Here is a 54,459-nt window from a genome sequence, read left to right as displayed (position 1 = left end):
CTTGCTTGGGTCGCGCTGGACCTGGGCCGGGGGTTGTGCAGCAGCGGTCGACGGTAGGGTCGCGGTTCCTGTGAGCAACAGCAGCAGGCTGAGGATGGACAGGGAAGTTTTCACGTTGAGGCTCACTAAATGTTGGTATGTCGTTGGCTGTGCAAGGGTTTTCCCCCAAAAAACCGTTGCATTCTGGAGTATGGCTCAGCGGCTGTCGAATGCCTTATATCTAAAGGGCGCAACGTGAACGAAATTTAATCCTGTACCAATTCTGTACCAATTACCGCTGCCTCAAGCTTGGCCAGCTCGGACCAATCGTTCGCTGAATTCAGCCACTTCGCGTAGGTGGTGAGTAGGACCTGGACGGAGTGTCCAAGCTGTCCGGCGATGAATGCCGGGTTCATTCCTGACATGAGGCACATCGTGGCATAGGCGTGCCTGCAGTTGTACTGTGGGCTGGCCCGAATTGAGGTCGCTTCGACCGCCTGGTTGATGAAACCAGGCATGCTGCTGCCTTTCATGTGAGGGGACCTGCCGGCAGGCTGAAAGATGAACGGTGATTCAGCGGACACCCGCCTACCGTTTCGCTTTCGAGCGCTTGCAATCTCCCGGGCTCGTCCGAGAGCTGCCAGGGCGCGACTGTTGAGCATGATCGTTCGGGTTTTGGCGGGTGAACCGCCAATGAATGTGGCACTTCAAGACATGCGCGCGTATCACAGTGCGCATGATTCGGGAGCTCCGGCAGAAGAAGTTGAGCGCTTGCGGCTAATTGCGCAGCCCTCATTCAAGGCTGTTTCTGATTACCAGCTCTACGCGCTTGGGCATCAGCCTCTGATTCGTCACTGAGCCGACTCTATCAGCGTTGCTCCCTGGTTTCGCACGTTGCCCACGGCTGTTCCAACGCGGTACCACTCGAACGTCTCTGCCGGTTCACCCAGGTTCAGCACCAATTGTTCCGCGTGTTCGCTGGGCATGCCTGCTGCGATCCACTCGACCGCCAGAGCAGGCGACAGCACAACCGGTCGGCGGTCGTGCACATCGACCAGGCCGCCCTGGGCGTCTGCAGTGATCATCACGAACCCGTCGTGCTCATTGCCGGCGAACTGACCTATCGAGGCGCAAAGGGCAGGGCGCCCATCTCGCCGGCGGATGTAATAGGGCTGCTTCTTCTGACCGCCTTCATCCGCCCACTCATACCAGCCATCCACGGGGGTGATAGCCCGGTGTGGCCAGATCGCCCGGAAGAAGGGGCCGTGAGCCACCTTCTCGACGCGGGCGTTAATCGGCGCGGCACGGTCGGTCGCCCAATGCGGCCGCCATCCCCATTTCACCAGGTCTGCCCTCGGGCCTGCGTCATCTACCCGGAGCACGGCGACCTGCGTGGTCGGCGCGACATTGTACCGCCCCAGGTCCTGGTCCCCGACGTTGTTACGCCAGGCCACCGGCATGCTCAGGGCCTCCACGAAGTCATGGATACCGCGGTACTGGCTCAGCCTACCGCACATTTCCCATCCCTCCCGCTCGAACTGAAAGGATAGCCCGCCAAGCGGTACTGGCCTGACCATCCGTTTGGATGCTCAAATACTGTATCAATATACAGTGTTGGTGCCGTATGTACTTCCTTCTCTGCCGCCGCCGTGAGCTCGGCCTAGCCATCCCCAACGAAAAGCTCGCGAAGGTCACATCGGGCTGCTCACGGATGAATCTGCAGAGGAGTGGGAGAGGGACGAGCCAGGACGGATCGGGGTCGGCAGATCGCCGCATGGCTCAGCGGCTGTCGAATGCCTTGTATCTAAAGGGCGCAGCGTGAAGTAAATTTAATCCGGCGCGCTTTGCGCCTCCTTTCTACGTGGTCAACCGGACGACCTGTCATGACGCTCACGATCGATTTCACCGACCAAGCCACCAGCCTGCATCACGATGCGATTCTCAAGCCTTTGCGCGCTTTCAACGACACTGTGATCGGCTCCCCCGAAGCGGCTACCGTCGCCTGGACGCTGCGCGATCCCGCCAGCGATGAAATCGTCGGCGGGCTGTATGCCAGGCTTGGCGGGCGCTGGTTATTCGTCGAGCTGCTGGTGGTGCCCGAGCGGATGCGCGGGCAGGGCACCGGGCGCGAGCTGATGGCCCAGGCCGAGGCGCTGGCGAGGGAGAAGGGCTGCTGCGGAATCTGGCTGGATACCTTCAGCTTCCAGGCGCCGGACTTCTATCGCAAGCTGGGGTTCGAGGTGTTTGGCGAGCTGGCCGACTTTCCGCCTGGGCATACCCGCCATTTCCTGCGCAAGCGGCTGGCTTAGCATCTTTAGACGCAGGCCTGCCCTGGCGTTGCGAGCTGAGGGGGGCTCAGCCAACCCGCAACCAGATCGCCGAGGCATCGTCGCTCATCTTGAACCGCGGGTAGCGCAGGCACGCGGCATCGTCCTGCTCGATACCGCGCAGTGTCCGTGCCAGGTCATCCAGGCCGTGGCTTTGCAGGCGCTTGAAGAAACCTGCCGGCTCATAGGCCCGATAGGTGTCGAACAACGCCGCGAAGCCATCGCTCATCAGCAGGACATCATCCCCCACGGCCACCGGCGCTTGGCTATAGAGGGTGCCCTCGCGGGACAGGTCGGCATCGACGCCGAGCACGGCCCGGGGGCGCTCGCGGGAGGCGCGGCGATCGGCCAGCACGGCCGGGGTACGTACGCCATGGGCACCGGTACCAGGACCGAGGGCGGCGGCCTCGGCTTGCTCGGCCTCGCGGTCCGGCTCTGGGGTGAGGAAGCGGATACCTTGCGCGCCGCGATGCAGCACCACGCAGTCGGCCAAGTGCGCGCAGACCAGTTCCTCGCCCTCGATGGCCACCGCGGCAAAGGCGGCGCGCGGCAGTTCCCAGGTGGCCACGGGCTCGCGTCGGCGATCCTGCCGGTAGGCCTGGGCGATTGTGTCGAAGACCGTCTCGCAGACCTCGCGCAGTGGCCCCGAGGCATTGGCGAAGGCGCGCTGGGCCGTGGCCGAGAGCCAGGCGGCGCCTCCGCGCTCACCCAGCAGGCCGGGGGCGCCGAGGTCGGTGGCGCCGTCGATGACCCAGGCGTGGCGGTCGGCACTGCCGATACGATCGTCATTGGGCACATCGTGCTTGCCGGCCAGGCTCAGGGACTGGATCAGGTCGAAATGCATGTCGGGCTCCGGTTCGGTGGGATTCACCGACCTTGACCGTTGCTGCGCCCGGCGTCAAATGTCACGGCTTGGGTGCGCGGTCCCAGCAGTCACTGTCCAGGGCGCAGACACCGAATTGCCGATCCATCAGCGCCATGCGCCGCAGGTGGGCGTCGATGATGTCGCGGTTCACTTCGCTGTCGATGATGTAGCGGCTGTAGCGGTCGATCAGGCGGACCTTCCAGGCCTCGCGGGTGGCCGCATCCAGGGCGTCGGGCGCATTTGCCAGGCGTTGCAGGGTCAGGTCGTCGGCGCGCTTGAGCTGATCGGTGAAGGTGGTGATGTAGTGGGCACGCTGCGCTTCCTTGTGGCGCGCGGCGTCGGCATCGAAGGCGTCGAGGTTGTGTTGCCATTGCGCCCAATAGGCGTCCGGCAACTGAAGATCGCGCTGCTGGCGCAGCTTGGCGACGACTTGCGCGTTGCTCTGACGCGGTGGTGGCTGGCGGTTCTGGCTGGCCAGCGGGTCCAGGGCGAGGGCCTGGGCGATCCAGGCATTGCGCGCCTCGCTGTCCGGCAGGATCGGGCCCAGCGGCGGGGCGTCTTCGCTGGTCGAGCGGGGCAGGCCCTTGCAGCCGGTGAGCGAAAGGAGCACTGACAGCACCAGCAGCGCAGGGAGGTTGTGACGCGGCATAAGTCTTCCTTGAGTAACTGCACAAGCGTGCATCCGGATGGATGCATGAGGGCTATCGGCGCTCGCGCGGCTGACTTGAACGCTCAGCCGAGTGTCTTGGCCATTTCCGCGGTCGGCGCCCAACCCAGGCCGGCATATACCGGTCGCCCAGCCTCGGTGGCGTGCAGCACCGCGAAGGCCAGGCCGCGCCGGGTGAACTCCGACTCGGCCAGACGCATCAGTTTCGAAGCCAGGCCCTGGCGGCGATGGGACGGCTCGACATAGACATTGAGCACATAGCCGCGCTGGTCCTGGCAGGGGTGGGCCGGATGCGGCGGCCAGTCGATCGCCATCAGGCCGATTGCCGCCACCGGCAGCGCGTCGTCCAGCAGCACGAAGCCGTAGTAGCGACCGTCCGCCAGTCTTGGCCGCAGCCAGGGGCCGAAGTGCTCGGTCATGCTTATGAGCCGCTGCGGGTCGCCGCCGGCTTCAAGGAACATGGCCTCGCGGTGGGCGCAGACCATGGCGTGGTCGCCCGGCAGCAGGCGGCGCAGGGTCAGGCCGGGAAAGTCGATCGCAGCTGGCAGGTCGTTCATGACGGGTCTCGTTGATCCAAGGCCTTGATCCTAGGCCCGCGCGGCGTCGGCGGTTAGATACAGATGGCCCGCAAACGCGGCATACAGCCCCTTGTCGCTCCCCAGGATTACGGCGATGATCCGCGGCAACCCGTTTGCCGACGAGGAGGCTTCGCATGCCCATTGCCCCGCTTTTGCGCTGCACCGACCTTGACGCCACCCGCCGTCATTACCGCGAAGTGCTGCAGTTCACGGTCACCGACACCACGCAGTCGACCCTGACCGTGCAGTTGCGCGATTGCAGCCTGCTGTTCACCGAACAGGACCTGTGGCGCCTGCCGCCGGGGTGCGCCGGAACCTTCTACCTGGTGGTCGAGGACGTTGACGGCTATTACGCGCAAGTCCGCGAACTGGCGGATATCGCCTGGCCGTTGCACGACACGGAGTATGGTTCGCGGGAATTCGGCGTGCGTGATTGCAACGGCTATTACCTGGCCTTCAGCCAGCGGCATGGCGACGCCGTGCAAGCCGCACGGGTCGCCTCATGATCCTGCGCGGCCCTGCGCTCCTGGCGATGTTGCTGCTTGCCGGCCCGGCCGTGGCCATGGACGGCAAGGGCAACTCGACCGATCACTTCACCGTCGGCTCGAGCCTCGCCACCGCCGCGGTGAGCGGCTCCACCAGCCATCCGGCGCGTACTTACCAGGCCGCCCGCGACGATGCGTTGCTGTTCATCGCCAGCGACGGGCGCCTGCGCGGCGCGCGACTGGAGCAGGCACTGGGCGCATACCGCCAACAGCACCCGAACAGTTCGCTGAGCGACCGTGACCTGGCCCAGGCAATCGCCTGCCGCTGATCGCGCGTTTGCGGGCATGCCAGGACAGGGGGCTAGACTCGTGGTCAACGAGCTGGTTCCCAGGAGTCTGACATGACCGCCAAGAACACCATTTGCCTGTGGTATGACCACGATGCCGAGGACGCGGCGAACTTCTATGCCAGCATATTCCCCGACAGCCGGGTGACCGCCGTGCACACGGCGCCCGCCGACTATCCCTCGGGCAAGGCAGGCGATGTGATCACGGTGGAGTTCACCGTGATGGGCATCCCCTGCATCGGCCTCAATGGCGGCAAGGCGTTCAGCCACAGCGAGGCGTTCTCGTTCCAGGTGGCGACCGACAGCCAGGAGGAGACCGACCGCTACTGGGATGCCATCGTTGGCAACGGTGGCAGCGAGAGCGTGTGTGGCTGGTGCAAGGACAGGTGGGGCCTGTCCTGGCAGATCAGTCCGCGGGTACTGACCCAGGCGGTCGCCAGCCCCGATCGTGCCGTGGCGAAGCGGGCGTTCGAGGCGATGCTGCAGATGGGCAGGATCGACATCGCCGCCATCGAGAAGGCCATCAAGGGCTGAAGGCGAGAGGCCTCAATGCACGGTCTTGCGTTCCCTGACGCACACCCGTGCCTGCTCCGTCAGCGTGTCCAGTCGCTCGTCGCGCAGGCGCTCGGCGTCCATCATCGCAGCCTTGCCCTGTTGCTTGAGCAGGTAGGCATGGATCTGCCGGACCTCCACGGTCTGGTAGATCGGTGCGATATCCAGCCGCCCGATCAACGCACCGCTGGCTTGGCCGGTGCTGCTCATCAGTACCTGCGGTCCGGTGCTGGCGACCACCTGCAGGCCCATGTTCTCGAACCACGGCACCTGCTGGGCGAAGGTGCTCAGCTCGACGCAGGCATAGCGTTCACGGGCTGCATTTAGCAGGCCACGGGCAATGCCCTGGCGGCGGTGGTCGGGAGACACTGCAAGGTAGGCCAGGGCACAGGCCTGCGGGTTGTCCTGGGCTGGCAGCACCAGGGCGAAGCCGAGCAACTGGTCCGGCGCCTCGGCATCCAGGGCCAGGGTCAACTCGACGGCCAGGCCGCGGGTGCCGTCGAGCGCCATCAGGTACTGGTGCACCTCCAGGCCGACGCCGTACTGGTACAGCGGGTAGAGCGGATTGTCCGGGCTGATGGCGACGCTGCTGAGCTGGCCGACGTGGTCGATCACCAGCTGGCGAATCTGGTTCTGGAAGGATTCGGGCGGCACGCCGTCGAGGCGGCGGAGGATGAACATCGCGGGTCGGGCTCCGGCAGGATTGAAACACACGCCCCGGAACGAGGCGGGTGATCATTCTACCCGGTGAGGCTAGCGCAGCCCAGCCAGCATCAGGTCGAGGTTCTGCACGGCGGCGCCCGAGGCGCCCTTGCCCAGGTTGTCGAACACCGCGGTGAGCAGCACCTGGCCGTGCTCGGGATTGGCGTACAGGGCCAGGCGCAGGTCGTTGCTGTCGTTCAATGCCTGCGGATCCAGCGCCGCCGCCGGGCCGTGCTGGTGCAGGGGCATCACTTGCACATGGCGGGCGCCCTGATAGTGCCGCTCGAGGCAGGCCTGCAACTGATCGGCGTCGACCCCGGGCAACAGGCGCAGTTGCAGCGGGATGCTCAGCACAATGCCCTGGCGGTAGTCGCCGTAACCGGGCACGAATACCGGGCGCGCGCTGAGCCCGGCGTGCTGCTGGATCTCCGGCACATGCTTGTGCGCCAGTTCCAGGCCATACAGCTGGAGGGTCGGCAGGTAGGCGTCGCTGCGCTGCTCATGGCGCTCGACGGCGGCCCGGCCACCCCCGGAGTAGCCGGAGATGGCGTGGATGCTGAGCGGGTAGTCGGCCGGCACCAGGCCGGCCTTGACCAGCGGATGCAGCAGGGCGATGGCGCCGGTGGGGTAGCAGCCGGGGTTGCTCACCCGGGTGGCCCGGGCGATGTGCTCGGCCTGTTGTTCGTTCAGTTCCGGCAGGCCGTAGACCCAGTCGGGCGCGGTGCGGTGCGCGGAGCTGGCGTCGATCACACGTACCGCCGGATTGTGCAGGGTGGCCACGGCCTCGCGGGCGGCGTCGTCGGGTAGGCAGAGCACGGCGATATCGGCGCTGTTGATCGCCTCGCTGCGCCGTGCCGGGTCCTTGCGCTCGGCCTCGGGCAGGGTGAGCAGGCGCAGGTCCTGGCGGCCTTGCAGGCGGGCGTGGATCTGCAGGCCGGTGGTGCCTTGGTCGCCGTCGATGAATACGAGGGGGTGGTGCATGTCGGTGGTCCGCTGATGGGGAAGGATTGCCGTATCCTCGTCGTTCGCTGGGCGAAATAAAATTTGAATATAATGATCGCCGTATTCAGGAATTCTGAACTTGAGCGCATTGTCCCATGGGAGATCGCCCAGCCCTGTGGGAGCGGCCTTGCGTCGCGAAAGGCTGCTCCCACAGGGTCCAGCTAAACCCGTGAGTTACCGAGATCCCATGCGAGAAATCAGCCTCGACCGCTTGCGCACCCTGGTGGTGATCGCCGAACGTGCCTCTTTCGCCGATGCCGCCCGCCAGCTCAACCTGGCGCCCCCCACCATCAGCCTGCACGTGGCCGAGCTGGAGGCGCGCATCGGCGCGCCCTTGCTCACCCGCACCCGCGGCCAGGTGCGGCCCACCGCAATCGGCGAGACCTTGCTGACCCGCGCCCGGCGTCTGCTGGTCGACGCCGACCAGGCCCTGGACGAGGTGCGCCGCCAGGTCGAGGGTCTGACCGGCCGGGTGCGGCTGGGCGCCTCGACAGGCGCCATCGCCCACCTGTTGCCCCAGGCCCTGGAAACGCTGCGGGTTGATCATCCGGGGATCGACGTGCAGGTCCAGGTGCTCACTTCGCAGGCATCCCTGGCGCGGTTGCGTGAAGGCACCCTGGACATCGGCCTGGTGGCGTTGCCGCAGGTGGCGGGCAAGGGCTTGCGGATCACCCCGTGGCGGCGCGACCCGATCATGGCCTACATCCCTGCCGACTGGCAGCCACCGTCACGGGTGACGCCGGCCTGGCTCGCCGGACGGGCGCTGATCCTCAACGACAGCACCACGCAACTGTCGCGGGTGACCTCGGAGTGGTTCGCGGCAGCAGGGTTGTACCCTGAACCGCGGATCGAGCTGAACTACAACGATGCGATCAAGCGCCTGGTGGCCGCCGGCTACGGCGCCACCTTGCTGCCGCAGGAAGGCGAGGTTCATCCGCCATCGCCGCGTATCACCCGGCGGCCGTTGCGGCCGGGGTTGTGGCGTCAGTTGGGGATCGCCTGTCGCGAGGGGGCGCTGGAACGGGCGACGGGGCATGTGCTGGAAGCGTTGGGAAGGTTGCGGCAATAGACGGGGCTGAGCCTGTGGGAGCGATGCTGGCCCGCTCCCACGGCGTCTGTCATTGGTTGCGTTCGCGTGCGCGCAAGGCTGTCACCGTCTCGCCGCCGACACCCCAGTTGTCAGTGGCTACTTCCTCGATCACCACGAAGGTGCTTGCTGGCGGTTTGTTCAGTACCTGCTCCAGCAGGCGGGTGGTGCCTTCGATCAACTGACGCTTGTGTTCTGCCGTGACCCCTTCATCGGTCACGCGGATATGGACATAAGGCATGTGCGTCGCTCCAGGTTCAGTGCCAGGTGCCGGCGGTGCTGCCACCGTCGACGGGCAGGATGACACCGCTGACGAAACGGGCGTCGGTCAGGTACAGCACGGCGTCCACCACATCCTCGGGCGTGCCGGTGCGCCCGCTTGGCGACAGCGCGCCGAGCCCTTCGGTGTGGCCGCCGTGCAGCGGGGTGTCGATGATGCCAGGGGCCACCGCGTTGACCTGCACGCCGCTTGCTGCCAGCTCCAGGGCCAGGCCCTTGACCGCCTGGTTGAGCCCGCCCTTGACCAGCACCGGTAGAAGTGCCGGGACGCGGGTGTCCGGCTGCAGGGCCACCGAGGCGGTGATGGCGACGATATGCCCGTGCCCTTGGGCCCTCATGACCCGGGCTGCGGCCTGGGCGGGGTAGAAAAAGCCCTTGAGGTTGGTGCCGACCAGCGCGTCGACATCGGCCTCGGTGTAGTCGGTCACCGGCTTGGGAATGAAGATGCCGGCGTTGTTGACCAAGATGTCGACCCGGCCGAAGGCCTCCAGGGCGGTGGCGAACAGCCGTTCGGCGGTGGCTTTCTCGGCGATGTCGCCAGCCACGCCGATGAAGCCGGCCGGGTTGCCCAGGCGGGCGGCGGCCTCGTCGAGGCGGGCCTGGGTGCGGGCATTGCCGACCACGTTGTCGCCACGCTCGAGGTAGGTCTGGGCCAGGGCGAAGCCCAGGCCGCTGGAGGCGCCGGTGATGATGACGGTTCTTGCGTTGCTCATGGGAGGATCTCCGATCGTGCGAGGTGTTGCTCGGGTATGGAGTCACTGTAAGTTGCAACGACAGCTTGAAAAATGAGGCGTATGGCATTTCAATCAATACATCATGTAATTAATCGAGCCCGCCATGACCCGCCATTTCGATGACCTGCAACTGGGCAGCCTGGAGCTGTTCTGTCTCGCCGCCGATGCTGGCAGCTTTACCGAGGCGGCCACCCTGGCGGGCGTCACGCCAGCGGCGGTGAGCCGCTCGGTGGCGCGCCTGGAGGAACGTCTGGGCGTACGCCTGTTCGTGCGCACCACCCGGCAGATGCGCCTGAGCGAGGCCGGCCAGGCCTATTACCAGCATTGTCGCCAGGCGCTGGGCCAACTGGTCGAGGCCGAGCGCCAGGTCACCGGTGGCCAGCTCGAGCCCGCTGGCCGCTTGCGCATCAGCGCGCCGACGCCCTATGCCCATCACCGCCTGTTGCCGCTGCTGCCACGTTTTCGCCAGCGTTATCCCGGGGTGCAGGTGGATGTGCATGTCAGCAACCGCAACGTCGATTTCGCCGACGAACACTTCGACCTGGCGATTCGCGGCCGGGCGCCGGCCGATTCGCGCCTGGTGGCCCGGCGCCTGGAGGACGCCGAGCTGGTGGTGGTTGCCACACCCGGCTACCTGGCCCGTGCCGGTACGCCACGGACCCTGGAGGACCTGGCTGGGCACGAGTGCATCCAGTTCGAGTTGCCCAGCAGCGGCAGGCGGCCGCCCTGGAGCTTTCGCCGTGACGGACAGCTGGTCGAGTTGCAGACCCAGGGTGCGTTCACCTGTCTGGGTGATTTCCTCGCCACCACGACCCTGGCGCGCCACGGTGGCGGCCTGATGCAGGCCTACCGTTTCACCGTGCAGGATGCGCTGGACAGTGGTGAGCTGGTCGAGGTGCTGGCCGGGCATGGCGGGACGTCGCGGCCTTTCATGCTGGTGTATCCGCAGGTCTGGCACATGCCGTTGAAGGTGCGGGTGTTCATCGACTTCCTGGTCGGCGAAGTTGCACTACCGTTGGGCTGAAGCCCCGGCGCGCGCTGACGAACTATGCTCTGTGCTGCATCGGTTCTCCAGGAGAGCACGCCATGAAATCCATGACATTGTTAGCGATCACCTGCGTACTGAGTTTTGCCGCCCACGCCGAGGATGGCCCGGCGACCAACTGCGATGCCAAGATCAATGATCTGGAGAGCATCAGCAAGACCGATGGCCAGGCGCTACATGGCGGCATGGCCCATGACTACCACGAGCTGCTCAAGCAGGCCAAGGACGCCCGGGACAAAGGTGACATGGCCAAGTGCCAAGCCTCGGCCGACCGCGCCAAGACCATCTACAACAAGGCGCGGGGCAAGTAACGCCCGGTACAGCTTTGCAGGACCGGGCTTGCCCGCTCCCTGAGGTATTACCCAGCGCTCTGGTGTAAGCTCTTGCGGACCTTTCCACGAGACCGCCGCATGACCTCGCCCAGCCCGCGCCTCGACAGCCTGCTCACCGGCTGCGCCCGACCGTTTACCCGCCCGGGTTCGCACAGCGCCATCGACAAGCAACCTCGTCAAGGCCCCTTGGCGGTGACCTTCCTCGGCATCGCCGGCGACGAACAGGGCGATCTGCGCGTACACGGTGGCGTCGAGAAGGCCATCCACCATTATCCCCTTGAGCACTATTCGGACTGGGCCGCCGAACTGGGCGAGCACCCCTTGCTGACCCGGCCCGGCGCGTTTGGCGAGAACTTCAGCAGCTTCGGTTGGCGTGAAGCCGATGTCTGCCTGGGCGACCGGATCCGCGTCGGCACGGCATTGCTGGAAATCTCCCAGGGGCGGATGCCGTGCTGGAAGCTCAATGACCGCTTCGACGTGGCGCAGATGGCGTTGCGCGTGCAGCAGAGCGGGCGCACTGGCTGGTACTACCGGGTGCTGGAGGAGGGCGTGGTCGAGGCGGGCGATGCCCTGCATCTGGTCGAGCGTCCCCACGCCCAGTGGTCGGTGGCGCGGCTCTCGGCGGTCCTGTTCGACAAGCGGCTGGAGCCCGAGCTGTTGCGCGAATGCCTGGCGCTGCCGCTGGTGCCGAACTGGCGCAGGACACTGGAAAAGCGCCTGGAGCAACACCAGGTTGAGGACTGGACATCGCGCCTGCAGGGCCGCAGCGAAGGCTGACCGGCGTCGCGTTCAACATTTATCAAGACAAGGAAAGCCCCATGGCCTTCGAACTGGATGATCGCCTGGTCATCGGTGTCGCCTCCAGCGCCGTGTTCGACCTCAGCGAATCGGACGCGGTGTTCCGTCGCGAGGGCGAGGCGCAGTACCGCAAGTACCAGGAGCAGCACTTGGACGTGCCGCTGGGAAAAGGCATCGCCTATCCCTTCATCAAGCGCCTGCTTGCGCTCAATGACCTGCGCGGCGATCCCGAGGACCCGCTGGTGGAGGTGGTGCTGCTGTCGCAAAACGATCCGGACACCGGCATGCGGGTGATGAAGACCATTGGCCACTATGGCCTGAACATGACCCGGGCGATCTTCACCCAGGGCCGTTCACCCTACGAGTACATTCCGGCGCTGAACATCGCCCTGTTCCTGTCCGCCGACAAGCAGCATGTCGACGCCGCGATCAAGGCCGGCTATCCGGCGGGGCAGGTGCTGGACTCGAAGTTCGACGATGACGAAAGCGATGACAACCTGCGCATCGCCTTCGACTTCGACGGTGTGCTGGCTGGAGACGAATCGGAGGCGGTGATGCAGTCGGGCGGGTTGGACAGTTTTCATGCTCATGAAGTGATCAACGTCACCCAGCCGCACAACCCCGGCCCGCTCAAGGAGTTCTTCGTGCGCATCGCCCGTATCCAGGCTGCCGAAGAGCAGCACAAGCTGGCGCATCCCGGCTATGAGAACCGCCTACGTGTGTCGATTGTCACGGCGCGCAATGCGCCATCCCATGAGCGGGCGCTCAACACTCTGAAAAGCTGGGGAGTGATGGCCAATGACGCGTTCTTTCTCGGGGGCATAGAGAAGCGGCGGGTGCTGCAGGTGCTCAAGCCGCACATCTTCTTCGACGACCAGTCGGGGCACCTCAAGAGCACCAGCACGGTGGTGCCTTCGGTCCATGTTCCGTTCGGAGTGACCAACCGGGCGCGCTGAGCCACAGGGGCCGCGCAGCGGCCCCTGTTTTCCTGCGATCAGTGATCCGCCAATCCGTCATCCTGCGACAGCAGCGCCCTGGCCAGCTCCTCGTCACTGGCTTGCAATCCGGGATTGGCCTGGCGGACCTGCGCCAGCGCCGACTCCAGGTAAGCTCCGCGAATGGCGCCGCCGCTGGCGACAAAGGCCGACAGTTCGTCACGGGCGGGAATGATCCGTTTGTCGTCCTTGAAGGTCGAGTACAGCGAGGCGGACACCCCGGCCGAGGTAGCGACGTCACCGGCGTCGACACGGGCCAGGGCGGCACCGGCGGGGAGCAGGAGCAGCAGCGATGGGATGAGCAGTAAATGACGCATGGTGAGTCCTCCGCGAAGGTGAAGCCCAAGGGTGTTACTGCATGATGTTAAGAGCGCTGTGACGCGCTGGGAGTTCCGGCACGCTTGTGATATTGCGCCTGCAATACTGAGCCACGTTGTATTTGACCTACAACCCTCGCGCATGATCTTCTCGCAGTCCTGCCGTCCGTCAATCAAGGGAATGTGATGCCATGACCGAATACACGCTCCACTGCTTCGCCGAATCCGGCAACGCCTACAAGGTTGCGCTGATGCTGGAGCTCACCGGCCAGGACTGGGCGCCTGTGTTCGTCGATTTCTTCAACGGCCAGACCCGTGGTCAGGACTGGCGCGACGCGGTCAACGAGCAGGGGGAGGTGCCGGTGCTCGAGCATGCCGGGGAGAAACTCACCCAGTCGGCCTTGATTCTCGACTACCTGGCCGAACGCACCGGCCAGTTCGGCCCGCGCGACGACGTCGAGAAGCGCGAGATCTGGCGTTGGATGCTCTTCGACAACCACAAATTCACCAGCTACTACGCGGCGTTGCGGTTCATCTTTTGCCTGAAGCAGATGGGCGAGTCGGATGTCACCCGCTTCCTGCGCGAGCGGGCCAGGGCGGCCTACCAGATCGTCGATGCACACCTGTCCAAGACGCCGTTCATGGTCGGCGGGCGCCTGACCATAGCCGACCTGTCCCTCGCAGGGTACGTGTACATGCCCGAGGACACGGGGTTGGCGCTCAGCGAGTTCCGTCATGTCGAAGCATGGAAGGCGCGTATTCAAGAAGTGCCGGGATGGAAGCATCCTTACGACCTGATGCCTGGAACCGCTGCTTGATCCCACTCAGGGCCAGTAGCGCGGGTTAACCTGCATCACCGACGCAGCCGCTGCAGCGTATTGGGGCCGTTGTGCTGAAGGCGGCTCCTATCACAAGCGCGCCCCCCATGAGACCGGGGCCGCGCCTGTGTCGGTCTAGGAGTGTGGGATGCTCCTGGCCTGCGGCACGCCGGCATACTGCGCCTTCAAATGCCCCTGCTCATCCAGCAGGTACGCATCCATCACCTCACGCACCACCGGCCCGGCCACCCGACCACCGGCCTCGCCGTTCTCGATCATCACCGCCACCACCATCGCCGGGTGCTCGGCCGGGGCGAAGCCGACGAACAGGGCGTTGTCGCGGTGGCGCTCGAGGGTCTTGTCGCGGTTGTAGCGTTCACCCTGCTTGATCGCCACCACCTGCGCCGTGCCGCTCTTGCCAGCGATGCGGTATTGCGCGCCGGCGGCGGCGGCGCGGGCGATGCCGCGCGGGTCGTGCATGACCATCTGCATGCCCTGGCTGACCTGGTCCCAGGCGTGCTTGTCGTGCAGCACGATGTCCGGCATCGGGTTGGGGTCGACCGGAGCCTGGCCACCGATGGTCAGCGCCAGGTGCGGGCGGTGCCACGCCCCCTTGCTCGCCAGCAGGCTGGTGGCCTGGGCCAGCTGCAGCGGCGTGACCTGCATGTAGCCCTGGCCGATGCCGAGGATCAGCGTCTCGCCGGGGAACCAGGCCTGGCGCCGGGTGGCGCGCTTCCAGGCCTGTGACGGCATCAGCCCCGGTGCTTCCTCGAACATATCCAGCGAGACCTTCTGGCCCAGGCCGAACTCGGCCATGTAGTCGTGCAGGCGGTCGATGCCCAGCTTGTGCGCCAGGTCGTAGAAGTAGGTGTCGTTGGAGCGCATGATCGCCGTGTACATGTCCACCCAGCCATCGCCCGTGCGGTTCCAGTTGCGGTACTTGTGGTCGTAGTTGGGCAGCTCGTAGTAGCCGGGGTCGAAGACTCGGCTGGCGGGGCTGATCACGCCGCTGTCGAGGCCGGCGATGGCCACCTCGGGCTTGACCGTCGAGCCGGGTGCGTACAGCCCGCGCAGCACGCGGTTGAACAGCGGCCGGTCAATGGAGTCGCGCAGGGCGGCGTACTGCCTGTAGCTGATGCCCTTGACGAACAGGTTGGGGTCGAAGGCCGGGTTGCTGACCATCGCCAGTACGTCGCCGTTGGCCGGGTCGAGCACCACCACCGCGCCACGCCGATCGCCCAGGGCCTTTTCGGCGGCCTGCTGCAGGTGGGCGTCGAGGCTCAGCACGATGTCCTTGCCCGGCACCGGGTCATGGTGGTTGAGTACGCGCATCACCCGGCCCTGGGCATTGGTCTCGACTTCCTCGTAGCCCACTTGGCCGTGCAGTTCGTTCTCGTAGAAGCGTTCGATACCAGTCTTGCCGATCGACTGGGTGCCGCGGTAGGCGGTACTGTCGAGGGTCTTGGCTTCCTTTTCGTTGATGCGCCCGACGTAGCCCACCGAATGGGCGAAGTGCTCGGCCAGTGGGTATTCGCGTATGAACTGCGGCTCGACCTCCAGCCCCGGCAGGCGGAACTGGTTGACCGCGATCAGGGCGATCTGCTCTTCGCTCAGGCCCACCAGCAGGGTCACCGGCTCGAACGGCTTGCGTCCGCGGCGCAGGTCCTTGTCGAACTGGTGGCGGTCGTCCTCGGACAGACCGAGGATCTGCGCCAGGCTGTCGAGCACCCGTGCCGGATCGCCGGCCCGTTCGCGGGTCATGGTCAGGTTGAAGCTGGGCTTGTTGTCGGCCAGCACCACGCCGTTGCGGTCATAGATCAGGCCGCGCTCGGGCGGGATCGGCAGCACGTGCACGCGGTTGTTTTCCGATACCGCGCTCTGCTGGTCGTGCTGCAGCACCTGCAGCACATAGAGCCGGCCCACCAGCACTGCCACCAGGCTCATCACCAGCAGGGCACAGGCCAGCAGCCGGCGGTTGACCAGATGCTTTTCCTTTTCGTGGTCCTTGAGGGGAATGGGCTGGGGCATGGACGTCGTGGTGCTACGGATGGGGTCGCGATGCTACGCGGGCGGGCAGGGCGGCTCAAGGCGGGGCCGGCTGCCCCGCCGCCCCGCGATGCCCGCCGGCCCCGGTGCCAAGGGGCTGACGGCTAACATGAAGTTTCCTTCATGTGCTGGGTCAAAGGCTGAGCGTCAGGCTCACACTGACATTGCGCGGTTCGCCCGGCAGCACCCACGCGCTGTTGTAGGAGCGTTCGTAGTACTTGCGATCGAACAGGTTGTTGAGGTTCAGGCCCACGGTCACCTGTTCGCTGGCCTTGTAGTGCGCCAGCAGGTCGACCGTGCTGTAGGCATCCAGGGTGAAGTGGCTGCCGGCCTGGCCGGAACGCTCGCCGACATAGTTGAACGCCGCGCCGATGTCCGATCCGCGCAGAGCGCCGTCCAAGAACTCGTACACGCCCATCACGCTGCCGCTGTTGCGGGCAATACCCAGCAGGTCGCTGCCCTTGGGCAGGGCCGCGTCGCCCTTGGTGACCTCGGCATCGATGTAGGCATAGGCGCCGATCACCCGTACGGCGTCGGTCAGTTGGCCGCTGAACTGCAGGTCCAGCCCCTGGCTGCGCGCCTTGCCGGCCGCCACGCTGTCGCCGAGCACGTCGGTGGTGATGACGTTCTCCTTGTCGATATGGAACAGCGCGATGGTCGCGCCCAGGCGGTTGTCGAGCAGGTCGAGCTTCAGTCCGGTCTCATAGCCCAGACCTTTCTCCGGCTTGTAGACCTGGCCCTGGGTGCCAATGGTATTGGGCTTGAACGACGTCGAGGCGTTGGCGAACACGCCGACCTGTGGGGTCAGCTGGTACAGCAGCCCCACGCGCGGCGTGGCGACGTCCTTTTCCTGGCTGTCGCTGGCACCGGTGGCGCGGTTCTGCGAAATCTGTTCGATGCGTTCCAGGCGCACGCCCACCAGCCCGCGCAGGCGCTCGGTGAAGGCGATCTGGTCCTGCAGATTGAGGGCATGGCTTTCGGTGTGCTCGAAGAAGTCGTTGGGCCGGGCGATGGCCGGCTTCGGCTTGCCGTATACCGGGTTGTAGATGTCCAGGCCATAGCCCGCCGAGGTCGCGCTTTGCGGGTATTTCTGGCTGTTGCGGTAGTTTTCGTATTCCAGCCCGATCAGCGCCTGGTGTTGCCAGCCCCCTAATTCGAACTGACCGTGCAGCTCGGCCTGGGTGATGTTGTCGTTCCATTCGAAATCACGTTCGCGATAGAAACGGGTGATCGTCGTGCCGACCAGGGCCTGGGGCTCGGAGCTGTTGCCCTTGAGCGTGCCCTGGGTGTAATGGTTGGCCAGGCGCAGTTTCCAGCTGTCGTCGAGAAAATGTTCCAGCGCCACGTCGAGGGTCTGGTTGTCGTTGCGGATCTTGCCGTCGTTGGGCTCGCCGAGAAAGGTCGAGCGCTTGACCGAGCCCATCTCGCCATTGACTGCCGGAATGCCTCGGTCAAACACCGACTCGGTGCGGGAGAACTCGGTGTCGATCAGCAGCCGCGTATCGGGCGACAGCTGCCAGCTCAGGGACGGGCTGACGATACGACGCTCGCTGCCGACATGGTCACGGAAGCTGCCGTTGTCCTCGACCGCCAGGTTGATCCGACCCAGCAGATTGCCTTGGCTGTCCAGCGGCGAGTTGGCATCCAGGGCGGTGCGGTAGCGGTCCCAACTGCCCGCGCTCAGGCTTAGGGTGCTGAAGGTTTCGGCCTGGGGGCGCTTGCTGACGATATTGACCAGCCCGCCAGGGTCGCCGCGGCCATAGAGGCTGGCGGCCGGGCCCTTGAGCACTTCGATGCGCTCGATGCTGGAGGTGTCCGGGGAACTGTAGCTGCCGCGGTTGATGGCGAAGCCGTTCTTGTACAGCTCGCCGGTGGTGAAGCCGCGCACACTGTAGTTGAGGAAGGTCAGGCCACCGAAGTTGTTCTGCCGCGACACGCCGCCGGCAAAGTCCAGGGCGCGGTCGATGCGGGTGGTGTTGAGGTCCTTGATCACCTGGGCGGGCACCACCTGGATGCTCTGCGGGGTGTCGCGGATATCGCTGTCGGTGCGGGTGGCGGTGGCCGAGCGGGTGGCGCGGTAGCCTTGCACCGGGCCGTCGGCGCGTTCTTCGAGGTAGGCGTCGGTGATCGAGGTTTCTTCCAGCAGCAGGGGTTGGGCTGCCGAGAGGGGTTGGCCGAACAGGCCCAGGGTGAGGCCGGCCAGAAGCGGTGCGCGAGGGTTCACAAGGGATCTCCAAATAATATGTAATAACGTAGCATTTATCGATGCGCTGACGCCATAGCGAAATGAGATCTGAGGAGTGATTGGCAGATGAAAATGATTCGCGTTATTGTAATGTTATTACGTAGCCGGAGGTTCCTATGCAAGTACTGTCCTCACTCAAGCAAGCCAAGCGTCGTCATCGTGACTGCCAGGTGGTCAAGCGTCGTGGCCGGATCTATGTGATCTGCAAGTCCAATCCGCGGTTCAAGGCCCGGCAGGGCGGGGTGAAGAAGAAGCGGGGGTAGCCTGTAAGGTGAGCGAAGGGGGCCGCTTTGCGGCCCCAGTGACGTTAACGGAACGTCCTGCGCAAACGCCGCCAACCCAGCACCACGCCACTGAGGGCAATCACCAACCCACCGCTGCTCAGGACGATGATCAGCCCTTCACGCAGCAGCGGCCGCGCCAGCAGCGGTTGCCAGTCCCAGCTGTGCAGCAGGTTGAACAACCAGCGCCCGGTGCGTTGCGCCCGGTCATGGTTGGCCACCATCATGCCGCTGGCCGGGTCCAGGTAGACCCAGGTAGCGGCCGGGTCATCGAAGCGCAGGCGCAGCACGGGCAATGGGCGGGATTGGAAACCGTACATGCTCTGCGGGTCGCGGGCGAAGTAGTGGAAGTCGTAAGCGCTCTGCCAGTCGTCTTGCACCGCCATGCCTGGGGCCATGGCCTGCGCGGCCGCCAGCAGCCGTTGCCGGGCAAACGCCCGGGTCGGCGGCGCGCCGTCTTCGAGGATACGGCTGTCGCCGTTGGCATTACGCGCCACCATGTAGGTGACGTCGGCCAGGCGCTGCCACTGCAACTCGACGGTGTTGAAACCTGCCTCCTCGCGCAACCGCGCCAACGCGGTGGCAACCGGCAGCTTGAGGTCGGCGGCGTGCAGCGGGCCGGGTTGCAGGGCGATCTGCGAACGGCTGTCGGTCAGGCCCCAGGGGCGCATCGACATCAAGCCGCTGAACACCCACAACACCAGCACCCCACCGAACAACAGCCCACCGATGTGGTGCCAGCGCAGCCAGCCTCCGGGGTAGGGGCTGCGCGAGCCGCTGCGATAGCGCTTGCGCAACCGCAGGCGCAGGATGCCCACCGCCATGCCCAGGATCGCCATCAGCGTACCGAGCACGGACAGGCCGATCACCAGCGTGCGCCAGCCGTTGTCGAAGCCGAACCCGCCGCGCAGGGGATAGAGCCAGTGCAGCCAGGCACCGACCCAGTTCCAGGCGCGTTCCTGCGCGGTGGCGTCGCGCACCACTTCACCGCTGCGCCCGGACAGGTACAGCCAGGTGCCGGCGGCATCGTCCACCCGCACCCGATGCAAGGGCCGGTCAGCGTCCAGGGCCCGGGAGTGGGTCCACATGTCCTCGTCCACCGTGCCTTGATAGGCCAGTGCCGAGTCACCGGCGTACTGCCGCGCATTGGCCAGGGCCCAGGCGGCATCCGCATGAACCAGGGGCTCGCCGCTGGTGGCATCAAGGGTGACGCGGCGACCGTCGGCCAGTTCCAGCAGGTAGTGTGCTTGCCCGCCCAGGCTGGTCAGACGCAGCGCCTTCAACGGCTGTTGCGCCCACTGCGTCGGCAGTTCGGCGCAGCATCCCGCCGGCAGTGCCGGCAGGTGGGCCAGGCGCTCAGCCGGGGTCAGCTTGGGGTAGCCGACATACAGCATGACCACCCCGGAGACGAACCACAGCGCCATGAACAGGCAGGCGACGATGCCCAGCCAGCGGTGCCACAGGTACAGCTGGCGCTTCAGGCCCATCAGTAGCGCCACTGCACAGCCACTTCCAGGCTGCGCGGCTCACCCAGGTAGTACTGGGTGTTGGTCTGGTGGATGAAACGCGCATAGACCTCGTCGGTGAGGTTGCGCAGCCGCGCGCTGAGCTGCACGTGCTTGTCCAGGTCGTGGGTCATGGACAGCCCATAGACGGTGTACGACGGCACCCAGGCGGTGTTGGCGGTGTTGGCGTACACCGACGACACATAGCGGGCGTCGGCGCCGACCTGCCAGCCCGGCGCCAGGTCGTAGGTCAGCCACAGGTTGGCGACCCGGTCGGGGATGTTCACCGGGTGCTTGCCCTTGCGCGAGTACACCACGCCGCCGATGGTCTCGTTGAACTCGTCGTACTCGGCGTTGACCCAGCTGAAGTTGCCCGCCGCCAGCAGCTTGGGCGTGACCTTGAACGAGGCCGCCAGCTCGAGGCCGGTGGAGGTCTGCTGGCCCGCCTGCTCGGTGGTGTTGGGCACGGTCGAGGAGGGCACCGAGATGTTCTTGCGCACGATGCGGTAGGCCGCCGCGGTGGCCGAACCGCGCCCGTCGAGGAAGTCGAACTTGCTGCCCACTTCCACCTGGCGCCCGGTGCTCAAGTCGAAGTCGCCGACCTGGCTGAGCGAGGCGCCAGTGAGCGAGCCGCCCGGCGGCTCGGCCGAGGTGCTGTACTGGGTGTACAGGCTGACATTGGACGTCAGGTCGTAGACCAGGCCCAGGCGCCCGGTGAAGGCGTCCCAACGCCGGTCCAGCTTGGCCCGGCTCACGTGGTCGACCACGTCGAAGTCGATATGGTCGTAGCGCAGTGCCGATATCAGCGACAGTTGGTCGGTCAGGCGGGTGCGGTTCTCGACAAAGCCCGCCGTGGTGTCGGTGGTAGTGCTGCGGCCTTTGGCGCGCGGCGCGTCCATGCCGGGGATGTCGAGGAAGTGGTCGGGCTGGAAGCCATTCGGGTCGATGATGTCGAAGGCACCTTTGGACAGCGGATAGGCGGTCTGCTGGTTGCGGCTGTAGTCCACGCCGAACGCCCAGTCGCTGGCCAGACCGAACAGCTGGCCTTGATGGGTCAATTCGGTGCGATTGCCGTTGACCTCCTGGTCGTGGCGCTGGCGGTAACCGCCGGAGCGGGCGATGTTGGTGTTGCTGGCGTTGTAGCGGTACACCTCGAGGTTGCGATAATCGCGCTGGCCGTTGTAGTGGTAGAAGGTGTTGCGCAGCTGGTTGCTGTCGTCGATGCGGTAGTCGGTGATCGAGCGCAGCCAGCGGGTGCGCTGCTCGTAGCGGCCGTCCTCGACGTTGTAGTTGTTGAAGCGATTGTGTTTGTCGATGTGCAGGGTGCCGACCGCCGGCTGCAACACCGGCGTGCCCCAGTACGGGCTGTCTTCCTTCTCTTCCAGGTACTCGATGGCCAGGGTGTGCGAGAGCTGCTCGTTGATGTCGCTGAGCAGCGAGAAGGCCAGGTTGCCGGCACCGTTCTCCTGGCGGTCGATGTAGCCATTGGTACTGGTGCGGCTGTAGTCGAGCCGCGCGTAGTGGCGCGGGCCGTCGCCGCTGTTGAGCGCCTTGTTGAAGCCGACCGAGGTTTCCAGGGTGTCGTAGCGGCCGTAGCTGACGCGGCCTTCGAAACTGTCCTCATCGCGGTTGGCCAGTTTGGTGATCATGTTCAGGCTGCCGCCGACCGCGCCACTGCCGTTGAGGAACGACGAGGGGCCGCCGAGCAGTTCGACGCGGTCGTAGATCCACGCGCCAACCGGGCGCGCCGTGGCGCCGTACTGCAGGTTGATGCCGTTGAACAACTGGCTGATCTGGGCGCCGTTGAAACCACGGTAAGACACGTAGCCGCCCCAGCCGGGCGGTGCCGAGGCGTTGACCCCGGGCAGGGCGTTGGCGGCGTCCTGGAAGTTGCGCGCGCCGATGCGCTCCATGGTCTTGCGGTCGGCAACGCTGACTGAGGCGGGGTTTTCGCGGGCGCTGAGGTTCAGCCGCGAGCCGCTTTCGATGGGGCGGTCAAGATCGAGCGTGGTGGCTTCTTTGGGTTGGTCGGCGGTGGCCGTGACGTTGCTGGCGGGCAGGGTCAGGGTGTCATCCTGCGCCCAGGCGCAGGTTGCGCTGCCTACGAGCAGCGCCAAAGTGGTCATGCGGAACATGCAAGGCTTCCTGGCTGAAATCGGTGGGCGCACGCCCGCTGCCGATCAGGCAGTAGTACTTGGGCGTGGCGATGTCAGAACGCGAGAAGCGAAGCGGGGGAGGCGCGCGGATTGACCAGGGGCCAGCGCTGCTTGGGCAGGGGCGGCGCGGGTTGTCTGGGTAAGGGTTTGCTCGACTCCCCGGCGAGCAAGGCCAGCAGGCCGAAGAACACCGCCAGCAGGGTGGCGCTGAACAGGCTGGCGATCACGCAGTCGCCGCCGGCAGGCAGCACCGGGTCGGTGATGTCCTGGTCGCCCTTGAACACGCCGCTGCTGTCGGCCGCGCACCAGGCGGCGTCATCCAGGCCGGCCAGGCGCAAGCCTGCCATCTGTCCATGGCCCATGGCGCACAGCAACGAGCCGAACAAGATGCTGAAATACAGCACCCAGGCGACTTGCGATCGTGTGTGGCGGGCCAGCTTCATCGGCAAAGCTCGAAGGGAATGGGTTGGGCGTGCGGATTCTACAACTTTTGACACATCTGCCTAGAGTGTTCCTGCGATAAAAAGCATTCGAAACGATACGCCTGCCTGGCTTGACGCCTCTGGGCCCCAGGTGTTCAGATGCCGACCGATTTCAGGTGTCCCATGCCGCCGCGCATGGGGTTAAACGGGAAACCGGTACGAGTCCGGTGCTGCCCCCGCAACGGTATGCAAGTGATGCCTTCGACAGACCACTGTGGCCAATGCGCCATGGGAAGGTGAAGGCGTCTAGTCTTGCGAGCCCGGAGACCGGCCTGGAATGTGGTAGGCAAACTCCTGCGGTGGGCGGGCATGGGCCGGTATTGGCGTGTGCGCGATCCGTGCTCCTGCGTGCTTCTGCGAAAGTCACTTTCGAGAAGAGCATGATTGCTGTGATTCACTCCCGACGTTTATCCCCCAAGGCCCGGACCCTGCTTCTGGGATGCCTGGCCAGCCCCCTGGCACTGGCCGAAAACACGCCCCTGGTCCTCGACCAGCAGATCGTCGTCGCGCCGTCGGTGGAGTCGACCAACGTCGCCGCCATGGCCCAGTACGGCAGCAAGGTCGAGATCGTCAGCCGTGAGCAGATCGAGCGCGCCGGCCCCGGCGCCGACATCACCCGGGTGATGCAGATGTTCATCCCCGGCTTCTACGTCGCGCCGAAGAACGGCCCGTTCGACTACGGCACCTATTCGCTGCTCGGCGGGCGTAACGACGACACCCTGATCCTGCTCGACGGCGTGCGCTTGAACAACCGCCTGTACGGCGGCCTGTACCTGGACACCCTGCCGGCCAACGCGGTGGAGCGCATCGAGGTGCTCAAGGGCGGCCAGAGCCTGTTATTCGGTACCCAGGCGGTGGCCGGGGTGATCAATATCGTCACCCGCAGCCCGCAGAGCCGCGAGGCTTCGGGTGAGGTCAACCTGGGCCTGGACAGCTTCGCCGGCAGCAGCAAGGACGCCCGCGTCGAGCGGATCTTCAGTAACGGCTTCGGCGACCTGGGCCTGCTGGCCTATGTCAGCCACAACGTCTCTGATGGCTACCAGCCGTTTCGCAACCGCGACTACAGCGGCAACGTCAGCGACAAGAAACGCGGTTACGAGGTGACCACCTTCGGCGGCAAGGCGGTCCAGGCCTTCGGCGACGATGCGCGGCTGGAACTGTTCTACCAGTACACCGACGCCAACCTTGATTTCGCCCGGCCAGTGAACAACTACAAGACCACCAACGACCGCGTGCAGCAGATCGCCACGGCGACCTTCGAGCAGCGCCTCAACGAGCGCCTGAGCTACTTCATCAAGGGCCACGTCAACGATTGGGACACCCGCTACACCCGCATCAACAACCGTGACGATGGCAGCCGTAACGTGGTCAACCACAACGACTACTGGGGTTTCACCGACTGGGGCGTGCAGGCCGAGGGCAAGGCCGAACTCGACGGCGGCCATGTGCTGGTGTTCGGTTCCGACAACCAGTGGTTCAAGGGCCAGGACGATGTGCTGGTGATCGACGACAACAAGGCCCAGGCCAATGCGCTGTATGCCCAGCTGCGGCCCAGGATCGAGGCCTTGCCGGACTGGCACCCGAGCCTTGGCGTGCGCCACGAGGCCATGAGCGGCGGCGACAGCGCCACCGTCGGCATGCTTGCCTCGCTGTACGACCTGAACGACAACTGGCAACTGCGTGGCCAGTACGGCAGCGCCTACAAGCTGCCCAACGCCGAGCAGCTGTTCGTCAACGAGCCCGGCGACGAGATCGGCAACCGCGACCTCAAGCCCGAGAAGAGCCGCAACGCCGAGCTTGGCCTGGACTACCACGGCCTGCTGCTGGCGCGCGAATTCAGCGCCAGCGTCACCGTGTTCCGGCGCAAGATCACCGACCTGATCACCCTGGACGGCAGCCAGTGGGTGAACGGCCAGGGCCAGGTGCAGATGCGGGGTTTCGAGGCCGATGCACGTATCCAGCTCGACGACCAATGGAGCCTGCAGGCAGACATGACCCGTAACCTCACCGAGTCGCGCACCGGGGCGACGATCAACGACGTGCCGAGTTTTTTCGCCCGCTCGCGGCTCGGCTACGAATCGGTGGACCGCATGTGGGGTGCCGGAGGGGCCATTCGCTACATTCGCGATGTGGTCAGCTCCAAGGGCGTCGAGTACGGCCATTACTCGGTGGTCGACGTCGATGCCTACCGCTACCTGGACGGTGCCCGCCAGCACCGGTTGAGCCTGCTGGTGGAGAACCTGTTCGACCGCGACTATGTCACCAGCCGGGCGAGTAACGTCGACAATCTCGGACGGCCGTTCACCAGCGAACTGCGGTACACCTACACCTTCTGAGGGGCGTGAGCATGGACTACCAGCGCGTGTTGTTCGTCGGCCCTGGCCTGGGCGTTGGCTCTGCGGCCGAAACCTTTGGCGCCGAGGTCCGCGACCTGCGTGGCCGCGAGGCGGGCCGGGATATCGTAGATACCCTGGAGGGCTTCGATGGGCTGTGGGTGGTTATCCGCGAGGCCCTTGACCAGGGTGTTGAGCGCTTGCTGGTAGTGGACCTGGAACCCACCTCGGACAGCGCCTACCTTGACTGGCTGCGCGATGAGCTGGGGCGTCTGGCGCAAGGTCGGGCCGGTGTCTGGGTCACGGCCCAGGCCTTGGGCCGTCGCGGCCTGGACGCGCGGGCGGCCTGTGCCAGCATCGGTGAGCACACCCGCCACCTGCCGTGCGACCAGGTCAACGCGGTGGCCAGCGATCCGGACTGGTCGCGTGTGCCCGAGCATGCCCGCCAAGTGTTCCTGTGCACCGGCCCGCGCTGTGTGCGGCGCGGTGCCTTGCCGTTGTGGAAACGCCTGCGCCGGCGGCTGCTGGACCATGACTTGATCGAGACGCCGGGCGGCGTGCTGCTGACTCGCACTGGTTGCCAGTTCCCCTGCAACCTGGGGCCAGTACTGACGGTGCACCCGGACGGCTGCTGGTATCGGGTACGTGATGATCGGGAGGTGGAGGAATTGGTGGAAATGCATCTACAGGGCGCAAGGATCGCCGAAAGACTGCTGATCAAAGGAGGGGCTGGCGATGCGTAGCGCCTGGCTGCTGTCGTTGGCCTTGTGCTGTGGCACACCGGTCCTGGCCGACAGCTATCGCAACTGTGGGCAGGACTGGCAACGGCCCGCTGCGGCGCCTGCGCGTATCGTCGCCCTCAACCAGCACGCGGCCGACCTGCTGCTCGCCCTCGGCGCCGGGCCATCGATGGTCGGCGTGGCCTACCTGGACGACAACGGCGCCGCCTACACGCAGGGCCGCTACCAGGGCGTGCCGGTGATCGCCCGGGAGTACCCGGCCAGCGAGGTGCTGTATGCGCAAAGGCCTGACCTGGTGGTCGGCGGATTCGCCTCGGCCTTTGGCGACGGGGTCAGCTCGCGAACTCGGCTGGCCGGCAACGGGATCTCCAGCTATTTGCTTGAATCGGCCTGTGCCGGCCATTCGCTGGATTACTACGCCCATGTCCGGCGTGACCTGACCCTCCTCGGCGAGCTGCTGGGCCGGCAGGCAAGGGCCCAGGCGCTGATCGAAGCGATGGACGCGGACCTGGCGCGGGCCAGGGCGATTGTTGCGAACGGCAGGCCGTTGTCGGTGTTCTACCTCGACAGTGAGGTCCGGGGGCTGGACAGCGAAGGCGGGCGGGGTTTCGTCACGCCGTTGCTGGCCGCCGCCGGAGCGCGCAACGTGCTCGGTGGGCTTGACCAGTATCGCGTGACAGTCAGCCGCGAGTCGCTGCTGAGCAGCGACCCCGATGTGATCCTGCTGGCCGACGCCCTGTGGTCGCCGGCCAGTCGCAAGCGTCAGTTGCTGACCCGCGACCCGGTGCTCTCGAGCCTGCGGGCGGTGCGCGAGAACCGCTTGATCGATATCCCATTCACTGAGTTGGTGCCGACGCCGGCCAGCGGGCGGGTGGCCCTGGAGCTGGCGCAGCGGCTCAGGGAAATGGCTGTTCCATAGCTGGCCTACTCGCCGATGACCAACTGTCGCGCCAACTGGTTGTGACGCTCCAGCACCCGCGGCAGGTCGACGGTGGTGATGCGTCCGTCCTGCACCACCACGCGCCCGTTGATCACGCTGGTGTCGACATGGGTCGGGGTACAGAACACCAGCGCTGCCAGCGGGTCATGCAGGGCGCCGGCATAGGCCACATGACCCAGGCCGAAGGCCACGAAGTCGGCGACCATGCCTGGGGCGAGGGCGCCGATATCGTTGCGGTTGAGTACCTTGGCACCGCCCAAGGTGGCGATCTCCAGCGCCTCGCGGGCGGTCATCGCATCTGGCCCGAAACCGACCCGTTGCAGCAGCAGCGCCTGGCGCACCTCGCCGATCATGCTGGCGCCGTCGTTGGACGCCGAACCATCGACCCCCAGGCCCACCGGCACGCCGTGGTCGCGCATCTTGCGGATAGGCGCGATACCCGAAGCCAGGCGCATGTTCGAGCACGGGCAGTGGGCGACGCCGGTGCCGGTGCGGGCGAACAGCTCGATGCCATGCTGGTCGAGCTGCACGCAGTGGGCGTGCCACACGTCGTGGCCGACCCAGCCCAGGTCCTCGGCGTACTCGGCCGGGGTCATGCCGAACTTCTCGCGGCTGTAGGCGATGTCGTTGACGTTCTCCGCCAGGTGGGTGTGCAGCGACACGCCATACTGACGGGCCAGCACCGCCGCCTCGCGCATCAGGTCGCGGCTGACCGAGAACGGCGAGCAGGGCGCCACCACCACACGCAGCATCGAGCCGTGCCGGGCATCGTGGTAGTCCTCGATCAGACGCTGCGACTCCTTGAGGATGTCGCTTTCCTTCTCCACCACCGAATCCGGCGGCAGGCCGCCCTGGCTGCGGCCGACGCTCATGCTGCCGCGGGCGGCGTGAAAGCGCATGCCGATCTGCTCGGCGGCGTGGATGCTGTCGTCGAGCTTGCAACCGTTGGGGTAGATGTACAGGTGGTCGCTGGAGGTAGTGCAGCCCGAGAGGATCAGCTCGGCCATGGCGGTCTGGGTCGATACCGAGATCATCTCCGGGGTCAGCCGCGCCCAGATCGGGTAGAGGTTGGTCAGCCAGTTGAACAGCTCGCCGTCCTGGGCCGCTGGCACCACGCGGGTAAGGCTCTGGTACATGTGGTGGTGGGTGTTGACCAGGCCAGGGATGACCACCTTGCCGGTCATGTCGAGGATCACGTCGGCGTGCTGTGGCAGGGTATCGCTGGGGCCGACCTGCTTGATCACGTTGTCTTCGATGTAGAGCCCGCCGCGTTTGATCTCGCGGCGCTCGCCGTCCATGGTCACCAGCAGTTCGGCGTTCTTGACCAGTAGTGTCTTGGGCATGAGGGTCCCCTCCCGGTTGGGGTGTGTTTTCTGAGTGTAGGGAGGCACCCGGCGTTCGCACCGGGCGCGACTGAGCTGTCAGGCGCGGCGAGGCCGGGCGTCGAAAGCTGGGGCGAACGATGTGCCGTGCACGCGTAGCGCCGGTGAGGGCATTGGCAGCGTGTGGGCAGACGGTAGCAGGACGGATGCGGCGTTCAGGACGCACGGCATTCGAGCAGGAAACCCGATGAGGGTGGGCGGTAGCGGATGTCGCATGGCTTGTGCCTGTCGCAATACGCAACGGCGATGACCGTTGTCGTAGGCGCCGCGTAGTGTAAACAGAATTGCTTTTTTTTGTATACGGGATATTTGCTGGCGAGCCCACGAGTGCCATGAAGACGGCGTGGGCGATGGGGCACTGCATGCTTGATGCCGATATGCCAGTATGCGACTGTCTCGCTGCCGACTACGCTGTGGCCGGCATGTTCGCATTGGCTGATTACACTGTGGAAATCACCACACGGGGAGTACCTGGAATGGGCTGCGCGTTGATCGAGCATGCGCCAAGGCGGGTGTCTGCGGGGGGCAGGCATTGATGAACAACCATGGCCGGAGTATTTCCCTGCAGTGGCTGGTGGCGCTGGCGATCATGCTGGGCATGCTGGCGCTTGGCTCGGCCCTGGCCTGGCAGGGTTACCTGGGTGTGCGCCAGACGCTGGTGGCCGCCGCTGGTGATGCCGCCCAGCAGGTCGGCAGGACCATCGACGAGCGCGCCCGGCGCCTGGTCGATCCGGTGCAGAGCAGTATCCGCCTGCTGGCCTTCGATGGCTCTGCGGGCACAATGGCGCAGCACCTGGAGCGCCTGCCGCAACTGGTCGAGACCCTGCGCGCCAATCGCATGCTCAGTGCTGCCTACCTTGGTTATCCCAATGGCGAGTTCCTGCTGGTCCGTCGCCTGCGTGATCCACAGTTGCTTCAGCGCTTCGCGGCCCCGGCGAATACGACGTTCCTGGTGCAGACCGTCAGCCTTGGCGCAGACGGTGCGTTGCACGGCGAATGGCGTTTCTATGACCAGGCAATGACCCTGCTGCTGCAACAGCCCAAACCGGATTATCGCTACGATCCGCGCCAACGGCCTTGGTTCGTCGAAGCCTCGGCGCAATCCACCACTGTGCTCACCCGCCCTTATGTGTTCTTCACCACCCGCGAGATCGGCCTGACCATGGCCCAGCGTAGCGTCGATGGCGCGGCGGTGATTGGCATGGACGTCTCGATCACCGACCTGGCCAGCGAGAGCCGCGACCTGCGCATGACCGCCGGCACCGAGATCGCCGTGGTCGATGACCAGGGCAGCGTGGTGGCTTATCCGGACCTGCAACGGGTGATCGTTCGCGAGGGCGACGCGGTGCGTCTGTCGCGCATTGATGAGCTGGGTATTGCCAGCCTTGCGCGGGTCCACACCGATGCTCTCCAAGGTACGCGTCCACAGGCGTACCAGGTCGAGGGGAAGACCTGGTACGGCATGCGCGTGCCGCTGACCACCGTGGCCGGGCAGGACCTGCAGCTGCTGATCGCCGTGCCGGCCCATGAGCTGCTAGCCGGAGCGCGCCAGGTGCTGTTCGAGCAACTGCTCTGGGCCGCGGCGCTGGCGGCCGTGCTGTTGCTGCTTGGTGGCTTGCTGGGCCGGCGTATCGGTCGCCCGCTGCGGCGGCTCACCGAGCAGGTGCAGGGCCTGGCCGGTTTTGATTTCAGCCGCGAGGTGGGGGTGCTCTCGCGGGTCTCGGAGGTGCGTGAGCTGAGCCGGGTGCTGAGCCGCATGTCCGGTACCATCCGCAACTTCCAGGCGATCACACTCACCCTCAGCCGCGAGACCCAGCTCGAACGCATGCTCGACAGCGTGCTCAACCATCTGGTGGCCGCCGCCAGCGCCAGTGCCGGTGCGGTGTACCTGTACGACGCGGACAACGCTCGCCTGCGCCTGGCCGCGGCCTGCCGGGCACAGGACTATCCGGGAGAGCTGGCGGTCCACGAAGAGGATCATCAGGATCTGGCCAGCGCCGTGACCCAGGCCCTGTCGTTGCAGGGGCGCAGCCTGGCGGTGGTACTCAACGACCGTGGCCAGGCGCTGCTCGGCATCCTGGTGCTGCAACTGGAGAACGAACATGCAGGGCAGGCGTTCCGGCGTTTCGTCGACGAGTTGTCCGGCGCCGCCGCCATGGCCATCGAGACGCGTCAGCTGATCGAGTCCCAGCAGCGCCTGCTGGATGCCATGATCAAGCTGCTGGCCGATGCCATCGACGCCAAGAGCCCCTATACCGGCGGCCATTGCGAGCGCGTGCCGCAGCTGGCGCAGATGCTCCTGGACCAGGCCGTTCAGGCCGACAGCGGCCCCTATGCCGCCTTCACCATGAACGAGGCCGAGCGCTATGAGTTTCGCGTGGCCGCCTGGCTGCACGATTGCGGCAAGATCACCAGCCCCGAGTACGTGGTGGACAAGGCGACCAAGCTCGAGACCTTGTACAACCGCATCCACGAGGTGCGGATGCGCTTCGAAGTGCTCTGGCGCGACAGCGAGATCGCCTATTGGCAAGGCCTGGCCAATGGCGACGACGAGGCGGTGCTGCGACGCCAGCTGGAACAAAGCCGGGCCGAGCTGCAGGACGAGTTCGCCTTCGTCGCCAACGCCAATATTGGCGGCGAGTTCATGCAGGAGGCCGACATCGAGCGCCTGCGCCTTATCGGCCAGCGCCGCTGGCTGCGGCACTTCGACAACCGCCTGGGCATCTCCCGCGACGAGGCCGCGTGCTTCGCCGACACGCCACCCGCGCCCTTGCCGGTGGAGGAGCCGCTGCTTGCCGACCGCGACGAGCACCAGGTGCCCTGGGGACCGCGCAAGCCACCGGTGGCCAAGGACGATCCGCGTAACTGCTGGGGCTTCGATATGCACCTGCCGGCCCATGCCAGCAACCACGGCGAACTGTACAACCTGTCGATCCGCCGGGGCACGCTCAACGACGAGGAGCGCTTCAAGATCAACGAGCACATCGTGCAGACCATCATCATGCTCAGCGCCTTGCCGTTTCCGCGTCAGCTGCGGCGTGTGCCGGCGATTGCCGGCAACCACCACGAGAAGATGGACGGCAGCGGCTATCCACGCCGGCTCGGCCAGGACGCGCTGGGCATTCCCGAGCGGGTGATGGCGATCGCCGACATTTTCGAGGCGCTGACGGCGGCGGATCGGCCGTACAAGGCGCCCAAGACCTTGTCCGAGTCGGTGAAGATCCTGGTCTTCATGGCGCGTGACAACCATCTCGACGGGCAGTTGCTGCGGCTGTTTCTCAGCTCCGGCGTGTACCGGCAGTATGCCGAGCAGTTCCTGCGCCCCGAGCAGATCGACGAGGTGGACGTGGCCTACTGGCTGACGCAACTGTAGGCGTTGCCGGGCCTGTCAACGCAGGCGCCGGTTCCAGTCGCCCCCGTGATCGCGCCAGCAGGCTTCCTCGCTGTCGAAACGCACGTGCCAGGCCACATGATCCAGCACGATTCCAGCATCCGCCAGCGCCTGGGCCGTCAGCGCGATCATCCGCGCCTTGTCCGCGCCGGCCAGGGCCCGGGCCTTGTCGGTGTCGTCGGTGAAGACCCAGGTGATGCGCAGGCTGGCGGGGAAGTCGCCGAGGTCTACCTGGTGGGTGAGCCAGGCGAAGCCGACGATCTCGCCCTGGGCGGTGGCGCAGGCTTCGGTCAGGCAGGCGACCATTTCCCGCTCCAGGCGCGCCAAGGCACGTTTGCCTGTAGCCATCAGACGTTGTCGATCTGCTGGCAGAAGCGAAGTCGGTTGCCGAACGGGTCGACCACCTGCATTTCCAGGCCCCAGTCGACCGCCTCGGCTTGTGGGCGCGCATAGCCATAGCGCTTGGCCATGAGCTCGCCCTCCAGGGCCTTGAGGTCCTCGACCCGGGCGAACACCGCCGCGCCCGGCGTAGCGTCGCCGTGGTGCTCGGACAGGTGCAGGATCAGGCCGTCGCGGTGAACCTGCATGTACAGCGGCAGGTCCGGGGCAAACCGGTGTTCCCAGTCGAGCTGGAAACCGAGGAAATCGAGGTAGAACTCCCGGGCTTTGTCGACCGAGAAGATCTGCAGGATCGGAATGGCGGGGGCGAATTGCATGAGGGCGTCCTTGGCTCGAAAAAGGGCAGGGTGGTCACTTTAGCGCAGTTCGCCACGGAGGCTGGCACTTGAATTGCGCACCGGGGCGCAGCCGCTCTGGGCCGCAGCCTCGCGGCGTGACTGGCGGTCCGAAAGTTTCATCATCGTTCATCTGCGCAGTTGGCCCGTTCCCTGCTATATCCCCTCAGCGAATATTGATCGAGCGGTCAGCCCGGCGTGCCCGAAAGCCCCCCGCGCTTGACCCTCAATCCGGCCGCCAGGCCACGGATTTCAGGGGTTCCAGGATGTCGTTGGCGCAACAGATCGACCCACCGCAGGCAGACCCGGGCTGGAGCGCCCATCTGCAGTTGCGCTTTGTCCAGCGTGAAGGCGTGACCCGCCTTGGTGCGCGCCATCATGTCGGACCTCTTTTGGTGCAGCGGCCGTTCTATCCGGAGGGCGCACCGTGCCATGTCTATGTGCTGCACCCGCCCGGGGGGATCGTCGCCGGTGACCGGCTGGAACTGGACATCCACCTGGAGGCCGGCAGCCACGCCTTGCTGACCATGCCCGGCGCCAGCAAGTTCTACCGCAGCATCGGCCCCACCGCACGGCTGGCCCAGCGCTTTCACCTCGCCACCGGCAGCACCCTGGAGTGGCTGCCCCAGGACAGCATTTTCTTCAACGGCGCCCGAGCCCGCCTGGACAGCCGTTTCACCCTCGAGCCCGGTGCCCGCTTGCTGGCCTGGGAGACGCTGTGCCTGGGCCGCCCGGTGATGAACGAACGCTTCGAGCAGGGCGCCCTGGACAGCCGGCTACTTATCGAATTGCCCGGTGAGCCCGGGCTGCACGAGCGCCTGCGTATCGAAGGCGGGCAACTGGACAAACTGGCCGGGCACCCGCTGGTCGCCACGTTCTGCGCCGCGCCGGCCGACCAGGCGCTGCTTGAGCAGGTACGCCAGGCCCTCGACGAACTGGCCACGCCCGCCGGCGCGACCCTGCTCGGCCCGCTGCTGGTGATCCGCCTGCTCGACCACGACAACCAACACCTGCAACGCAACCTGCAGCGCCTCTGGCACCTGCTGCGCCCGGCCGTGCTCGGCCTGGCGCCGTGCCCGCCGCGCATCTGGGCCACCTGAAGAGAGCCGCCATGGAGCTGACCCCGCGAGAGAAAGACAAACTGCTGCTGTTCACCGCCGCCTTGCTGGCCGAGCGGCGTCTGGCCCGTGGCCTGAAACTCAATTACCCGGAAGCGGTGGCACTGATCAGCGCCGCCGTGCTCGAAGGCGCCCGCGATGGCCGCACGGTGGCCGAGCTGATGAGCCTGGGCCGCGAGGTGCTGGTGCGCGAGCAGGTGATGGCTGGCGTGCCGGAGATGCTGCACGACGTCCAGGTCGAGGCGACCTTCCCCGACGGCACCAAGCTGGTGACCGTGCATGAACCCATCGTTTGAGGAGGCCGGCATGATCCCCGGAGAAGTCCAGGTCGCCGAGGGCGACATCGAACTCAACGTTGGCCGCCAGACCCTCAGCGTGAGCGTGGCCAACCATGGCGACCGTCCGGTGCAGGTGGGCTCGCACTATCATTTCTACGAAGTCAACGACGCTCTGGTGTTCGAGCGCGAGCCGACCCGTGGTTTTCGCCTGGATATTGCGGCCGGCACCGCGGTGCGCTTCGAGCCGGGACAGGCCCGCACCGTGCAACTGGTGGCCTATGCCGGCAAGCGCGAGGTGTACGGCTTTCAGGGCAAGGTGATGGGCGCGCTGGAGGGCAAGGCATGAGCCGTATTTCCCGTCGGGCCTACGCCGACATGTTCGGGCCCACTGTCGGCGACCGCGTGCGCCTGGCCGACACCGCGCTGTGGGTGGAGGTGGAGAAGGACTTCACGATCTATGGCGAAGAGGTCAAGTTCGGCGGCGGCAAGGTGATCCGCGACGGCATGGGCCAGGGCCAGATGCTGGCGGCCGAGGCCATGGACCTGGTGCTGACCAACGCGTTGATCATCGACCACTGGGGCATCGTCAAGGCCGATATCGGCGTCAAGCACGGCCGTATCGCCGCCATTGGCAAGGCCGGCAACCCTGATGTGCAGCCCGGCGTGACGGTGCCGGTAGGGCCGGGCACCGAGGTGATCGCCGCCGAAGGCAAGATCGTCACCGCAGGCGGCATCGACTCGCATATCCACTTCATCTGCCCGCAGCAGGTGGACGAGGCGTTGACCAGCGGCGTGACCACCTTCATCGGCGGCGGCACCGGGCCGGCCACCGGCACCAACGCCACCACCTGCACCCCCGGCCCCTGGTACCTGGCGCGCATGCTCCAGGCCGCAGACTGCCTGCCGATCAACATCGGCCTGCTGGGCAAGGGCAACGCCTCGCGCCCCGAGGCCCTGCGCGAGCAGATCGCTGCCGGCGCCGTGGGCCTCAAGCTGCACGAGGACTGGGGCTCGACGCCCGCCGCCATCGACTGCTGCCTGGGCGTGGCCGAGGAGATGGACATCCAGGTGGCGATCCACACCGACACGCTCAACGAGTCGGGTTGCATTGAGGACACCCTGGCCGCCATCGGCGAGCGCACCATTCACACCTTCCACACCGAAGGGGCAGGTGGCGGCCACGCGCCGGACATCATCCGCGCGGCGGGGCAGGCCAACGTGCTGCCGTCCTCGACCAATCCGACGCTGCCCTACACCGTGAACACGGTGGACGAGCATCTCGACATGCTCATGGTCTGCCACCACCTGGACCCGAGCATCGCCGAGGACGTGTCTTTCGCCGAGTCGCGCATCCGCCGCGAGACCATCGCCGCCGAGGATATCCTCCACGACATGGGCGCCTTCGCCATGACCTCGTCCGACTCCCAGGCCATGGGCCGGGTCGGCGAGGTGGTGCTGCGCACCTGGCAGGTGGCGCACCAGATGAAGCTGCGCCGTGGCCCGCTGGCGCCGGATGGCGCCTACAGCGACAACTTCCGGGTCAAGCGCTACATCGCCAAGTACACCCTGAACCCGGCGCTGACCCATGGCATCGCCCACGAGGTCGGTTCGGTGGAGGTGGGCAAGCTCGCCGACCTGGTGCTGTGGGCGCCGGCGTTCTTCGCGGTCAAGCCGGCGCTGGTGCTCAAGGGCGGGATGATCGCCACGGCGCCGATGGGCGATATCAACGGCTCGATCCCGACCCCGCAACCGGTGCACTACCGGCCTATGTTCGGCGCCCTGGGCGCGGCGCGGCATGCCACGCGCATGACCTTTCTGCCCCAGGCCGCCCTGGACCGTGGCCTGCCCCATGAGCTGAAGCTGCAGAGCCTGATCGGCGTGGCCCATGGCTGTCGGCGGGTGCGCAAGGCCGACATGGTCCACAACACCCTGCAACCGCTGATCGAGGTCGATGCCCAGACCTACCAGGTGCGCGCCGACGGCGAGTTGCTGGTGTGCGAGCCGGCCCACGAGCTGCCGCTGGCGCAGCGCTATTTCCTGTTCTGAAGGAGCGAACATGATTGTCCTCACCCGTCGCATCACCCAAGCCGGCGCCATCACCGGCACCGTCACCCTCGATGTCGACAGCCGCATCAAGAGCCGTCTGCGCGTCACCCTCGAGGATGGCCGCGAGGCCGGATTGATGCTCGAGCGCGGCCATCTGCTGCGTGGCGGCGAACTGCTGAGCGACGCCGAAGGCACTCAGGTAATCCAGGTACTGGCCGCGCCGGAGGCGGTGTCCACGGTGCGCTGCGCCGACCCGCACCTGCTGGCCCGCGCCGCCTACCACCTGGGCAACCGCCATGTGCCGCTGCAGATCGAGCCGGGCCTGTTGCGTTACCAGCACGACCATGTGCTCGACGACATGCTGCGTGGCCTGGGGCTGGAGGTGATCGCCGAGCAGGCGCCGTTCGAGCCCGAGGCCGGCGCCTACCAGAGCGCGCCACACGGACATTCCCACGGGCATGACCATCCGTTCGTACGCCTGCCAGCCCATTCCTGACCTCACCCTGGAGCCCACAATGAAAAAGACTTTCGCCCTGGTACTGCTGATGGTGGCCCTGCCGGCCTTCGCCCACCCCGGTCACGACGCCAACCCGTTGCAGGACGGCCTGCTGCACCCGCTGACCGGCCTCGATCACCTGCTGATGCTGCTCGGTACCGGCGTGCTCGCCGCCCTGACCCGACGCAACCTGGCCCTGCCGTTGGCGACCCTGGCGGCGATGTTTGGTGGCGCGGTGTGCGGCCATCTGTTCGGCGACGTGGTTGGTATGGAGCAGATGATCCTCGGCTCGCTGCTGGTGGCCTCCGCCGCCATGCTGCTGCCGAGCCGCCAGTTGCTGCTGTCGCTGATCATGCCGGTGTTCGCCCTGTTCCACGGTTGGGCCCATGGCGTGGAAGCCACACCCAGCGCGTTCTGGCAGTTCAGCGCCGGCTTCGTCACGGTCAGCGGCCTGCTGCTGGCGGTGGGCTTCGGCGTCGGCTGCCTGCTGCGTCGTCATGCCGGCCTGCAGAAAGCCTTTGGCGGCGGCCTGCTGGCCGGTGCCGCCCTGGTGCTGGCCGGCTGATGACCAGCGACCTGGCGTTGCTGCGCCTGTTGCAGCTGGCCAGCCCCGGCCTGCCCGTGGGCGGCTTCACCTACTCGCAAGGCCTGGAGTGGGCCGTGGAAGCCGGCTGGGTGAAGGATGCCAAGGGCTTCGCGGCCTGGCAGCGCGAGCAGTTGCACGACACCCTCGGCCATCTCGATTGGCCGCTGCTGGCACGCCTTTACCGGGCATGCCAGGCAGACGATGCCGATGCCTTCGCCCACTGGAGCCTGTTCCTGCTGGCCAACCGCGAGACTGCCGAACTGCGCCTTGAAGAGCGCCAGCGCGGCAGCGCCCTGGCACGCCTGCTCGATGGCTGGCAACTGGCGCAGGCTCCGGCCTGGCGCGCCAGCCTCGAACTCAGTCAGTTGGGCGGCATGGCCTGGCTCGGCGCGCATTGGTCGATTCCGCTGCGCCAGCTCGCCCTGGGCCATGGCTTCGCCTGGCTGGAAGGGGCGGTGATGGCGGGGGTGAAGCTGGTGCCGTTCGGCCAGCAGGCCGCCCAGACCTTGCTGCGTGACCTGGGCGAGGAGCTGCCCGCGGTGCTCGATCATGCCCTGGCCCTCGACGACGACCAGCTCGGCGGCGGTCTGCCGCTGCTGGCCATCGCTTCATCGCGTCACGAAACCCAATACACCCGTTTGTTCCGTTCCTGAGGACTGCCTAGATGGAAAACTACCAGCAACCCCTGCGTGTCGGTGTCGGCGGCCCGGTCGGATCCGGCAAGACCGCGCTGCTCGAGTGCCTGTGCAAGGCCATGCGCGACCACTATCAGATCGCCGTGGTGACCAACGACATCTACACCAAGGAGGACCAGCGCATCCTCACCGAGGCCGGGGCCCTGGCACCCGAGCGTATCGTCGGCGTCGAGACCGGTGGCTGTCCGCACACCGCCATCCGCGAGGACGCCTCGATGAACCTGGCCGCCGTCGAGGCACTGGCGCGCAGGTTCGGCAACCTCGAAGTGATCTTCGTCGAGAGTGGCGGCGACAACCTCAGCGCCACTTTCAGCCCCGAGCTGGCCGACCTGACCATTTATGTGATCGACGTCGCCGAAGGCGAGAAGATTCCGCGCAAGGGCGGGCCGGGCATCACCAAGTCAGATTTCCTGGTGATCAACAAGACCGACCTGGCCCCCTATGTCGGTGCTTCGTTGGAGGTGATGGCGCGTGATACCCAGCGCATGCGTCCGGAGCGGCCATGGACGTTTAGCAACCTGAAGAAGGGTGAGGGATTGCAAGCGGTGATCGACTTCATCGTCGAACGAGGGATGCTGGGAGAAAGAGGTTGTAGGAGTAATGGGGTGTGAGCGATTTTCTTAACTGATTTCCTACCGCTCTGATGTGGATTTCGTGCGGCATGGTGGGCTTTTCCTAAAGCTGTAGGGCCCGGCTGACAGATAAAGTCTGTCGGGCTGCAGGGGAAAGATTTCGCCAGCGGTAAATGAAATCAGGATTTACTCAAAGGACACCGTATGAAAAAGGTCGTATTGGCAGCGTTTTTGGCATCTGCAGGCTTGATCCAGGCTGCGCATGGTGATGAGCAGGCAAGCGCTGTCGTTGCCAAAGCGCATTCGCCGTTCAGTCGCGACGACGCTGCCGAGCAGAGGCTGCAGCTTGCCGCTGCATACCTTGGCGATACGGGGTGTGGGGCATGCCCACAAGGAACGGCGCGGACACCGGCCGGGAACTGTCAGCCGCCTTTCGATTTCGATTGATCGCAAGTTCTGAGTCTACCGAGCCAGCGCCTGGTTCGGCTTGTAGAACAGGAAGTGTGTGGTCTCGGCGGTCTTGCGGTAGGCCTTGGCCCACTCCGGGTTCACATTGCGGTCATGGAAATAAAGCGCGCCGCCGGTCGGGTCCTGCAACTGCTGGTTGAGGGCCTTGCGAGCGATTTCCTTGGCTACCGCATAACGTTGCGCTTCTTCCACCTGGTCGGGGCGCCCGTCGCACCACCAGGAAAACTGGCAGCTCTTGCTCTCGACGCCCTGCTTGACCACCCCACAGATGCTGTCGGGAAAGCCCTCGTGGCCCAGGCGGTTGAGCACCACGCTGGCCACCGCGCTCATGTCCTTGGTGTCGGCGCCCTTGGCCTCCCAGTAGATGGTGCGCGCCAGGCAGGTGATGCTGTCGTCCATCGGCGCCTGGCCGGCTGGGTCGACGGCCTGGACTTCACCGGGGGTAAGGGTTTCCTGCTTTTTCGGCGGTGGCGCATCCTCGACCACCTTTTCTTCCAGCGCCTGTGCCTTGTCTTCGGCGACCGCGGCCTTCTGGCTGTCGGCGGCAGAGAGGGGGCCTGTAAGCAGGGTCAGGGACAGGCCGAACAGCATCCACGATAGGCGCATGATCGAGTTTCCGCGAGGTGGGCTGTCCACAGTCTAGCTGTATCGCATCAACTCAACGTCAAAGTCAGCATCAGCGGCAGGGTTGCGGCGGCGACGACGGTTTGCAGGGCGATGATGGTGGCCATCAGCGGCGCGTTACCGCCCATTTGCCGCGCCATCACGTAGGACGACGAGGCGGTGGGCAGCGCCTGGAACAGCACGGCTACCACCGCGGCCTGGCCGCCCAGCCCGAGCACCCGGCACAGGCACCAGGTGGTCAGCGGCATGACCAGGAATTTGAACAGCGACGCGGCCACCAGCGGTTTGACCTGCTGGCCCAGGCGCGCCCCGCCCAGCGCCGCGCCGACGCACAACAGGCCCAGGGGCAGCGCCGCCTGGCCCAGGGCCTTGACCGTGGGTTCCAGACCGGCCGGCAGGCCCAGGCCGGTCAGCCGTAGCAGCAGCCCAGCGGCGCAGCCGATGATCAGCGGATTGGCGAAGATCGCCTTGAGCACGGTGGCGGGTGAACTGTGGCGTGCGCTGAAGCGGGCGAAGACCAGCACGCAGAGCAGGTTGACCAGTGGCACGATGGCGGCGTTGGCCACCGCCGCCAGGGCGATGCCGGCCGTGCCGTAGATTCCGGCGGCCAGGGTCGCGCCAATATAGTTGTTGAAGCGCACGCCACCCTGGAACACCGAAGTGAAGTCGGCGCCGTCATGACTGGCCGCGCCCTGGTAGAGCACCAGCAGCAGGGCGCCGAGCAGCGTCGAGAGCATCAGCACGCCGACCATGCCCAGCACCGGCACGCCGTCGAGGTTGGCGGTGGCCAGGCCGTGGAGGAACAGCGACGGCAGCAGCACGTAGTAGCTCAGGCGCTCGGCACCGGGCCAGAAGGTTTCGGCGAGAAAGCCACGCAGCCGCAGCCAGGTGCCCAGGGCGATGAGCAGGATGATCGGGACAAGGGTGGTGAGCAGCAGAGGGAGCATGGGCGCGGGTCCATGGTCGGGTACGGCCACAGACTAACGGAGTCGAGTAAGCAGAAAAAACGCTGTTTTCTTTAGCAACTGTTGAGGAAAACTGCATGGATCTGGGGCTGCTTCGCAGCCCTTGGGAGTCATGCCTCGAGCGCAGTCTTGAGTACGGCGCTTAAATGCCGGCGCTGACTCTTCTCGTGTTCCAACAGCACCATGCGCCGGGTCAGCTGTGGCTCGCCGAAGGGCAACACGGTGGCGGCCGGCAATCGTTCGAGGTCATCGTCGCTCATGGGAATGACCGCCACACCCAAGCCCATGGCTGCCATCCGCGCCAGGGCCTCCTGGCTGTCCAGTTCCATCTGCTCGTTGACCTGCAGGCGCTGGCGGCGCAGTTCCTGTTCGATCTGCCGACCGGCCCAGGCGCGCTTGTCGAAGCGCAGGAACGGCTGGTTGGCGAGCAGTGTCGGCAGGCTCTGACCGGCCAGGTCAGGGCTGGCGATGGCCCAGAAGCGGTCCTCGAACAGCGGCGTGTACTGCAGGCTCTGCGGGTACGGACTGACGGGCTCGGTAGTGATGGCCGCGTCCAGTTCGCCATCCTCGACCCGGCGGGCGAGCTCCGCCGACATGCCCGAGACCACGCTGACATGCAGCTCGGGATGGTGGGCCTTGATCCACACCAGCGCTCTGGGCAGGCGCCGGGCAAGCACCGTGTGGATCGCGCCGATGCGCAGGCGCCCGCGCAGGCTCGGGCCACTGGCCAGGGTATCGGCCAGCTCGTCGTAGGCAGCCAGGATGCCTTCTGCGCGCGCTACCGCCAGTTGCCCGGCCTCGGTCAGCACGACTTGCCGGCGGCTGCGGTCGAACAGGGCGACCTGCAGCTCGTCTTCCAGGGTCTTGATGTGCAGGCTCACCGCTGAAGGGGTCAGGCTCAGCAGGTCGGCGGCGCGGGCGAAGGTACCATGGCGGGCGATGGTGACCAGGGTGCGCAGGGCTTTGAGGGACACGTGTGGCAGGCTCCGGATGCTGGCAGGGCTCGGGTACGATACGCGAATGTGGGCCTCAGCGCCCGGGGCGACCATAGGCCTGGCTGATGCGGTCGATGACCATCGCCAGGGCGACGATCGCCAGGCCCGCTTCGACGCCCTGGCCGACGTTCAGGGTCTGGATCCCCGCCAGCACATCCTCGCCCAGCCCGCGGGCGCCGATCATCGAGGCCACCACTACCATCGACAAGGCCATCATCACCGACTGGTTGAGCCCGGCCATGATGCTCGGCAAGGCCAGCGGTAGGGCGATGCGTCGCAAGCGCTGCCAGCGGCTGGCGCCCAGGCCGTGAGCGGCCTGCAGCAGTGACGGGTCGATCTGCGCCAGGCCCAGGTCGGTCAGGCGCACCAGCGGCGGCAGGGCGTAGATGAGGGTGGCGAACACCGCAGGCACCTTGCCCAGGCCGAACAGCATCAGCACTGGAATCAGGTAGACGAAGGCCGGCAACGTCTGCATCACGTCGAGCACCGGCAGGATCAGGCGCCGGGCCAGGGGGCGGGTGGCCAGCAGGATGCCCAGCGGCACGCCAACCAGCATACACAGGCCGGTACTCACCAGCACCAGGGCGAGGGTCTGTAGCAGCTTGTCCCACAGCCCGAGCATGCCGATCAGCGCCAGCAGCAGCGGCAGCACCACTGCCCGTGCCAGGCTGCGGCTGGCGTGCCAGGCCAGCAGCCCGACCAGCAGCAACAGCAGCCACCAAGGCAGCAGCCGGAGCAGGTTTTCCAGGCCCACCAGCAGTTGCAGCAGTTGATCGGAGATGCCGCGCAGGTGATCGCCATAGTGCAGCACCAGCCAGTCGACCAGGCGGTTGACCCAGCCGGCGAAGGAGAATTGCAGGGCTTCGGGGAAGCCGCCGCTCACAGGCCGGCCTCGACCTTGGCGGCGTTTTCGGCGGGCAGCCAGGCCTTCCAAACCGCAGGGTTTGCACGTAGGAAGGCGATCGCCGCGTCGCGGGGTTTCTGTCGGGTTTCGCTCATGTCGGCGAGGGCCTTGTTCAGAGTGTCGATGGGCAGGTCGACTTTCTCGAACACGGCGACCAGTTCCGGGTGGGCGTCACGAAACGCCTTTGACACCCCGATCGAGAGCTTGGCCGGCAGCGAACGGCTGCCTTTGGGGCTGGGGTTGGCGGCATCGGTGAGGGTGGCCCAGGCGGTTGCATCGAACGGGGGTTCTTCGAGGCGTACCAGGTCGTAGCGGCCCATCAGTGGAGTAGGGCTCCAGTAGTAGAACAACACAGGCTTGCCGAGCTTGATCTTGGCGGCGATTTCGGCGTCGAGGGCCGCGCCGGTGCCGCTGCGGAAGTTGTTGTACAGCCCGTCCAGGCCATAGGCCTTGAGCTTCTGGCTGTTGACGGTCTCGGAAGTCCAGCCGCTGGGGCTATTGAGGAAGCGGCCCTTGCCGGGCGCCTCGGGGTCGTCGAATACCTGGGGGTAGCGCTTGAGGTCGTCGACGCTGCGCAGGTCCGGAGCCAAGGGCTTGAGTTTGCGGGCCGGGTCGCCCTTGATGACGTAGGCCGGTACCCACCAGCCTTCCTCCGCGTTCTTCACCGTGTCGCCCAGGGCGAACACCTGGCCGGCCTGCTCGGCCTTGACCCAGGCCGGGCTGCGCCCGGCCCATTCCTCGGCGATCACTTGCAGGTCGTTGCGTGCCAGGGCCACTTCCATGCTCACGGTGCTGCCGGGCAGGGTGTCGGTGGAGTAGCCGTAGCCACGTTCGACGATCAGGCGCAGGATCTCGGTGGTCAGGGCGCCGCTTTCCCAGCCGATGGCGCCGAAGTGGATAGGGGCGGGTTGTTCGGCTGATGCGGCGCTGTCGGTGCTGGCCAGGCCGATGGCCAGCAGCAGGCCGGCCAGCAGGGTGGGGACTTTCTTCATCGGGGCCTCGTCGGTTGCCGGTCCTTGGGTTCCGGCAGAAGTGTAGACGACGAGGTTGCCGGGGCTGCTTCGCAGCCCTTTCGCGACGCAAGGCCGCTCCCACAGGGGAACGCGCCAGCCTGGGAAATCGGGGCTGGTAGCAGCCCCGGCGGGGTGGACTCAAACGCGGAACTGATCCATCAGCCCCTGCTGCTGGTTGGCCAGGCTGTTGAGCGACTGGCTGACCCGCGCCGATTCGTTGGCCTGGCCGCTCAGCGACTCGGTCACGTCACGGATGGTGGCGACGTTGCTGTTGATCTCCTCGGCCACCGCGCTCTGCTCCTCGGCGGCGCTGGCGATCTGCAGGTTCATGTCGGTGATCACGGTCACTGCCTGGCCGATGCGCTGCAGCGCGGTGACGGCCTGGCCGACCTGCTCGACACCGCCCTGGGCCTGGCGGTGGCTGCTGTCCATGGCGCCGACCACTTCCTGGGTGCCAGCCTGCAGGGCCTCGATCACCTGGCGGGTTTCCTCCACCGACTCCTGGGTGCGACGGGCCAGGTTGCGCACTTCATCGGCGACCACGGCGAAGCCACGGCCGGCTTCACCGGCGCGGGCGGCCTCAATGGCGGCGTTGAGCGCCAGCAGGTTGGTCTGCTCGGCGATCGAACGAATTACCTCGAGCACCGAACCGATCTTCTCGCTATTGCGCGCCAGCCCCTCGACCTGGGCCATGGCGCCGCTCATGTCGGCGGCCAGAGTGTCGATGCTGGTGGTGGTGCGGTCGATCACCGCCAGCCCTTCGCGGGTTGCCTGGTCGGCCTCGCGCGCGGCCTGGGCAGCCTGGGCCGCGCTGCGGGCGACGTCCTGGGCGGTGGCGCTCATCTCGTGGGAAGCGGTGGCCACCTGGTCGACCTGGCGGTACTGCTGCTCCATGCCGGCGCTGGTCTCGGCGGCGATTGCCGCCGACTGGTCGGCGGTGCCGCGGGCGGCCTGCACCGAACGTTTCACCTCGGCGATGGTCGGCTGCAGCTTGTCGAGGAAACGGTTGAACCAGCCGGCCAGCTCGCCCAGCTCGTCCTGCTTGTCGTACTGCAGGCGGCGGGTCAGGTCGCCTTCGCCGCTGGCGATGTCCTTGAGCATGGCGGCCACGCCGAGGATCGGTTTGGTCACGCCGCGGGCCATCAGCCAAACCAGCAGCAGGCCGGCGATGGCGGCGGCCAGGCCCAGGCCCAGTTCGAGCAGGGTGCCGCTGGTGTTGAGGGCGTCGAGTTCAACCTTGAGGGCCTCGGCCGGGCCGGTCAGGGCACTTTCCGGCACATCCAGCAGCACGCCCCAGGGCTTGCCGCCGGGGATCGGCTCGAAGGCGGCCAGCACCTTCAGGCGCTGCTGGTCGTGGAGAATCTGCAGCTTGCCGTCGGCGAGTTTTCGAACCAGTTCCGCGCCCTGGGTCCGGTCGACCTGGTCGAAGCGCTGGGCCAGCTTGCCGGCATCGGCGCTGTAGCCGGCCAGCAGGCCCACGGGGCTGAGGATGCCGACCGTGGTCTGGCCTTCGTAGAGACTGCGGCTGGCGGTCTGGCTCAGGGCCTGGAGGCTGTTGAGGTTGATGTCGATGGACAGGGTGGCGATAACCTTGTCGCCCGCCTTGAGCGGGAACACGATGCTGGTCATCAGCACGCGCTGGCCGTCGATGTCATAGAAGTACGGCTCGACCACGCATACCGTGCCGGTGCTGCGCGGGCACACCCACCAGGTGTTGGCCGGCTGGCCGCTGGGGCCGATCTCGGTGTTGGCCATGTCGTGCTCGGGCAGGGCCATTGAGGTCAGCTGGCCGACCCGTGGCTGCGACCAGTACAGGGCGAAGCGCCCGGTCTCGTTGCTGCCCAGCTCGCTCTGACCGGTGAACAGCTTGTCCTTGCCATCCAGCGCGCCCGGCTCGAACACCAGCGACAGGCCGAGCAGGTCGGGGTTGGCCTGCAGCGCGGCACGCACCTGGGCGGTCATGTCCTGGCGCAGGTCGTAGGCGTCGAGGAAGCGTTTCTCCGCCTGTTCGCGCAGGAACAGTACCTGGCGGGCAAAGCCGGCGCCGTACTGGTAGGCGTCCATGAACTGGCGGCGGATGTTCAGGGCCTGGACCTCGCCCTGGGACTCGATTCGCGACTGGGCCGAGTCGGAGAGCATGCGCATGCTGCTGGCTTTCACCAGGTCCGAACTGTGATCCATGCGGTACAGCGAAAGGCCGACGAGCAGGGTGACGATGGCCGCCAGGCACAGGCCCGCCAGCAGGGTGATCTTCCATTGGATGGAGAGTTGTCGCAGCAAAGGCATGGGGAAAATCCCTTGTAATAGGTTTGATGCTGCCGACTGTGTCGGCCTGTTCGGAATTTTCTTTATTCAAACGTTCAATTAAACCCTGCGACTTTCGTCTATTTCCTACGCGATGTTGCGGCGCAGACGCTTTTGACTTCTGCCGGCCTGTGCTTCAGAGTGTGCGCCCTCCATAACAACATCCCCTGGTCCGGCCACTGCCCGTGTGCAGTCTGTCGCCGGAATGCCCGCTTTTTGTCTGTCGTAACGAGGTTCGCACACCATGAATGCAGTGATTGCCGCGGTCGGGCTCATGCTGATCCTGAGCCTGTCCCGCGTGCATGTGGTCATCGCGCTGATCATTGGCGCCCTGGCCGGAGGCCTGGTCGGTGGACTGGGTATCGAGGGCACGCTCAAGGCCTTCAACGGTGGCCTGGGTGGCGGTGCCACGGTGGCCTTGTCCTATGCCTTGCTTGGAGCCTTCGCGGTGGCCATCGCCAAGTCCGGACTGGCCCACGCCCTGGCCGACCGGGCTCTGGCGATGATCGATCGCCAAGGGCATGCCGACGGTGGCAAGGTCAAGTGGCTGCTGGTCGGCCTGATGCTGGTGGTGGCGGTGTCGTCGCAGAACATCCTGCCGATCCACATTGCCTTCATTCCCTTGCTGGTGCCGCCGCTGCTGTATGTGCTGACGCGCCTGCGCATCGACCGCCGGCTGATCGCCTGCGTGATCACCTTCGGCCTGATCACCCCGTACATGTTCCTGCCGGTGGGCTTCGGCAACATCTTCCTCAACGAGATCCTGCTGGCCAATGTCAGCCGCGCCGGGGTGGATGTCAGCGGCGTCAACGTGACCCACGCCATGGCCATCCCGGCGGCGGGCATGCTCGCCGGCCTGTTGCTGGCAGTGTGCTTCAGCTACCGCAAGAAACGTGACTACGACCTAGAACGCATCGAGCAGGTCGAGCAAGTCAGTGTGCAGTACAACCCAGTGACCCTGCTGGTGGCTGGGGTGGCGATCGGTGCCGCGTTCATCATCCAGCTTTGGCTGGACTCGATGATCATCGGCGCGATGGTCGGCTTCCTGATCTTCTCGTTGTCGGGCATCGTGCGTTGGAAGGACACCGACAGCCTGTTCACCGAAGGCATGAAGATGATGGCGATGATCGGCTTCATCATGATCGCCGCGTCCGGCTTTGCCGAAGTGATGAAGGCCACCGGTGAAGTGAAGAGCCTGGTGGAGGCCTCGGCCCGGTGGATCGATCACAGCAAAGGTGTCGGTGCGCTGCTGATGCTGCTGGTGGGGTTGCTGGTGACCATGGGCATCGGCTCTTCATTCTCCACCGTGCCGATCCTGGCGGCGATCTTCGTGCCGCTGTGCGTGCAACTGGGCTTCGATCCGCTGGCCACGGTGTGCATCGTCGGTACCGCAGGCGCGCTGGGCGATGCCGGCTCGCCGGCGTCGGACTCGACCCTGGGGCCGACTTCGGGGCTGAACGTGGACGGGCAGCACCACCACATCTGGGATACCGTGGTGCCGACGTTCATCCACTACAACCTGCCGTTGCTGGCGTTTGGCTGGTTGGCGGCGATGACGTTGTGATCGGCGACTTGTCCTGATATCACCGGGGGCCGCCCTGCGGCCCCAGATCGGGGTTTCAGCCGCGGGTCGGCGCAGGGACGATGCGGTTGAGGACGGTGCTGCCGTCCTTGCTGCGGGTCAGGTACACCGGCAGCACCTTGGGCAGGGTGTCGACGAGGCGGGCGACCTCGCGGGTACTGTAGACGCCGCTGATGCGGATGCTGGCGGTGCTGTCGTCGGCCAGCATGAGCGGCTTGTCCAGGTAGCGATTGATCACCGGCAGCGCCTGGCCGAGGCTGAGGTTGTCCAGCACCAGCTTGCCGCTGCGCCAGGCCAGGCTGTTGCCGTAGTCGTCGCTCTGGTTCAGCTCGGGTTCGAAGTCACCCTTGTGGTAGCTGGCCTGCATGCCCGGGCCAAGGCGATAGCCGCCGGCGTTGCCGCTGGCGCTGACCAGCACCGAGCCTTCCACCAGCGTCACCTTGACCTGGTCCTCGTACTTCCACACGTTGAACTGGGTCCCGGTGACACGGGTCTGGCCGTTGGCGGCGTGGACGATGAACGGGTGACTGCTGTCGTGGGTAACCTTGAAGAACGCCTCGCCCTTGACCAGAGTGACCTTGCGCTCGTCCTTGTAGTTGAGGAAACGCAGTTCGCTGTGGAGGTTCAGCTCGACGCTGCTGCCGTCGCTCAGACGCACCTGGCGCAGATGGTCGGTGGCTTCGAAGTGCTGGTAGCCGTTGGGCAGCCAGCCCTGCTCCCAGCCGACCCAGCCTGCCAGGGGCAGGGCGAGCAGGGCGATGGCTGCGGCGGAGGCGAACGGCCGCCAGTGGCGCGTCGGCGCCGCTGGCCGGGTGGCTAGCGGGATCACCTGGGCGCTGCGCGGCAGCAGGTCGGCGGTGTCCCAGATTTCCAGCATTGCCTGGTATTCCTCGGCATGCCGCGGGTCGCTCGCCAGCCATTGGCCGAATGCCTCGCGCTCGGCCGCCGTGCAGTCGTCGGCGTGCAGGCGCATGCACCAATGCGCGGCGGCATCGGTGATGGCATCTTCTTCGCTTGGAATGTGGCGGTCCTGGTTCATCGCGGCTCCCGGTTTTGCGGCATTCTACCCCCGGGCGGGTGCTTCCGAGAACGAGTTAATGGCGAATGACTATCAATTGTGTAGTTTTTCGTCGTATCTGCGGTTGTGTTTCATCTACAACAGGGCAGGGGGCTGCGTGGGAAGACAAGGGAGGTAACACCAAGCCTTGACTTCTTCTCACGCCACACGCTAGTTTCCCACCCCATGAACCTATTCCCGCAGCGTCGTGCCCTCAGCATTATTACCGCCATTATCAGTTTGGCGGGCTAGCGCACACATGCACTGAACCCGCCCTGGAGGCGGGTTTCTTCTCTCTGACTCCTGGGCACTACAAAAAACCAGGAGTCATCGATGACCAGCTTAAGCGCCACCCTGCGTACCCCGGCAACGCCCCAGCAACTGCTGTCCGAGCAAGTACGCCGGATTCTTTCGGCCCCGGTGTACGACCTGGCCATCGAAACCCCCTTGCAAGCGGCGCCGGCCCTGTCGGCCAGCCTGGGCAACCAGGTCCTGCTCAAGCGCGAAGACCTGCAACCGACGTTCTCATTCAAGATCCGCGGCGCCTACACCCGGCTGTCGCGCCTGACTTGCGCCCAGCGCGAGCGCGGCGTCATCACCGCGTCGGCCGGCAATCATGCCCAGGGCGTGGCCCTGGCCGGTGCACACCTGGGCATCAAGACCACCATCGTCATGCCCACCACCACCCCCTCGCTCAAGGTCGAAGGCGTGCGTTCACGGGGTGGCCATGTGGTGCTGCACGGCGAAAGCTTCCCCCACGCCCTGGCCCATGCCCTGCAACTGGCCGATCGCGACGGCGCGACTTTCGTGCCGCCGTTCGACGATCCTGACGTCATCGCCGGGCAGGGCACCGTGGCCATGGAGATCCTTCGCCAGCACCCCGGCCCGCTGCATGCGATCTTCGTCCCGGTCGGCGGCGGCGGCCTGATCGCTGGCATCGCCGCCTACGTCAAGTACCTGCGCCCCGAGGTCAAGGTGATCGGCGTCGAGCCGGAGGACTCCAACTGCCTGCAGGCCGCCATGGCCGCCGGCGAGCGGGTGATCCTGCCGCAGGTCGGCACTTTCGCCGACGGCGTGGCGGTGGCGCAGATCGGCGCGCACTGCTTCGAGCTGTGCCGCCACTTCGTCGACGAGGTGGTGACGGTCAGCAGCGACGAACTGTGCGCGGCGATTAAGGACATCTATGACGACACCCGCTCGATCACCGAACCCTCCGGCGCCCTGGCCTTGGCCGGCATCAAACGCTACGTGGCCCGCGAGGGCCTGCAGGGCCAGGCCCTGGTGGCCATCGACTCCGGTGCCAACGTCAACTTCGACCGCCTGCGCCATGTGGCCGAGCGCGCCGAGCTGGGCGAGCAGCGCGAGGCGATCATCGCCGTGACCATCCCCGAGCGCCCCGGCAGCTTCCGCGCCTTCTGCCTGGCCCTGGGCAAGCGCCAGATCACCGAGTTCAACTACCGCTACTACCCGGGCAAGGAGGCGCGCTTGTTCGTCGGTGTGCAGACCCACCCCCTGCACGACCCACGGGAGCAACTGCTAACCAGCCTGCACGAGCAGGGCTACCAGGTGCTCGATCTGACCGACAACGAACTGGCCAAGCTGCACGTGCGCCACACCGTTGGCGGCCATGCGGCGCCGGGCGCCGGCGAGCGGGTGCTGCGCTTCGAGTTCCCCGAGCGTCCTGGGGCGCTGCTGGGCTTTCTCGAACGCCTGGGCAAGCGCTGGAACATCAGCCTGTTCCACTACCGCAACCACGGCGCGGCGCAGGCACGGGTGTTCGCTGGGTTGGAGGTGCCGGACGACGAGCTGGCCGGGCTGCCGCTGGCGCTGGACGAGATGGGCTATCAGTACTGGGACGAGACGGAGAACCCGGCGTATCGGCTGTTCATGGGGTAGGTTTGCCCTGGATCAACTCGCCCACGCCCAATTCGGCGGATGCTCAAAGCCTACCGTCAGCTTGAGAGGATCCGGCCATGAGCAGCACGTTCTTCATTCCCGCCGTGAACATCATGGGCATCGACTGCCTGGAGGAGGCGATGACCGCGATCGCCGGCTACGGCCTGCGCAAGGCGTTGATCGTCACCGATGCCGGGCTGGCCAAGGCCGGCGTCGCCGAGCGCATCGCCGGGATGCTGGCCATGCGCGACATCGATTCGCGGGTGTTCGACGGCGCCAAGCCCAACCCGAGCATCGCCAACGTCGAGGCGGGTCTGGCGATGCTGCGTCGCGAGGGCTGTGACTGCGTGATCTCGCTGGGGGGCGGGTCGCCCCATGACTGCGCCAAGGGCATCGCCCTGTGCGCCACCAACGGTGGGCATATCAGCGATTACGAAGGTGTGGATCGCTCGGCCAAGCCGCAGCTGCCGCTGATCGCTATCAATACCACGGCGGGCACCGCCAGCGAGATGACCCGTTTCTGTATCATCACCGACGAGGCGCGCCACGTGAAAATGGCCATCGTCGATCGCAACGTCACTCCGATCCTGTCGGTCAACGACCCGGCGCTGATGGTCGGCATGCCCAAGGGCCTCACCGCCGCCACCGGCATGGACGCGCTGACCCACGCCATCGAGGCCTATGTCTCCACCGCCGCCACGCCGATCACCGACGCCTGCGCGCTCAAGGCCGTGAGCCTGATCAGCGACAACCTGCGCCAGGCGGTTGCCGACGGCGGCGACCTGGTGGCGCGGGAGAACATGGCTTATGCCCAGTTCCTGGCAGGCATGGCCTTCAACAACGCGTCGCTGGGCTACGTGCACGCCATGGCGCACCAGCTGGGTGGCTTCTATGACCTGCCCCATGGCGTGTGCAACGCGGTGCTGCTGCCCCATGTGCAACGCTTCAACGCCAAGGTCAGCGCCGCGCGCCTGCGTGACGTGGCCAAGGCCATGGGGGTGAAGGTCTGCGGGCTGGACGCGGAGCAGGGCGCCGGGGCGGCGATCTCGGCCATCGAGCACCTGGCGGCGGCCATCGGCATACCGGCCGGGCTGGCGGAGCTGGGGGCCAAGGTCGAGGATGTGCCGGTGCTGGCGGCCAATGCGTTGAAGGATGCCTGCGGGCTGACCAATCCGCGGGTGGCCAGCCAGGTGGAGATCGAGTCGATCTTCAAGGCCGCGTTCTAGTCCGGTCGCGTCATCGCGGGGCAAGCCCGTTTCCACGAGGGTCGCGAAAAACGACCCTCATGGGGCTTGCTCAGCGTTCGCGCATGAAGAACCCGGCCACGTACTTGCGGAAGGTCTCCAGGCTCTTGAAGTCGGCGTAGCGCTTGAAGTTCTCGGCATCCGGCTCCGGCCCGATCGGTTGCTCCAGCAACGACACCGACAGCACCCGGTCCTGGTCCGAGGTCAGCACAAGCTCGTCCATCACCTGGCCGCCGATCACCGGGCGGCGCATCAGTACCTTCACCCCTTTGCTCGCCATCCAGTCGATCAGCGACACCAGCGCCTTGAGCGGCTCGCGCTCTTCGTCGCGGTACACCGGGAACAGGTGCGCGCGCGAAAGCACCGGCACGCTGGCCACATGGATCAGCTCGTAGAAATGGCTGCCGGCGGTGGCCGGCGAGTACAGCGCCAGGGCCAGCAAGGGGCCTGAGGCGCGGTTACCGCCCCAGTAATGGTGATGACCTTGGAAGTCGAAGCCGTCCTCGCTGCGGTTGTTGAACAGCTTGCGGCCCTTGATCTGGTCGACGCAGTCGAGCAGCAGGCCATGGCGGCGATGGTTGCCGAACACCGTGGCCTCGCGCAGGCGCGCCTTGAGCATCATCATGTGCTTCATGTCCAGACGTGTTTCCAGGTAGTTGCTGGCCGGCACCCGCTCCAGCAGCGGATAGCGGCTGGCGACGCCGCGCAGCTCGGCGAACTGGGCGGTGAGATCCTTCTTCAGGTGGGTGGCGTAGACGTTCAGGCCGCTGGCCTCGATCCAGGTCAGCAGCAACGACAGCAGCCGCTGCTGCTCGCGGCGCTCGCCGGGGTCGCGTGGTCCGGCGGTCGTTTCGCCATCACTGGCACGGCGGTAGTCGCCAAGCAGCCGCAGCGGCGCATCCGGTGCCAGCCAGGCCGCGGGAGGCGTGTTGTCCTCGGCGCTTGCGCCGGTCTCGCGCTCGTCCTTGCTGAACGGGCAGCCCGGGGTATGTTCGGCGGTATCGGGATTGTTGCGCAGGAACAGGGTGCCGGTGTTGCCGTTCAGCGACACGTTGAGCACCGGCAGGGCATCCTGGCGGCAATCGCAGGCCAGCCACTGGTTGGCGCTGCGCACCTTCATCAGCCACTGGTTGGCCTGCAGCAGGCTGGGGCCGGCCAGGGTGCCGGTGGCAAAACTGGCCAACAGTTCCTCTTCGGCCAGGGTCAGGCTGCGCACCTGCGCGCCAGATTTTTCGATGATACGCATTGAGAGGCAGCTCCAAGCTACAAGCCTCAAGCTTCCAGCAAAGCGCGATGGCTTTCAACTTGAAGCTTGCGGCCTGGGGCCCGCCGCTCACTGGCCGCTGAACAGTTTGGCGGCGCGGGCGCGAATTTCCTCGGGGGTGAGGTCTTCCTTGTGGGTAGAGACGAACCACAGGTTGTTGAACGGATCCATCAGGGTGCCGCTGCGGTCGCCATAGAACTGGTCCTGCACTGCGCGCACTGGCGTCGCGCCAGCACGCAGGGCCTGGGCATAGACATTGTCGCAGTCCTCGACATACAGGTGCAGGCCAACCCCTGGGACCTTGATGTCCTCGCTGGGCTTGAGGCCGCCCTCCATGTCACAGGGTGAGCCGAGCATCAGTGACGAGTCACCGATTTTAAGCTCGGCATGGCCGACGCTGCCGTCAGGGCCTTCGAGGCGGAACATCTCGATGGCGCCGAAGGCCTGCTTGTAGAATTCGATGGCCTTGGCGGCCTCCCTGATGCCGAGGTAGGGGGTGATGCTGTGCTGGCCTTCGGGGATGGGTTTGACTGCCATTTGCGTAAGCTCCTTTCACGTGGGTTGTTGTTTGCAACAGCCTGGTGATTAGAGTCGTCTAGGCGGATGGAAAATCGACAGTCGAGTTATATCGATTGTCTATAAAAAACCTGTTTTGTGGCTGATGCGGTCGGTGTAGGAGCGGCCTTGTGTCGCGAAAGGGGCGCGTAGCGGCCCCAGGATTTGATGTTGATGCATCAATCGCCGGGGCTGCTACGCAGCCCTTTCGCGACACAAGGCCGCTCCTACAGGGGAAGTGCGTGAAGCTTTAGAAAATGTAATCAGTCGTCAGGAAGCTCGACTGCCGGTTACGGATGATCTCGCTGATCAGCTCCTTGTTCGCTTCCTGGAACTTGGTCGCCACCAGGGTACGGATGGAAAACACCCGCAGCGCATCATGCACCGACAAGGTCCCCTCGGCGCTGTTCTTGCGGCCGTTGAACGGATAGGTGTCCGGCCCGCGCTGGCACTGGGCGTTGAGGTTGATCCGGCCGACCTGGTTGGCGAAGGTGTCGACCAGGGCGCCGACGGTCTCGGGGTCGTTGCCGAACAGGCTCAGTTGCTGGCCGTAGTCGGAGTCGAGCACGTAGTCGATCACCGTCTGCAGGTCGCGGTAGGGCACCACCGGCACCACCGGGCCGAACTGTTCCTCGTGGTAGACACGCATGTCCTGGCTGACCGGGTAGAGCAGGGCGGGGTAGAAGAACGAACCTCGACTCTGCCCGCCGCCTTCGTTGAGCACTCGCGCGCCCTTGGCGGTGGCGTCCGCCACCAGGCCGTCGAGGTAGTCGACCTTGCCCGGTTCCGGCAGCGGCGTCAGTGCAACGCCCGGCTCCCAGGGCATGCCCGGTTTGAGTGCGGCGAGCTTGCGCTGGAACTTGTCGAGGAAGGCATCGACCACGTCCTCGTGCACGAAGAGGATCTTCAACGCCGTGCAGCGCTGGCCGTTGAACGACAGGGCGCCAGTAACGGCCTCCTCGACGGCGTTGTCCAGGTCGACCTGGGGCAGGACGATGCCGGGGTTCTTGGCGTCCAGGCCCAGGGCCGCGCGCAGGCGGTGCGGGCGCGGGTGGAGTTTCTTCAGGTCGCTGGCGGCCTTGTGGGTGCCGATGAAGGCGAACACGTCGACCTTGCCGCTGGCCATCAACGCGCTGACGGTTTCGCGGCCGCGCCCGTAGATGACGTTGATCACCCCCGGCGGGAAGCTGTCGCGGAAGGCCTCGAGCAACGGACGGATCAGCAGCACGCCGAACTTGGCCGGCTTGAACACCACGGTGTTGCCCATGATCAGCGCCGGGATCAGCGTGGTGAAGGTCTCGTTGAGCGGGTAGTTGTACGGGCCCATGCACAGCGCCACGCCCAGCGGCGCCCGGCGGATCTGCCCCAGGGTGCCCTGTTCGAGCTCGAAGCGGCTGGAGCGGCGGTCGAGGTCCTTGAGCGCGTCGATGGTGTCGACGATGTAGTCGCAGGTGCGGTCGAACTCCTTTTCCGAGTCCTTGAGGTTCTTGCCGATCTCCCACATCAGCAGCTTGACCACCGCCGCGCGCTGCTCGCGCATGCGCGCCAGGAAGGCTTCGACATGCTGAATGCGCTCGGCCACGCGCATGTTCGGCCAGGCGCCGCGGCCCTTGTCGTAGGCGGCCACAGCTGCGTCGAGGGCGGTGAGCGCGG

At 66.0% G+C, this 54,459-nt stretch carries 56 protein-coding genes, 1 pseudogene and 1 riboswitch (2 of these 58 running past the window's edge); of the genes and pseudogenes, 27 read left to right on the top strand and 30 right to left on the bottom strand.

Going from position 1 to position 54,459, the window contains the following annotated elements:
* From pbpG to AC25M7_RS04040, 3 genes are all read right to left on the bottom strand, one after another.
* Nucleotides 1–114, bottom strand: partial view of a D-alanyl-D-alanine endopeptidase gene (gene pbpG, locus AC25M7_RS04050; RefSeq protein WP_028689409.1) — the beginning only. It extends 813 nt beyond the left edge of the window; only the first 114 of its 927 coding nucleotides appear in the window; it begins with the start codon at nt 112–114; the stop codon falls past the left edge of the window.
* Nucleotides 115–245: 131 nt separating this feature from the next.
* On the bottom strand, nt 246–512 hold the full coding sequence (locus AC25M7_RS04045; protein ID WP_241411056.1) for a site-specific integrase: 267 nt from the start codon (nt 510–512) through the stop codon (nt 246–248).
* A gap of 318 nt (nt 513–830) precedes the next feature.
* Nucleotides 831–1,496, bottom strand: coding sequence for an SOS response-associated peptidase (locus AC25M7_RS04040; RefSeq protein ID WP_241411058.1), 666 nt, complete (start codon nt 1,494–1,496; stop codon nt 831–833).
* Between the two features lie 366 nt (nt 1,497–1,862).
* Here AC25M7_RS04040 and AC25M7_RS04035 point away from each other — a divergent pair, with 366 nt between their 5' ends.
* Entirely contained in the window at nt 1,863–2,288 is a 426-nt protein-coding gene (locus tag AC25M7_RS04035) for a GNAT family N-acetyltransferase (RefSeq protein WP_028689412.1), read from the top strand.
* A 46-nt stretch (nt 2,289–2,334) separates the two neighbouring features.
* On the opposite strand, the gene AC25M7_RS04030 is transcribed toward AC25M7_RS04035, so the two are convergent.
* The 3 genes from AC25M7_RS04030 to AC25M7_RS04020 form a co-directional block, all read right to left on the bottom strand.
* Nucleotides 2,335–3,150 carry a protein phosphatase 2C domain-containing protein gene (locus tag AC25M7_RS04030; RefSeq protein ID WP_069017729.1) on the bottom strand — a complete coding sequence of 272 codons (816 nt, stop codon included), beginning with the start codon at nt 3,148–3,150 and terminating at the stop codon, nt 2,335–2,337.
* 61 nt (nt 3,151–3,211) lie between these two features.
* Nucleotides 3,212–3,820, bottom strand: a complete 609-nt coding sequence (locus AC25M7_RS04025) for a hypothetical protein (protein ID WP_028689414.1) — start codon at nt 3,818–3,820, stop codon at nt 3,212–3,214.
* An 83-nt stretch (nt 3,821–3,903) separates the two neighbouring features.
* Nucleotides 3,904–4,395, bottom strand: coding sequence for a GNAT family N-acetyltransferase (locus tag AC25M7_RS04020; RefSeq protein WP_069017727.1), 492 nt, complete (start codon nt 4,393–4,395; stop codon nt 3,904–3,906).
* A gap of 155 nt (nt 4,396–4,550) precedes the next feature.
* Here AC25M7_RS04020 and AC25M7_RS04015 point away from each other — a divergent pair, with 155 nt between their 5' ends.
* The 3 genes from AC25M7_RS04015 (at nt 4,551) to AC25M7_RS04005 (ending at nt 5,782) form a co-directional block, all read left to right on the top strand.
* Nucleotides 4,551–4,922 carry a VOC family protein gene (locus AC25M7_RS04015; protein WP_486970756.1) on the top strand — a complete coding sequence of 124 codons (372 nt, stop codon included), beginning with the start codon at nt 4,551–4,553 and terminating at the stop codon, nt 4,920–4,922.
* Nucleotides 4,919–5,230, top strand: coding sequence for a DUF2388 domain-containing protein (locus AC25M7_RS04010; protein WP_062364274.1), 312 nt, complete (start codon nt 4,919–4,921; stop codon nt 5,228–5,230). Before AC25M7_RS04015 ends, AC25M7_RS04010 begins: the two co-directional genes overlap by 4 nt.
* A gap of 72 nt (nt 5,231–5,302) precedes the next feature.
* Nucleotides 5,303–5,782, top strand: a complete 480-nt coding sequence (locus AC25M7_RS04005) for a VOC family protein (protein ID WP_062364272.1) — start codon at nt 5,303–5,305, stop codon at nt 5,780–5,782.
* A gap of 12 nt (nt 5,783–5,794) precedes the next feature.
* On the opposite strand, the gene AC25M7_RS04000 is transcribed toward AC25M7_RS04005, so the two are convergent.
* Nucleotides 5,795–6,481 carry a GNAT family N-acetyltransferase gene (locus AC25M7_RS04000; RefSeq protein WP_062364269.1) on the bottom strand — a complete coding sequence of 229 codons (687 nt, stop codon included), beginning with the start codon at nt 6,479–6,481 and terminating at the stop codon, nt 5,795–5,797.
* A 72-nt stretch (nt 6,482–6,553) separates the two neighbouring features.
* Entirely contained in the window at nt 6,554–7,483 is a 930-nt protein-coding gene (gene argC, locus AC25M7_RS03995) for an N-acetyl-gamma-glutamyl-phosphate reductase (protein ID WP_069017721.1), read from the bottom strand.
* Between the two features lie 208 nt (nt 7,484–7,691).
* On the opposite strand from argC, the gene AC25M7_RS03990 reads away from it, so the two are divergent.
* Nucleotides 7,692–8,573, top strand: coding sequence for a LysR family transcriptional regulator (locus tag AC25M7_RS03990; protein ID WP_186594984.1), 882 nt, complete (start codon nt 7,692–7,694; stop codon nt 8,571–8,573).
* A gap of 49 nt (nt 8,574–8,622) precedes the next feature.
* Here the strand turns inward: AC25M7_RS03990 and AC25M7_RS03985 are convergent, their stop codons facing one another.
* Both AC25M7_RS03985 and AC25M7_RS03980 read right to left on the bottom strand, forming a co-directional pair.
* On the bottom strand, nt 8,623–8,832 hold the full coding sequence (locus AC25M7_RS03985) for a tautomerase family protein (protein ID WP_028689421.1): 210 nt from the start codon (nt 8,830–8,832) through the stop codon (nt 8,623–8,625).
* Nucleotides 8,833–8,848: 16 nt separating this feature from the next.
* Nucleotides 8,849–9,583: an SDR family NAD(P)-dependent oxidoreductase gene (locus AC25M7_RS03980; protein WP_486970755.1), complete on the bottom strand. Its 735-nt coding sequence runs from the start codon at nt 9,581–9,583 to the stop codon at nt 8,849–8,851.
* A 124-nt stretch (nt 9,584–9,707) separates the two neighbouring features.
* Here AC25M7_RS03980 and AC25M7_RS03975 point away from each other — a divergent pair, with 124 nt between their 5' ends.
* The 4 genes from AC25M7_RS03975 to AC25M7_RS03960 all read left to right on the top strand — a co-directional run bounded on the left by AC25M7_RS03975 (nt 9,708) and on the right by AC25M7_RS03960 (nt 12,735).
* Nucleotides 9,708–10,628, top strand: coding sequence for a LysR family transcriptional regulator (locus AC25M7_RS03975; RefSeq protein ID WP_028689423.1), 921 nt, complete (start codon nt 9,708–9,710; stop codon nt 10,626–10,628).
* Nucleotides 10,629–10,690: 62 nt separating this feature from the next.
* Nucleotides 10,691–10,960: a hypothetical protein gene (locus AC25M7_RS03970; RefSeq protein ID WP_028689424.1), complete on the top strand. Its 270-nt coding sequence runs from the start codon at nt 10,691–10,693 to the stop codon at nt 10,958–10,960.
* 99 nt (nt 10,961–11,059) lie between these two features.
* A complete protein-coding gene (locus AC25M7_RS03965; RefSeq protein ID WP_028689425.1) occupies nt 11,060–11,758 on the top strand; it encodes an MOSC domain-containing protein in 699 nt (232 codons plus the stop codon).
* A gap of 41 nt (nt 11,759–11,799) precedes the next feature.
* Nucleotides 11,800–12,735: a 5'-nucleotidase gene (locus AC25M7_RS03960; protein ID WP_028689426.1), complete on the top strand. Its 936-nt coding sequence runs from the start codon at nt 11,800–11,802 to the stop codon at nt 12,733–12,735.
* A gap of 38 nt (nt 12,736–12,773) precedes the next feature.
* On the opposite strand, the gene AC25M7_RS03955 is transcribed toward AC25M7_RS03960, so the two are convergent.
* Nucleotides 12,774–13,091 (bottom strand): DUF2388 domain-containing protein, encoded by a 318-nt coding sequence (locus AC25M7_RS03955; protein WP_028689427.1) that lies wholly within the window; start codon nt 13,089–13,091, stop codon nt 12,774–12,776.
* 191 nt (nt 13,092–13,282) lie between these two features.
* Here AC25M7_RS03955 and AC25M7_RS03950 point away from each other — a divergent pair, with 191 nt between their 5' ends.
* Complete coding sequence (locus AC25M7_RS03950; protein WP_236179463.1) at nt 13,283–13,909, top strand: glutathione S-transferase family protein; 627 nt, start codon at nt 13,283–13,285, stop codon at nt 13,907–13,909.
* Nucleotides 13,910–14,044: 135 nt separating this feature from the next.
* On the opposite strand, the gene mrdA is transcribed toward AC25M7_RS03950, so the two are convergent.
* A complete protein-coding gene (mrdA, locus tag AC25M7_RS03945) occupies nt 14,045–15,937 on the bottom strand; it encodes a penicillin-binding protein 2 (protein ID WP_028689429.1) in 1,893 nt (630 codons plus the stop codon).
* A 151-nt stretch (nt 15,938–16,088) separates the two neighbouring features.
* The gene (locus tag AC25M7_RS03940; RefSeq protein WP_028689430.1) at nt 16,089–18,179 is read right to left on the bottom strand and encodes a TonB-dependent siderophore receptor; all 2,091 of its coding nucleotides are present in this window, start codon (nt 18,177–18,179) and stop codon (nt 16,089–16,091) included.
* Between the two features lie 137 nt (nt 18,180–18,316).
* Here AC25M7_RS03940 and ykgO point away from each other — a divergent pair, with 137 nt between their 5' ends.
* Nucleotides 18,317–18,463 carry a type B 50S ribosomal protein L36 gene (ykgO, locus tag AC25M7_RS03935; RefSeq protein ID WP_023632134.1) on the top strand — a complete coding sequence of 49 codons (147 nt, stop codon included), beginning with the start codon at nt 18,317–18,319 and terminating at the stop codon, nt 18,461–18,463.
* 44 nt (nt 18,464–18,507) lie between these two features.
* Here ykgO and AC25M7_RS03930 read toward each other — a convergent pair whose 3' ends face one another.
* The 3 genes from AC25M7_RS03930 to AC25M7_RS03920 form a co-directional block, all read right to left on the bottom strand.
* Entirely contained in the window at nt 18,508–19,962 is a 1,455-nt protein-coding gene (locus AC25M7_RS03930; protein WP_232853358.1) for a PepSY domain-containing protein, read from the bottom strand.
* A gap of 5 nt (nt 19,963–19,967) precedes the next feature.
* Nucleotides 19,968–22,121: a TonB-dependent receptor gene (locus AC25M7_RS03925; protein ID WP_197866378.1), complete on the bottom strand. Its 2,154-nt coding sequence runs from the start codon at nt 22,119–22,121 to the stop codon at nt 19,968–19,970.
* Nucleotides 22,122–22,195: 74 nt separating this feature from the next.
* Nucleotides 22,196–22,585 (bottom strand): DUF2946 family protein, encoded by a 390-nt coding sequence (locus AC25M7_RS03920; RefSeq protein ID WP_028689433.1) that lies wholly within the window; start codon nt 22,583–22,585, stop codon nt 22,196–22,198.
* 136 nt (nt 22,586–22,721) lie between these two features.
* Nucleotides 22,722–22,914, top strand: a riboswitch (cobalamin riboswitch).
* A gap of 90 nt (nt 22,915–23,004) precedes the next feature.
* Between AC25M7_RS03920 and AC25M7_RS03915 the strand changes: the two genes are divergently transcribed.
* Genes AC25M7_RS03915 through AC25M7_RS03905 form a run of 3 tightly spaced genes read left to right on the top strand, consistent with a single transcriptional unit; the run spans nt 23,005 to nt 26,616 of the window.
* On the top strand, nt 23,005–24,960 hold the full coding sequence (locus tag AC25M7_RS03915; protein WP_486970754.1) for a TonB-dependent receptor plug domain-containing protein: 1,956 nt from the start codon (nt 23,005–23,007) through the stop codon (nt 24,958–24,960).
* A gap of 11 nt (nt 24,961–24,971) precedes the next feature.
* Complete coding sequence (locus AC25M7_RS03910; RefSeq protein ID WP_486970753.1) at nt 24,972–25,700, top strand: (2Fe-2S) ferredoxin domain-containing protein; 729 nt, start codon at nt 24,972–24,974, stop codon at nt 25,698–25,700.
* Nucleotides 25,693–26,616, top strand: a complete 924-nt coding sequence (locus AC25M7_RS03905) for an ABC transporter substrate-binding protein (protein ID WP_280060101.1) — start codon at nt 25,693–25,695, stop codon at nt 26,614–26,616. Before AC25M7_RS03910 ends, AC25M7_RS03905 begins: the two co-directional genes overlap by 8 nt.
* A gap of 5 nt (nt 26,617–26,621) precedes the next feature.
* Here the strand turns inward: AC25M7_RS03905 and AC25M7_RS03900 are convergent, their stop codons facing one another.
* Nucleotides 26,622–27,980: an 8-oxoguanine deaminase gene (locus AC25M7_RS03900; RefSeq protein ID WP_486970752.1), complete on the bottom strand. Its 1,359-nt coding sequence runs from the start codon at nt 27,978–27,980 to the stop codon at nt 26,622–26,624.
* A gap of 574 nt (nt 27,981–28,554) precedes the next feature.
* Here AC25M7_RS03900 and AC25M7_RS03895 point away from each other — a divergent pair.
* The gene (locus AC25M7_RS03895) at nt 28,555–31,392 is read left to right on the top strand and encodes an HD domain-containing phosphohydrolase (RefSeq protein ID WP_486970751.1); all 2,838 of its coding nucleotides are present in this window, start codon (nt 28,555–28,557) and stop codon (nt 31,390–31,392) included.
* 15 nt (nt 31,393–31,407) lie between these two features.
* Here AC25M7_RS03895 and AC25M7_RS03890 read toward each other — a convergent pair whose 3' ends face one another.
* On the bottom strand, nt 31,408–31,761 hold the full coding sequence (locus AC25M7_RS03890; RefSeq protein ID WP_486970838.1) for a hypothetical protein: 354 nt from the start codon (nt 31,759–31,761) through the stop codon (nt 31,408–31,410).
* On the bottom strand, nt 31,758–32,126 hold the full coding sequence (locus AC25M7_RS03885) for a glyoxalase superfamily protein (RefSeq protein WP_486970750.1): 369 nt from the start codon (nt 32,124–32,126) through the stop codon (nt 31,758–31,760). Before AC25M7_RS03885 ends, AC25M7_RS03890 begins: the two co-directional genes overlap by 4 nt.
* A 284-nt stretch (nt 32,127–32,410) precedes the next feature.
* Between AC25M7_RS03885 and AC25M7_RS03880 the strand changes: the two genes are divergently transcribed.
* From AC25M7_RS03880 to AC25M7_RS03840, 9 genes are all read left to right on the top strand, one after another.
* The gene (locus AC25M7_RS03880) at nt 32,411–33,244 is read left to right on the top strand and encodes an urease accessory protein UreD (RefSeq protein ID WP_486970749.1); all 834 of its coding nucleotides are present in this window, start codon (nt 32,411–32,413) and stop codon (nt 33,242–33,244) included.
* A gap of 11 nt (nt 33,245–33,255) precedes the next feature.
* On the top strand, nt 33,256–33,558 hold the full coding sequence (locus AC25M7_RS03875) for an urease subunit gamma (protein ID WP_038706005.1): 303 nt from the start codon (nt 33,256–33,258) through the stop codon (nt 33,556–33,558).
* A 10-nt stretch (nt 33,559–33,568) separates the two neighbouring features.
* Nucleotides 33,569–33,886 (top strand): urease subunit beta, encoded by a 318-nt coding sequence (locus AC25M7_RS03870; protein ID WP_028689443.1) that lies wholly within the window; start codon nt 33,569–33,571, stop codon nt 33,884–33,886.
* Entirely contained in the window at nt 33,883–35,586 is a 1,704-nt protein-coding gene (gene ureC / locus AC25M7_RS03865) for an urease subunit alpha (RefSeq protein WP_486970748.1), read from the top strand. The genes AC25M7_RS03870 and ureC overlap by 4 nt, the downstream gene beginning before the upstream one ends.
* A 10-nt stretch (nt 35,587–35,596) precedes the next feature.
* Nucleotides 35,597–36,082, top strand: a complete 486-nt coding sequence (gene ureE / locus AC25M7_RS03860) for an urease accessory protein UreE (protein ID WP_062573825.1) — start codon at nt 35,597–35,599, stop codon at nt 36,080–36,082.
* 19 nt (nt 36,083–36,101) lie between these two features.
* Complete coding sequence (locus AC25M7_RS03855; protein WP_247284452.1) at nt 36,102–36,647, top strand: HupE/UreJ family protein; 546 nt, start codon at nt 36,102–36,104, stop codon at nt 36,645–36,647.
* On the top strand, nt 36,647–37,321 hold the full coding sequence (locus AC25M7_RS03850) for an urease accessory protein UreF (RefSeq protein ID WP_062573827.1): 675 nt from the start codon (nt 36,647–36,649) through the stop codon (nt 37,319–37,321). Before AC25M7_RS03855 ends, AC25M7_RS03850 begins: the two co-directional genes overlap by 1 nt.
* Nucleotides 37,322–37,332: 11 nt before the next feature.
* Entirely contained in the window at nt 37,333–37,974 is a 642-nt protein-coding gene (gene ureG, locus AC25M7_RS03845; RefSeq protein WP_207851318.1) for an urease accessory protein UreG, read from the top strand.
* Nucleotides 37,975–38,139: 165 nt separating this feature from the next.
* Nucleotides 38,140–38,382, top strand: coding sequence for a hypothetical protein (locus AC25M7_RS03840; protein ID WP_069017704.1), 243 nt, complete (start codon nt 38,140–38,142; stop codon nt 38,380–38,382).
* A 15-nt stretch (nt 38,383–38,397) separates the two neighbouring features.
* On the opposite strand, the gene AC25M7_RS03835 is transcribed toward AC25M7_RS03840, so the two are convergent.
* The 7 genes and pseudogenes from AC25M7_RS03835 to AC25M7_RS03805 all read right to left on the bottom strand — a co-directional run.
* Complete coding sequence (locus AC25M7_RS03835; protein ID WP_486970747.1) at nt 38,398–39,009, bottom strand: cell wall hydrolase; 612 nt, start codon at nt 39,007–39,009, stop codon at nt 38,398–38,400.
* Between the two features lie 47 nt (nt 39,010–39,056).
* A complete protein-coding gene (locus AC25M7_RS03830; RefSeq protein WP_028689450.1) occupies nt 39,057–39,974 on the bottom strand; it encodes an AEC family transporter in 918 nt (305 codons plus the stop codon).
* 128 nt (nt 39,975–40,102) lie between these two features.
* Nucleotides 40,103–40,966: a LysR family transcriptional regulator gene (locus AC25M7_RS03825; protein WP_062364478.1), complete on the bottom strand. Its 864-nt coding sequence runs from the start codon at nt 40,964–40,966 to the stop codon at nt 40,103–40,105.
* A 55-nt stretch (nt 40,967–41,021) separates the two neighbouring features.
* Nucleotides 41,022–41,870, bottom strand: a complete 849-nt coding sequence (locus tag AC25M7_RS03820) for an ABC transporter permease (RefSeq protein WP_486970746.1) — start codon at nt 41,868–41,870, stop codon at nt 41,022–41,024.
* Nucleotides 41,867–42,883 carry an ABC transporter substrate-binding protein gene (locus AC25M7_RS03815; protein WP_062364229.1) on the bottom strand — a complete coding sequence of 339 codons (1,017 nt, stop codon included), beginning with the start codon at nt 42,881–42,883 and terminating at the stop codon, nt 41,867–41,869. The genes AC25M7_RS03820 and AC25M7_RS03815 overlap by 4 nt, the downstream gene beginning before the upstream one ends.
* A gap of 159 nt (nt 42,884–43,042) precedes the next feature.
* On the bottom strand, nt 43,043–43,798 hold the full coding sequence (locus AC25M7_RS03810; protein ID WP_371041468.1) for a methyl-accepting chemotaxis protein: 756 nt from the start codon (nt 43,796–43,798) through the stop codon (nt 43,043–43,045).
* Nucleotides 43,799–43,900: 102 nt separating this feature from the next.
* Nucleotides 43,901–44,866: pseudogene (locus AC25M7_RS03805) on the bottom strand (methyl-accepting chemotaxis protein); the annotation flags it as partial.
* A gap of 586 nt (nt 44,867–45,452) precedes the next feature.
* On the opposite strand from AC25M7_RS03805, the gene AC25M7_RS03800 reads away from it, so the two are divergent.
* Entirely contained in the window at nt 45,453–46,772 is a 1,320-nt protein-coding gene (locus AC25M7_RS03800; RefSeq protein ID WP_241411074.1) for a Na+/H+ antiporter family protein, read from the top strand.
* Nucleotides 46,773–46,827: 55 nt separating this feature from the next.
* On the opposite strand, the gene AC25M7_RS03795 is transcribed toward AC25M7_RS03800, so the two are convergent.
* The gene (locus tag AC25M7_RS03795) at nt 46,828–47,829 is read right to left on the bottom strand and encodes a FecR family protein (RefSeq protein WP_028689456.1); all 1,002 of its coding nucleotides are present in this window, start codon (nt 47,827–47,829) and stop codon (nt 46,828–46,830) included.
* A gap of 351 nt (nt 47,830–48,180) precedes the next feature.
* Here AC25M7_RS03795 and ilvA point away from each other — a divergent pair, with 351 nt between their 5' ends.
* Nucleotides 48,181–49,743 (top strand): threonine ammonia-lyase, biosynthetic, encoded by a 1,563-nt coding sequence (ilvA, locus tag AC25M7_RS03790; protein WP_486970745.1) that lies wholly within the window; start codon nt 48,181–48,183, stop codon nt 49,741–49,743.
* A 77-nt stretch (nt 49,744–49,820) separates the two neighbouring features.
* Nucleotides 49,821–50,969: an L-threonine dehydrogenase gene (gene yiaY, locus AC25M7_RS03785; protein ID WP_288521992.1), complete on the top strand. Its 1,149-nt coding sequence runs from the start codon at nt 49,821–49,823 to the stop codon at nt 50,967–50,969.
* A gap of 70 nt (nt 50,970–51,039) precedes the next feature.
* On the opposite strand, the gene AC25M7_RS03780 is transcribed toward yiaY, so the two are convergent.
* The 3 genes from AC25M7_RS03780 to AC25M7_RS03770 form a co-directional block, all read right to left on the bottom strand.
* Nucleotides 51,040–52,233: a hypothetical protein gene (locus AC25M7_RS03780; RefSeq protein ID WP_486970744.1), complete on the bottom strand. Its 1,194-nt coding sequence runs from the start codon at nt 52,231–52,233 to the stop codon at nt 51,040–51,042.
* A gap of 87 nt (nt 52,234–52,320) precedes the next feature.
* Nucleotides 52,321–52,788, bottom strand: coding sequence for a VOC family protein (locus tag AC25M7_RS03775; protein WP_088852071.1), 468 nt, complete (start codon nt 52,786–52,788; stop codon nt 52,321–52,323).
* 268 nt (nt 52,789–53,056) lie between these two features.
* On the bottom strand, nt 53,057–54,459 hold the 3' portion of the coding sequence (locus tag AC25M7_RS03770; protein ID WP_028689461.1) for an NADP-dependent glyceraldehyde-3-phosphate dehydrogenase. Its footprint extends 217 nt past the window's final position; only the last 1,403 of its 1,620 coding nucleotides appear in the window; its start codon lies off the right edge, out of view; the stop codon is at nt 53,057–53,059.

Source organism: Pseudomonas sp. P106(2024) (assembly GCF_057480815.1).
This window is presented reverse-complemented; position numbering and strand designations above follow the sequence as displayed.

Bases quoted from the DNA above. Each gene is read 5' to 3' on its own strand.
- AC25M7_RS04045 (WP_241411056.1), bottom strand. From the start codon at position 512: ATGAAAGGCAGCAGCATGCCTGGTTTCATCAACCAGGCGGTCGAAGCG.
- AC25M7_RS04040 (WP_241411058.1), bottom strand. From the start codon at position 1,496: ATGTGCGGTAGGCTGAGCCAGTACCGCGGTATCCATGACTTCGTGGAG.
- AC25M7_RS04035 (WP_028689412.1), top strand. From the start codon at position 1,863: ATGACGCTCACGATCGATTTCACCGACCAAGCCACCAGCCTGCATCAC.
- AC25M7_RS04030 (WP_069017729.1), bottom strand. From the start codon at position 3,150: ATGCATTTCGACCTGATCCAGTCCCTGAGCCTGGCCGGCAAGCACGAT.
- AC25M7_RS04025 (WP_028689414.1), bottom strand. From the start codon at position 3,820: ATGCCGCGTCACAACCTCCCTGCGCTGCTGGTGCTGTCAGTGCTCCTT.
- AC25M7_RS04020 (WP_069017727.1), bottom strand. From the start codon at position 4,395: ATGAACGACCTGCCAGCTGCGATCGACTTTCCCGGCCTGACCCTGCGC.
- AC25M7_RS04015 (WP_486970756.1), top strand. From the start codon at position 4,551: ATGCCCATTGCCCCGCTTTTGCGCTGCACCGACCTTGACGCCACCCGC.
- AC25M7_RS04010 (WP_062364274.1), top strand. From the start codon at position 4,919: ATGATCCTGCGCGGCCCTGCGCTCCTGGCGATGTTGCTGCTTGCCGGC.
- AC25M7_RS04005 (WP_062364272.1), top strand. From the start codon at position 5,303: ATGACCGCCAAGAACACCATTTGCCTGTGGTATGACCACGATGCCGAG.
- AC25M7_RS04000 (WP_062364269.1), bottom strand. From the start codon at position 6,481: ATGTTCATCCTCCGCCGCCTCGACGGCGTGCCGCCCGAATCCTTCCAG.
- argC (WP_069017721.1), bottom strand. From the start codon at position 7,483: ATGCACCACCCCCTCGTATTCATCGACGGCGACCAAGGCACCACCGGC.
- AC25M7_RS03990 (WP_186594984.1), top strand. From the start codon at position 7,692: ATGCGAGAAATCAGCCTCGACCGCTTGCGCACCCTGGTGGTGATCGCC.
- AC25M7_RS03985 (WP_028689421.1), bottom strand. From the start codon at position 8,832: ATGCCTTATGTCCATATCCGCGTGACCGATGAAGGGGTCACGGCAGAA.
- AC25M7_RS03980 (WP_486970755.1), bottom strand. From the start codon at position 9,583: ATGAGCAACGCAAGAACCGTCATCATCACCGGCGCCTCCAGCGGCCTG.
- AC25M7_RS03975 (WP_028689423.1), top strand. From the start codon at position 9,708: ATGACCCGCCATTTCGATGACCTGCAACTGGGCAGCCTGGAGCTGTTC.
- AC25M7_RS03970 (WP_028689424.1), top strand. From the start codon at position 10,691: ATGAAATCCATGACATTGTTAGCGATCACCTGCGTACTGAGTTTTGCC.
- AC25M7_RS03965 (WP_028689425.1), top strand. From the start codon at position 11,060: ATGACCTCGCCCAGCCCGCGCCTCGACAGCCTGCTCACCGGCTGCGCC.
- AC25M7_RS03960 (WP_028689426.1), top strand. From the start codon at position 11,800: ATGGCCTTCGAACTGGATGATCGCCTGGTCATCGGTGTCGCCTCCAGC.
- AC25M7_RS03955 (WP_028689427.1), bottom strand. From the start codon at position 13,091: ATGCGTCATTTACTGCTCATCCCATCGCTGCTGCTCCTGCTCCCCGCC.
- AC25M7_RS03950 (WP_236179463.1), top strand. From the start codon at position 13,283: ATGACCGAATACACGCTCCACTGCTTCGCCGAATCCGGCAACGCCTAC.
- mrdA (WP_028689429.1), bottom strand. From the start codon at position 15,937: ATGCCCCAGCCCATTCCCCTCAAGGACCACGAAAAGGAAAAGCATCTG.
- ykgO (WP_023632134.1), top strand. From the start codon at position 18,317: ATGCAAGTACTGTCCTCACTCAAGCAAGCCAAGCGTCGTCATCGTGAC.
- AC25M7_RS03925 (WP_197866378.1), bottom strand. From the start codon at position 22,121: ATGTTCCGCATGACCACTTTGGCGCTGCTCGTAGGCAGCGCAACCTGC.
- AC25M7_RS03920 (WP_028689433.1), bottom strand. From the start codon at position 22,585: ATGAAGCTGGCCCGCCACACACGATCGCAAGTCGCCTGGGTGCTGTAT.
- AC25M7_RS03915 (WP_486970754.1), top strand. From the start codon at position 23,005: ATGATTGCTGTGATTCACTCCCGACGTTTATCCCCCAAGGCCCGGACC.
- AC25M7_RS03910 (WP_486970753.1), top strand. From the start codon at position 24,972: ATGGACTACCAGCGCGTGTTGTTCGTCGGCCCTGGCCTGGGCGTTGGC.
- AC25M7_RS03905 (WP_280060101.1), top strand. From the start codon at position 25,693: ATGCGTAGCGCCTGGCTGCTGTCGTTGGCCTTGTGCTGTGGCACACCG.
- AC25M7_RS03900 (WP_486970752.1), bottom strand. From the start codon at position 27,980: ATGCCCAAGACACTACTGGTCAAGAACGCCGAACTGCTGGTGACCATG.
- AC25M7_RS03895 (WP_486970751.1), top strand. From the start codon at position 28,555: ATGAACAACCATGGCCGGAGTATTTCCCTGCAGTGGCTGGTGGCGCTG.
- AC25M7_RS03885 (WP_486970750.1), bottom strand. From the start codon at position 32,126: ATGCAATTCGCCCCCGCCATTCCGATCCTGCAGATCTTCTCGGTCGAC.
- AC25M7_RS03880 (WP_486970749.1), top strand. From the start codon at position 32,411: ATGTCGTTGGCGCAACAGATCGACCCACCGCAGGCAGACCCGGGCTGG.
- AC25M7_RS03875 (WP_038706005.1), top strand. From the start codon at position 33,256: ATGGAGCTGACCCCGCGAGAGAAAGACAAACTGCTGCTGTTCACCGCC.
- AC25M7_RS03870 (WP_028689443.1), top strand. From the start codon at position 33,569: ATGATCCCCGGAGAAGTCCAGGTCGCCGAGGGCGACATCGAACTCAAC.
- ureC (WP_486970748.1), top strand. From the start codon at position 33,883: ATGAGCCGTATTTCCCGTCGGGCCTACGCCGACATGTTCGGGCCCACT.
- ureE (WP_062573825.1), top strand. From the start codon at position 35,597: ATGATTGTCCTCACCCGTCGCATCACCCAAGCCGGCGCCATCACCGGC.
- AC25M7_RS03855 (WP_247284452.1), top strand. From the start codon at position 36,102: ATGAAAAAGACTTTCGCCCTGGTACTGCTGATGGTGGCCCTGCCGGCC.
- AC25M7_RS03850 (WP_062573827.1), top strand. From the start codon at position 36,647: ATGACCAGCGACCTGGCGTTGCTGCGCCTGTTGCAGCTGGCCAGCCCC.
- ureG (WP_207851318.1), top strand. From the start codon at position 37,333: ATGGAAAACTACCAGCAACCCCTGCGTGTCGGTGTCGGCGGCCCGGTC.
- AC25M7_RS03840 (WP_069017704.1), top strand. From the start codon at position 38,140: ATGAAAAAGGTCGTATTGGCAGCGTTTTTGGCATCTGCAGGCTTGATC.
- AC25M7_RS03835 (WP_486970747.1), bottom strand. From the start codon at position 39,009: ATGCGCCTATCGTGGATGCTGTTCGGCCTGTCCCTGACCCTGCTTACA.
- AC25M7_RS03830 (WP_028689450.1), bottom strand. From the start codon at position 39,974: ATGCTCCCTCTGCTGCTCACCACCCTTGTCCCGATCATCCTGCTCATC.
- AC25M7_RS03815 (WP_062364229.1), bottom strand. From the start codon at position 42,883: ATGAAGAAAGTCCCCACCCTGCTGGCCGGCCTGCTGCTGGCCATCGGC.
- AC25M7_RS03810 (WP_371041468.1), bottom strand. From the start codon at position 43,798: ATGGAGCAGCAGTACCGCCAGGTCGACCAGGTGGCCACCGCTTCCCAC.
- AC25M7_RS03800 (WP_241411074.1), top strand. From the start codon at position 45,453: ATGAATGCAGTGATTGCCGCGGTCGGGCTCATGCTGATCCTGAGCCTG.
- AC25M7_RS03795 (WP_028689456.1), bottom strand. From the start codon at position 47,829: ATGAACCAGGACCGCCACATTCCAAGCGAAGAAGATGCCATCACCGAT.
- ilvA (WP_486970745.1), top strand. From the start codon at position 48,181: ATGACCAGCTTAAGCGCCACCCTGCGTACCCCGGCAACGCCCCAGCAA.
- yiaY (WP_288521992.1), top strand. From the start codon at position 49,821: ATGAGCAGCACGTTCTTCATTCCCGCCGTGAACATCATGGGCATCGAC.
- AC25M7_RS03780 (WP_486970744.1), bottom strand. From the start codon at position 52,233: ATGCGTATCATCGAAAAATCTGGCGCGCAGGTGCGCAGCCTGACCCTG.
- AC25M7_RS03775 (WP_088852071.1), bottom strand. From the start codon at position 52,788: ATGGCAGTCAAACCCATCCCCGAAGGCCAGCACAGCATCACCCCCTAC.